Genomic DNA, 56,593 nt, shown 5'->3' on the forward strand with positions numbered 1-56,593 from the left:
TCATCCAGATCGATACGACAAATATTTTGTTCGTCTGCGGCGGCGCGTTCGACGGGCTAAACGAGATCATAAACCGCCGCATCGGGCAAAACGTGTTAGGGTTTAACCAAACCAAGCGCAGCAAAAAAGAGAGTTTAAATTTACTAAACATGGTCGAGGCCGACGATCTGGTGCATTACGGCATAATCCCCGAGCTCATCGGGCGATTGCACGTAGTGGCTACGCTAAATGAGATCGACGAAAAGGCGATGGTTAGAATTTTAACCGAGCCGAAAAACGCGATCTTAAAGCAATATCAAAAGCTCTTTGCGATAGACGGCGCAAATTTAAAATTTGACGACGACGCGCTAAGGGAGGTCGCGAGCCTTGCGATTAAGCGCAAAACCGGTGCGCGCGGGCTTCGTAGCATAATCGAGGAGATCATGATCGATATTATGTTTGATCTGCCTGAGCTTAAAGGCTATGATGTCATCATCTCGAAAGAGGTCGTAGATGGCGTTTCTAAGCCGATACTTGTAAAACAAAATTTAACTGCATAAAGGGGATAAATGTTACTTGATTCGATTCTAGGATTATTTTCTAGGGATATGGGTATTGATCTAGGCACGGCAAACACGCTGGTGCTACTAAAAGATAAAGGCATCATCATCAACGAACCGAGCGTCGTCGCGGTGCAAAACGAACGCTACGGCAAGCAAAGAATCATCGCCGTGGGCGCCGAGGCTAAAGAGATGCTCGGACGCACTCCGGGCGACATCGAAGCGGTGCGCCCGATGAAAGACGGCGTTATCGCGGATTTTGATATGACGGAGAAGATGATTAGGTATTTCATCGAAAAGACCCACAAGCGCCGCTTCTTCGTAAGCCCGCGCATTATCATCTCGGTTCCTTACGGGCTAACTCAGGTCGAGCGCAAAGCTGTGCGAGAAAGCGCGATGATAGCGGGCGCACGCGAGGTTTATCTAATCGAAGAGCCGATGGCTGCGGCGATCGGTGCGGGTTTGCCGGTCAATGAAGCGCGCGGCTCGTTGGTCGTAGATATCGGCGGCGGTACCACCGAAATCGGCGTTATCTCTTTAGGCGGTATCATCAGTGCCAAATCCGTCCGAGTCGCGGGCGATAAGATCGACGCAAGCATCGTTAACTACGTCAAAGAAAAATATAGCCTGCTTATTTCGGAGCGTGCGGCCGAGGAGATTAAGATCAAGATCGGCACGGCGGTGCAGCAGCAAAAAGATCTTACATACACGGTCAAAGGAAAAGACCAGATCAGCGGGCTTTTAAGCTCAGTCGATCTTACGAGCGAGGACGTTAGAGAGGCGATCAAAGATTCGATCAGAGAGATTGCGGACGCGCTGAAATTTGTCCTTGAGAGCATACAGCCCGAAGTTGCCGCCGATATCGTCGAAAACGGCGTCGTGCTAACGGGTGGCGGTGCGCTCATTCGCGGATTAGATAAATATCTAAGCGACACCGTAAAGCTTCCGGTTTTCGTCGCGGATGAGCCGCTGCTTTGCGTCGCAAACGGCACGGGAAAAGCCCTAGAAGAGATCAAATCGCTAAAACAAGCGGCAAATGACTAATTTCAAACTCCTCCTCGTCGCGGTTTTGCTGGTAGCCGTTTCGCTAACGTTCGGCTCGTATATCCACGGCAAATTTATCGGATTTGCAGGAGGAATTTTAGAGGTTTATTACGGCGTGAGCGATCGGGTAAAAAGCGCTGTGAACGAGCATTTTAATCAAGCAGAGACGATCAAAGCTCTACGAGAAGAAAATGCCGAGCTAAAAAAATCGGCGATGCTGCTTAGTACGTTCGCGGGCGAGCTGAATAAAATTTTGATCGACAAAAACAGCTCCGTCTACGAGCCCAAAGTCCAGCTCGTAAAGGCGCTGAGCTACGCGAATCTAAACGACTACAACAAATTCTTCGTAAATTTTGAAAATTTTAACCCAAACAAAATTTACGGTCTCATCAGCGAGGGCAAGACCGCAGGAATTTTAGTAAATAAAGACGGGCGCCCGCTTGCGATCTTGCAGCGCGACGAAAAGAGCAACTTCTCCGTTTTCATAGGAGATGCTCAAATTCCGGGCGTCGCGGGCGGCGAAAAAAACGAGCTCGTAGTCAGATACATCCCTCAATGGCTCGATCCCAAGGTGGGCGATGAGGTGCTTACCAGCGGCAAGGACGGGATTTTTTTTGCCGGCGTGCCGGTAGGGAAAGTTAAAGAGATTCAAAGCGGGAAGCTATATAAAAGCGCCGTCGTAGAGCCCTACGTGAGCTCCGAGATGCCGGCGTTTTTGTATGTCGTTACAAAGGAAAATTGATGCCCAAAAGAGATGATATTAAGACGATTTTGCTGATCGGCAGCGGTCCGATCGTAATCGGTCAGGCGTGCGAGTTCGATTACAGCGGCACGCAGGCGGCTAAGACGCTAAAGAGCCTCGGATACCGCGTAGTGCTAATAAATTCTAACCCTGCTACCATTATGACCGATCCCGATTTTGCCGACGCTACCTATATCGAGCCGATCACCAAAGAGAGCATTTTGCGTATCATAAAGCGTGAGGGCGTCGATGCGATCCTGCCTACGATGGGCGGACAGGTCGCGCTAAACGTCGCGATGGAGGCTTACGAAAGCGGTGAGCTAGCGGGGGTAAAATTTCTAGGCGCCAAGCCTGAAGCGATAAAAAAGGGCGAGGATAGGGTAAAATTTAAAGAGGCGATGATTAAGATCGGAATGGATCTGCCTAAATCCAAATACGCTTACAATATCGAAGAAGCGATGGCTGCTGCAAATGAGATCGGCTTTCCGCTCATTATCCGCGCTAGCTACACCTTAGGTGGCGCAGGTAGCGGCGTGGCGTACAATATCGATGAGTTTAAAGAGGTCGCGCAAAACGGGCTAGATGTAAGCCCGATAAATGAAATTTTGATCGAAGAGAGCCTGCTTGGATGGAAAGAGTTCGAAATGGAGGTGATCCGCGATCATAAGGACAACTGCATCATCGTCTGCTCGATCGAAAATTTCGACCCGATGGGGGTGCATACGGGCGATAGTATCACGGTTGCGCCCGCTCTTACGCTTACCGATAAAGAATACCAGGCGATGCGCGACGCGAGTTTTAAAATTTTACGCGAGATCGGCGTGGATACGGGCGGCAGTAACGTGCAGTTTGCGGTAAATCCGCAAACGGGGCGGATGATCGTCATCGAGATGAACCCGCGCGTAAGCCGCAGTTCGGCGCTTGCGTCCAAAGCCACGGGCTATCCGATCGCCAAGGTCGCTACGATGCTGGCGGTAGGCTTTAGCCTGGATGAGATCAAAAACGACATCACCGGCACGCCCGCGAGCTTTGAGCCGGTGATCGATTATATCGTGACTAAAATTCCGCGCTTTGCGTTTGAAAAATTCCCAGGCGCAAACCCCTATCTCGGCACCGCAATGAAGAGTATCGGCGAGGTGATGGCGATCGGGCGCAGCTTTAAAGAGAGCATTCAAAAGGCGCTGTGCTCGCTGGAGAAGGGCTACTTCGGCTTCGTGGAGCTAAATTTAAGCGAAAAGGATCTCATCTTCGGGCTTCGCAACGCGCAGCAAGATAGAATTTTATATATCGCCCAGGGCTTTAGAGCGGGCATGAGCGTGGATCAAATTTACGAGCTTAGCAAGATCGACCGCTGGTTTTTGAGCCAGATAGAGCAGATTGTAAAATTTGAAGAACGCATCGATATGGAGATCATCAACGATGCGGCGCTTTTGAGACAGGCCAAGAGCTGGGGCTTTAGCGACAAGATGATCGCAAATTTGATCAACAAAAAAGATAGTCTGGGTCTTACGCAAAACGACATCTATTTTGCCTGCGCCAGACAGGGCATCGGCCTTGAATACAACGAAGTAGATACCTGTGCTGGCGAGTTTGCGGCGCTTACCCCGTATCTGTACTCCAGCACCAACATAACGCCCGCCATCGCAAGCCGTAAAATTTCAAAAGATAATAAAAAAGTCCTCATCATCGGTGGCGGTCCGAACCGCATCGGACAGGGCATCGAGTTTGACTACTGCTGCGTGCACGCCAGCTACGCTCTGCGCGATATGGGAATCACCACGATAATGTATAACTGCAACCCCGAAACCGTCAGCACCGACTACGACACGAGCGATATTTTATACTTCGAGCCGATCGATTTCGAGCACGTTAGAGCGGTCATCGAGGCTGAGAGCCCTGACGGCGTGATTGTGCATTTCGGAGGCCAAACTCCGCTAAAGCTCGCCAAGCGCTTAAGTACCGTGGGAGCCAAGATCATCGGCACGAGCGCGCGCACGATAGACGTAGCGGAGGACCGCAAGAAATTTAGCGAGTTCATCGCAAGTATCGGCGTTAAGCAGCCTAAAAACGATACCGCCGTAAGCGAAGCCGAAGCGATCGAAAAGGCCGCTGCGATCGGCTACCCCGTGCTCGTGCGCCCTAGCTACGTGCTCGGCGGTCGCGCAATGCGGCGCGTGCATAGCGAAGCCGAGCTTAGGCTGTATATGAGCGAAGCCGTGAGCGTGAGCGATCACTCGCCGGTGCTGATAGATAAATTTTTACTTGACGCGACAGAGCTTGACGTCGATGCGATCTGCGATGGGCGCGACGTATATATCGGCGCAATAATGGAGCATATCGAAGAAGCGGGTATCCACAGCGGCGATAGCGCGAGCATTTTGCCGCCGCTTAGTCTAAGCGCGGAGATGATCGATCTGGTAAGTCGCCAAACCAAAGAGATCGCGCTAAATCTCGGCGTCGTGGGGCTTATGAATATTCAATTCGCGATTTTTGAAAACGAGCTCTACATTATCGAGGTAAATCCGCGCGCGAGCCGCACCGTGCCGTTCGTGAGCAAGGCGACCGGAATTCCGATGGCAAAGGTTGCTACCCGCGTAATGTGGCAAGGGGACCTGCGCGAGGCTTTGAAATTTTACGACGAGTTCGGCGTGCTGGTCGAAGAGAAGGGAATTTTAAAGCCGCGTATTAAAAACCATATCTGCGTTAAAGAGAGCGTCTTTCCTTTCAACAAGCTTGCGGGCGCGGATTTGATTTTGGGGCCTGAGATGAAAAGCACCGGCGAGGTGATGGGTATCGGCGAGAGCTTTGCCAAGAGCTTTGCTAAATCTCAAATCGGCGCGAGCAATGCGCTTCCAAGCGGCGGCAAGGTATTTTTGTCACTAGCTGATCACGACAAGCTGCGAGCCGTGGAGCTTGCGCGCGCGTTTACGGATGCGGGCTTTAGTATCGCGGCTACGAGCGGCACTCACAAGCTGCTGGGAGAAAACGGCGTAGAGTGCGAGTTTGTCTATAAAATTAGCGAGGGTCGCCCAAATATCGAGGACAAGCTCAAAAACGGCGAAATTTCGCTCGTCATCAACACTAGCGATAGCAAATCAAGCTCCACCGATGCCGCGAAGATCCGCCAGAGCGTACTGCGCTTTAGACTACCGTATTTTACGACGATGAAGGCGGCGATCGCCGCTACGCGCTCGATCTGCTCGATAAAGGACGAATCCGCGCTTGAAGTTAAAACGCTACAGGAGTATCTAAGCGGCAAGTAGCGCGAGCAGGCTTCTGCCGGCACCGTGCCGCGATAAAATTTTAGGAAGCGAAATTCTACTGTGAAAATTAGAGCATGGAATTTCTAAATTTTATCGGCAGCATCCATTCTATATACATAAAATTTTTTAAGAGATACTATTAAATGAGTGAAGATAGGCAACGCAAGGATTTGCAAGCTAAGGTTTGAGCTACTGCAAATCGCGTATGAGGCTCGGTAGATGGGGCTTTAATAAATGCGCAAAAAAGTATAATCTGTTCTAAGCAGATTTATATAAATTTTAAAATCTAGCTCTTCGCCGTCGATTCCATCATTTTAGACGGTTGTTAACTTTGCGACCGTATCGACTCCAAAGCAAAATTTGCTCGCGCCGAAGTCTGCAGCGCTTATGCCGCTGCTTCTAGGATCGCTTTTAAGCTTGGCAAAATCGCTGATTACTATCACGCAAATCCTTTAAATTTATCAAATTTAACGCACGGCAGGGCGAACTGCGCGCTTGCCCTTGCGTTATCGGCGTTAAATTCTATAAAATTTAATGCACGGCGGCGGATTTTAAAATTTACCGCCTTTTTTGCACTTTAACTTTTGGAGCGGTTTTTGCGCCTTGCGATTTTGCCTGCGGGCGCTCGATGATGCGGATATTGGCGTTTGAGCGGAGTCTGTCGTTAAACTCGGCGACCGCTTTTTTGCGCTCGGAGGTCACGTAGCCCTCGATCGCTCTGTCTTGCACGCTATCGAAATCAAGCGTACGAAGTCCCTTTTTGTCGTTTACGTAAAACATCTCGTAGCCGTTTCGCGTAGGAATGATCGGCGAGAATTTGCCCTGCTCGACGTTCGTGACGATGTATTTGAGCCCCTCGTCCATTTGATTGGCCTTGAGGGTTCCTTTCATCACATACACGTCGCTTGGGCGGAGCTTTGGATTTGCGCGGATCTTATCTAGCGGAGCCTGAGATTTCGCGATATAGCGGGTGAGCGTGATGCTATCGAAAGTCGTGAATAATGAACTATTTTGGCTATAGAATTTTTTGACATTTTCGGGGGTCGTGCGGTGCTGTACGTCTGCGAATATCGAGCCATAGAGCTTTTCTTCAAGCAGTGTGCGGCGGACATTTGCTTTAAAGTCATCGTAGTTTATACCTTGCTTTTGCACAGCGGTTTTGAGCTGGTCTAAGCTAAGCTTATTTTGATCGGCGATCGCTTTGAGCCTCGCGTCGATCTCCGCGTCATTTACCGCGATACCGCGACGTTTAATCTCGGATTGTTGCAGCTTTTGCCCGATTAAAATTTCCATCGCGGCTTGCGGCGAAGCGCCCGTTAGTTTTTGAACTTTGGCTAGTTCGTAGCCGGTGATCGGCTCATTATCTACCACGGCGATGACACCGTTTACTACTTCGGCATTTGCACAAACAGCACAGATCATTGCGGAAAAAAGCAGTTTCTTTATCATTTTTAACCTTTATTTAGTCTTTTTGCTTTATAATTACAAGGTCGCGATTATAACATTAAATGGTAATTTTTGCAAAGGAATTTTTATGATAGTAACTCGTTTTGCGCCGAGTCCTACGGGATATTTACATATCGGCGGACTTAGAACGGCGCTTTTTAGTTATCTTTATGCTAGGGCAAACGGCGGCAAATTCCTGCTGCGTATCGAGGATACTGATCTGAAGCGCAATTCGCAGGAGGCCGCGCAGGCGATCGAGGAAGCCTTTAAGTGGTGCAATCTGGACTATGATGGGCAGATCGTGTATCAAAGCTCGCGCTTTGATCTTTACAAACAATACGTCCAAAAGCTGCTAGATGAGGGCAAGGCATACAAATGCTATATGAGTAAGGACGAGCTGGATGAGCTGCGCGCGCAGCAGGAAGCTCGCAAAGAGCGCCCGCGCTACGATAATCGCTATCGCGACTTTACCGGCACGCCGCCTGCGGGTATCGAGCCTGTGATCCGCATCAAATCCCCGCTTAGCGGTACGATAGAATTCAAAGACGGCATCAAAGGCGATATTAAATTTAACGTAGAGGACATTTTGGACGATTTCATCATCGCCAGAAGCGACGGTACGCCTACGTACAACTTCACGGTCGTGATCGACGACGCGCTGATGGGCGTCACGGACGTGATCCGCGGCGACGATCATCTAAGCAACACCCCGAAGCAGATCGTGCTGTATAATGCGCTAGGCTTTAAAATCCCGAAATTTTACCACGTCGCGATGATCAACGGCGCCGACGGCAGTAAGCTAAGTAAACGCCACGGCGCTACCGACGTGATGGAGTATAAGCGCATGGGCTATCTGCCGCAGGCTCTGCTAAATTTTTTAGTGCGCCTGGGCTGGAGCCACGGGGATGATGAAATTTTTAGCATGGAGGAGATGAAGCGATACTTTGACCCTAACCATATCAGCAAGAGCGCTAGCACCTTCAACCAAACCAAGCTTGAGTGGCTAAACGCGCATTATATTAAAAACTCTGACGACGATGAGCTTGCCGCGCACCTTGTAGAATTCGGCGTCGATATCCGCTCGCACGCGAAAAAACATCTCATCGCCCAGCAGTACAAACAGCGCGCAAAGACGTTAGTGGAGATGGCCGAGGGCATTAAAATTCTTCTAAATCGCCCGAGCTGCTATGACGAGAAGGCGTATAAGAAATTTGTAACCGAAAGTTCGCTAAGCTTACTCGCAAAATTTTCGGATACTCTAAGCGCAAATTTAAATGCAAAGGAGTGCGAGGAAAGGACGATGGGATTTTTGGACGCAAACGGCGCCAAGCTAAAGGATCTTGCCCAGCCGCTGCGCGTTGCGATCACGGGGGGAAGCGTAAGTCCGTCGATTTTTGAAATTTGTGAAATTTTAGGAAGCGACGAAGTTAAAACGAGAATTTCAAATTTAATCAAAAAAGGATTATAAAATGGCTAAAGTAAACGTTGAAGCGGCTTTGAAGTACCACATAGGCGGTAAAATCGGAACGAATGTAAAAACCCCGTGCGCTACGGCGGAGGATTTGGCGCTTGCATATACGCCGGGCGTCGCGGAGCCTTGCAAGGTGATCGAAGGTGATCACGAGGCTGCGTTTAAATACACGAATAAGGCTAATCTCGTAGCCGTTATCACTAACGGCACAGCGGTTTTGGGGCTTGGTGATATCGGCGCAATCGCCGGAAAGCCCGTAATGGAAGGCAAGGCGGTTTTGTTCAAAAAATTCGGCGGCGTCGATGCGTTTGACATCGAGATCGACGAAAAAGATCCTAAAAAGATAATTGAAATTTGCAAAGCGCTTGCGCCTACGTTCGGCGGTATAAATTTAGAGGATATCAAAGCTCCCGAGTGCTTCGAGATCGAGCGCGAGCTGCAAAAAGCCGTCGATATCCCCGTCATGCACGACGATCAACATGGCACCGCTATGATTACGGGCGCAGGGCTAATCAATGCAGCCCTTATCAGCGGCAAAAAAATCGAGGATATGAAGATCGTCGTAAGCGGCTCGGGCGCTGCGGGCATCGCTTGTGCGAAGATGTATCGTAATTTAGGCGCTAAACATATCATAATGCTTGACTCCAAAGGGGTGATCCACAAGGGTCGCACCGATCTTACCGAGCAAAAGAAAGAATTTGCCCTAGATACCGCAGATCGCACGCTAGAGGATGCGATGAAGGGCGCGGATATGTTTTTGGGTCTTAGCAAGCCGGGCGTTTTAACCAAAGAGATGGTAAAGACTATGGCGCCGCATCCAATCATTTTTGCGCTTGCAAATCCGGTACCGGAAATTTATCCAAGCGAGGTCGAGGAAGTAAGAAACGACGCGATCGTAGGCACCGGCAGAAGCGACTTTGCAAATCAGATCAATAACGTTTTGGGCTTTCCGTATATCTTCCGCGGCGCGCTTGACGTAAGAGCCAAAAAGATCACCGAAAATATGAAGATTGCGGCCGCTCGCGCGATGGCGGATCTTGCTCGCGAAGAAGTTCCTGCAGAAATCCGCAAGATGCTGGGCAAAGATAGCTTGAAATTCGGCAAAGACTACGTTATCCCAAATCCTTTCGATCCGCGCGTATTTGCCGTGATCTCGACGGCGGTTGCAAAAGCTGCGGTAGATGACGGTGTCGCTCGCGTCAAAGAGTTCGACGCTGCGGCTTATAAAAAAAGCCTAGAAGCCAAAAAGCTATGATTCCTTGCTCCTGCGCGAGGCGAGATTAAATTTAAGAGGCGTAAATGAAAGATTTGGCTTTACTTACCGATTTTTATCAGCTTAGTATGATGCAGGGCTATTTTTTTACAAAGCCCGATCAGACGGCGGTTTTTGACGTTTTTTACCGCAAAAACCCAAGCGGCGGCGGTTACGCGATATTTTGCGGCCTAAGCGAGGTCGTGGATTATATCGAAAATCTCAGATTTAGCGACGACGACATCGCATATCTAAAAAGTCTAAATTTCTTTAAGCCGGAATTTTTGGAATTTCTAAGAGGCTTTAAATTTAGCGGCGAAATTTACGCGATGGACGAGGGGCAGATCGTATTTCCGCACGAGCCGCTGATCCGCGTCAAGGCAAACATTATGGAGGCGCAGCTCATCGAGACCGCGATCTTAAATACTATAAATTTTCAAACTCTAATCGCCACGAAAAGCTCGCGCATCAATTTTAGCGCTAAGGGTGATTCGGTGATGGAGTTTGGCTTGCGCCGCGCTCAGGGGCGAAGTGCGGGCATCTACGGCGCAAAAGCTGCGATTATAGGGGGCTGCAGTGCCACGTCAAACGTGCTCGCCGCAAAGAAATTTGACGTCCCTGCGATCGGCACTCACTCGCACTCGTGGATTCAGAGCTTTGATAGCGAGCTGGAGGCGTTTCGCGCTTACGCTAAAATTTATCCAAACAGTACGCTTCTGCTCGTCGATACCTACGATACTCTCGCAAGCGGCGTGCCGAATGCGATCAAGGTTTTTGAAGAGCTGCGCGCAAGCGGTCATAAGCCGCTTGGAATTCGCATCGATTCGGGCGATCTGGAGTATCTAACCAAGCAGGCGCGCAAGATGCTCGATGCTGCGGGCTTTAATGACGCAAAGATCACTGCGTCGAATGATCTAGACGAATACGCGATCGATCAGCTCAAGCTTTTCGACGCTAAAATCGATAGCTGGGGGATCGGTACGAGGCTTATTACCGGCGGAGACAGTTCGAGCCTAGGCGGCGTGTATAAGCTAAGCGGTATCGAAAAAGATGGCGAGATCGTGGCTAAGATCAAAATTTCAAACGATCCGCGCAAGATCAATAACCCGGGCTACAAACAGGTCTTTAGGCTCTTCGACGAGGATAACGGCATGGCGCTTGCCGATCTGATCACGCTTGAGGGCGAGAGTATAGACGAGAGTGCGCCACTTGAAATTTTCCACCCGCTTTACACCTACAAACGCAAAATTTTAACGAATTTCAGCGCGCATAAGCTCTTGCGTCCCGTTTTTAAGGAGGGCAAATTCGTAGGCGCCCGCCGCACGGTAAGTGAGATCGCGCGTTTTAGTAAGGAGCAGAAGAGTAAATTTTGGCTTGAGCACCTTCGCAACGTCCATCCGCAGAGCTACAAAGTGGATCTCTCTCAAAAGCTTTGGGATATCCGAAAATCACTCATTAACGAGTGCAACCTCAATTTAAAGGAAAAATATGTTTAAAGTTCTATCGTGCGCCGCTTTGGCGTTAGTTTTACTAGGATGTGGCTCAAACCAACTCCGCCAATCCCCGGACAGCGCTATGAATAAGCAAGCACAGAGCGAAAAAACCATAACCAAAGAGAACGCAAAGATCTTCTATTTCGTCGATGAGCAGGGCAAAAAACTATCGCTTAGTTCAAACGACGATTTCAATACCGCCGTGTTAAAGGACGATAGCGGCAAAAGCTACAACCTCAAGCGTGAGCGAGCCGCAGACGGCATCTATATGGAAAACAAAGACGGAGTGAGTATCCACTTCAAAAAAGGTGAGGGCATAGTGGAGTTTATCAAATACAAATCCATCCCGATCACCGAGGTCAAATAAACTTTAAAATTTTTGGTTAAATTCCGATTTAGCGCCGGAATTTAACCCTCTTTTCCTGCGCTAAATTCGGAGAAAGTCATGTTATTAGGCAAAATCGATTATCTAAATTTGCTCCCTTTTCACGTATTTCTGAAAGCCCTTCCGCTGTCGTCTTATGTTAAAAAATCGATAGAATTTAAAAAAGGGGTGCCGAGCAAACTCTGCGCCGATCTTTATAGCCGCAGGATAGATGCTGCGGTGATCTCGAGCATCGAAAGCCGCCGCGCAAAATACCGCAGGCTGCCTCTAGGAATCGTCGCAAAGCGTGAGGTGCTAAGCGTGCTCGTGCGCAAAAACTCGGCGCCCAGGCTCGATCCCGCGTCGATGAGTTCAAATATGCTAGCCCGTGTGCTGGATCTTAGCGGCGAGGTGCTGATCGGCGATAACGCTTTAAAGGCGCTGCTTTCGCAGGGCAGGGATAAATTTTACGATCTGGGCGAAATTTGGCAGCAGCGCACGGGCTTGCCCTTTGTTTTTGGGCGGCTGTGCTGCGTGAAAAACGATAAGGCTTACTCGCGCCTGGCGACGAAATTTTTACGATCGCGCATTAAAATTCCAAGATATATCCTGCAAAGCTACGCCTTTTCGCGTGACATAAAAGAGCGTGAAATTTTAAATTATCTGAAATTTATAGGCTATGAGATCGGCGTTCGCGAGGAGCTGGCGCTGAAAAAATTTATCGCTAAAGCCAAAAAATTAAAATTTAATCCGGTTCAAAAGGAGGAACTATGAAATCTTACATCGACGGCTTGCTGCTAAATTTAAAGCGCGCCAATCCCGGTCAGGAGGTCTTTATCCAGGCATCGACCGAGATTTTATACTCGCTCATACCGCTTCTAAAGCGCGATGAACGATACGTGAAAAATAAAATTTTAGAGCGTATTTTGGCGCCCGAGCGCACGATGATGTTTCGCGTCGTCTATATGAGCGACGGCGGCGAGCCCTGCGTGCATACGGGATATCGCATAGAATTCAACTCTGCTCTGGGCCCTTACAAAGGCGGTTTGCGCTTTCATCCGAGTGTAAATTTGGGCGTTTTAAAATTTTTAGGGTTTGAGCAAATTTTTAAAAATTCCCTCACGGGTCTTAATATCGGCGGCGCAAAAGGCGGCGCAAATTTCGATCCCAAGGGCAAGAGCGACGGCGAGATTATGAGATTTTGCCAAGCTTTTATGTTGGAACTTCACCGCCTAATCAGCTCTAATACCGACGTTCCCGCGGGCGACATCGGCGTGGGCGGTCGCGAGATCGGCTATATGTACGGCGCGTATAAAAAGCTCACCCGCAGATTCGACGGCGCGCTTACGGGCAAGGGGCTAAGCTGGGGCGGTAGTCTTGCGCGCACCGAGGCTACGGGCTACGGCTCGGTATATTTTGCAAACGAGATGCTAGCTACCAGGGGCGATTCGCTGCACGGCAAAATTTGCACGATCTCGGGCGCCGGCAACGTCGCGATCTACACTGCCGAAAAGCTCTATCAAATGCAGGCTAAGCCCGTCACCGTAAGTGATTCTACGGGCTTTATCTATGACGCCGAGGGAATCGATGTAATGCTTCTTAAAAAGCTAAAAGAGCAGCTGCGCGTGGGGCTTTGCGAATATATCAAGGAGCGTCCTAACGCAAAATTTATCCCAGTTAGTGCTTATCCTGAGGGGCGTAACGGCGTGTGGAGCGTGCCGTGCGACGCCGCGTTTCCGAGCGCTACGCAAAATGAGCTTAATCTGCAAGACGTAAAGACTCTCTATGCCAATGGATGTCGCATGGTTTGCGAGGGCGCGAATATGCCAAGCACGCTTGAGGCGATCGATTTTATGCTCGCGCAAAAAGACTTTCTTTTCGGCCCTGCGAAGGCAGCGAATGCGGGCGGCGTGGCTACGAGCGGGCTTGAGATGGCGCAAAACGCGCAGATGGCGTCGTGGAGCTTCGAGGAGGTCGATAACAAGCTGCGCGAGATCATGCGTCACATATTTCGCACCAGCTACGAGACCTCGAAGGAATTCGGCGCGGAGGGCAATCTCGTGCTGGGCTCGAATATCGCAGGCTTTCGCCGCGTAGCCGATGCGATGCTGGATCAAGGCCTGGTGTAAGCTTAACTCGCTTTATTTTGTCAAAAGCGGCAGCTCGCTTTTAAATTTAAGCTTTTTAAATTTACGGCGAGCTTTTGGCTGCTTTGATAAAATTTTAATCGTTTGCGCCGAGGATATAGCCGCTCATCGCCATAATTTGCTTTGTGCGTCTTGCGTTGGTATCTTGCGTGCTGCGTAAATTTAAATAGCGCCAAGCAGAGCGTTTTAAAATTTTAGCTCGTCGTAGCAATGCTTTTAAAATTTAGTCGCAAGCACGACAAAGACCGACAAATTTTATCTTTAAATTTTGCGGGTAAATTTTGCCCGTTAAATTTAGCTTTGAAATTTTGTGTTTAAAATTTAACCTAAAATTTTATTTTAAATCGTCCACGCAGCGCGTAAATTTAAACCGAGCGCAGGATGAGCGTTTACCGCATTTTGGCATAATGGCGCAAATTTTATCCAAAGGTTGCAATATGAAAAAATTTATGGTTTTACTAGCCGCCGCGTCGCTGTCGCTTGCGCATGCGGACGTAACGGATATCCTAAAGCAGGGCGCGGACGTGCTCGGTGCGACTCAGAGCGGAAACTACAAAGAGCTGCTCGCTTCCGCCACAAACCGCGCCGTAGCCGAGCTCGCCAAGGGCTACATCCACAGCAAGACCGCTAAAATCGAGCTTCCTCCTTCGCTCAAAGCCGCTGCGAAGCTTGCGAGAAAGGTAGGCGGCGATAAATGGGAGCGCGAGCTCGTCGTGAGTATGAACAATGCCGCTACCAAGGCGGTGAGCGGTGCGAGCAAGATATTTTTACAAGATCTGAAATCTATGAGCGATGCCGACGTTAAAAAGCTCATCGGCGGCGGCGACACGGCGCTTAGCGAGTATTTGCAGAGCAAATCTGGCGCGAAGCTGCGGGCAGTTTTTAGACCGATCGTAAGCGACATGATGAGCAAAAACAGCTTCGCGACGGCGTATAACGGGCTAAATTCCTTCGCGCAAAACAAGATCGCGGGTAATGAAGCGGTGCAAAACATCGCGCGCGGGCTGGGTGCGAGCGAGTATCTGCCTAAGCAGGGCGAGGATCTGAACGATTACATCACGCAAAAGACGCTGGACGGGCTGTTTGCGGTAATGAGGGAAAAAGAAAGCGCACTTCGCGGCGGCGCCGTCGGCAAAGGTGCCGGGATTTTAGGCAAGGTGATTAAATAAAACTCGCGGCGAGGCTTTGGCGTAAATTTCGCCGTATAGCTAGCTGCTTCCTGTTGCTTCGCGCTGCCGCCTGCGTAGTCTAAGTTACGCGCAAAGTGCCTGCTTGCGCGAAACGGCTGCTTCCGGCAAATCGGGCGCGCGGCGAAATTTAGAAGTTTGTTTACCGCGCTTGGAGCCTGTTTGCTTAAGACGATAATCTTAGCGCGGAGTTTAATCCGCGAAATTTGAAATTTCGCAATACGCAAACAGTTTGAAATTTTAAAATTTCACGTGGAGTTTTAGAATTTCGTGCGGCAATTGAATGCGCGTATATCTAGCGCCTACATCTGAAATTTTAAAAAACGGCAAAGTATCGGAGTAATAGAGCGGTAACAGATGAGTGTAAGGATAAAGCAAGAAAGCCGTCTTGTAAATTCGCTTCTTTCATATCTCAGTTTATGTTCCGCAAAAACCGGTTTACTCATTAGTTCTATTATTTTCCGATTCCATTTTTCTTAATTCTTTAAGCGCTCTATTATAGACATTGGCTTGCTTGCAAACTCTACCTTCAGCAGCAATATATCTTACTAAATTTATATCATTTGTATCGATTGCTATCAATAATCTACCCATAAGCCTTTCCTCTACAAAAAACGTATAATCGCACTTTGCACACAAATTACTTTCATAAATTATAAACAATAACAAAATTACTACGGCGCAAATTATAAATTTTAATGCTTTAACCATAATTTTCTCCTTGTGTGTATTCTTCCCGTATATATTGATAATGTCGATTGGCGAGGCATTATATCACTTCTTATTTTTAAATTTAAACCTCTTTCGCTTAATTTTTATAAAATTTTCCAGTTGCTTATCGGTAAAATTTAAAATCTCTTTTCGGTTTTGTAAATTTACATAAGTGTGCCTTATATCACAGCACCTATAAAAAATATATTTCCAATTTTTAATTAGCCAGTCTGCTTCTATTGTGTTTTTATCCGTTTCAAATAAAAACGGCAGAACCCATAAGCCTGCCTTGTAGCCGCTAATTACGATCAATTTTATAAAATTTACTCCATCATCGTCTTTTGCTTTTATCACGATAAAGCTTACATTTTTCTCGTATGGATAGCAGGATTTTCTACATTCGATAATATCTCCAACCTCGATCTTTCCGCGAAATTTCAAGAGAGGAATACTAAGCTTTTCTATCAAATTTGTCTTTATGCGTCTATTGCGTCCGAATTTATCCCTAGGTTTTGTCAGTCTGAAACCGGGGATTGTTTCGTCGCAATCCCCTAGTTCATCGCTACTAAGGTAATTATCGGAGCATATAAATACCTCCTGGGGGCTCGCATTGATGCCGAAATTTGCTAAATTACGAATCAATTGCTCCTTATCCACGACAAACCCCGCTTTGCTTGATAACATCTCGCTAGGAAGCTCAAAGTATCTGTTATCTTTTAAATTTAAAAGGCAAGGATTTTCTGTCCAGAAACAGCGCTCATCGCAGACCATAAGCTCATCGTCGTTAAATTTTATAATATCGCCTCTTTGTAAATCATTGTCGAAGGTTGATATTGGTAAGATGGTCATTTAAAGTCCTTTTTGCTTGCTAGATTAAACATGTTCATAATAAATTTTCGTTATTTGTAATCGCTAAATTACGCCTCTATAACCACATCTTTATACTTTTCATAAAGCCTCGGCTTTAAAATTTTATCACGATACTCTTTGCCCGCATTAGTCATACATATCCAATGGCTATATCTGCTCCATGTGTTAGGGTCTTTCCAAGTTATCTCTGCTTGGGGAGTTATTTTGTCCTCCTCTAAAAATTTATATCCAAAAAAGAAATTATCTCTAAAATAGATCCACTTCTCATAAAGCGACATCCCTAGATCGATCTTGGATAAATTCGTATCGAAGTCAGCCCATTTCTTTCTTAAATTTTCGCCCTCTATGCCGAAGTCTATCATACCCCCTAAAAACAGCTGCCCCATTACTCCGAAATACTCTCCCGCATATGTCGGATAGGCTGAAATTTCAGGGTTATCTTCGTCCGCTAGCTTATAGTCGCTTTGTATAATACCATATAGTTCAAACCATTCGTACCAATCAAAGATTTCATATTCAATGTAATCTAAAATATCTTTTTTTCTGGTACCGGGAATTTGAGCTAATATGCGAATAAACGAATCCATCCAGCAATCAAATCCTAAAGCCTTATAAAGTTCTTCATCTTTGTTAAAAATCCAGCCGTATAGTTCATTCGGTTTCAAAATTTTAAATTTCATAGTATCTCCTTTTTAAATTTAATCGGTTGCCGATAGAATTTACCTCATCGATCCGTTTGGTTGATCTCATAAACTCGTTAATATAAAAATTATTTGATTCCGAGAGCTTGGGCATACTTTTTATTATTTCATCTAAATCGACGCTCTTTATTTCGGCGCAATTTTTTACATCGCCGCAGATACCGATAAAAATAAGATCGTCTCTGTTTTTGCCTATAAATTTACCCTTTGCGTAATAGCCGCCTTCAAATCTTTCATAGGCTATATAATATAATATTTGCTTTAAAATTTCACTTTGATCCAGCTTAAAATAGGTGCAGAATTCCACGCCCTCTATATCTTGCGATATGTCGGTGGCGCCTACGGAGCTTTTTTCATATTTTTTAAGATCTATTTTTACGATATTGTTTTCATCTCCTTCGCCTATTGCTCCAAGCACGCGAAAATCCATATCTATCTCGCCGTAAATATCAAAAAACAGATAGCTGCCCTTAAAGCTTTTATAGGCGAATTCCTTTACGGCGTCCTTAACAATTTCAATATTTGCAAGCGCAACTTCGGTCTTTTTTGCAAGATTCGTTTTTTATCTCGACTTCGATCATCTAAGCTCCTTTATTTGTCTTGCTAAATTTTAATCCGTTAGCCATTTTACCACATGCTCCAATAATTCCTCTAAATTCTCGGCTCCGCAACTTCCTTTGAGTTCGTTTTCCGTGGCATTGATGAAAAACCAATCCTCGTCATCTCTATCGATATTTATTTTGATCGGCTTTTTCCCGCTCTCGCCATCGATTTTAATCAACCAACCGGGATTATCGACCGTTTCTAGCGTAAGGCCATATTCATGCTCCCATTCTCCGTCGCATTTGGAAGCGTACCAGTTTTGTATGAGTTTTAGATTACTCATTGTTTCCTCCTTTAATTTTATAAATTTTAAAATTCTCGATTTGTTAGGCTTTGATATTGCGTTTGAAGCAGGGCTTCTTTGCTATTTAAATTTAATCGCTTATTAAAAATTTCTTTTCCAAGCCATCTTTATTTACGGTGATTATCTTCGAGTTCGGAATATTTAAAAATTTTATAGCTTTTTCATCCAGTTCGGACAATGGCTCCTCAAGATTAAATTTAGTTTTATAGTAATATAGCGAAAGATCTCTTTTGTTGCCCTGCTCCATAAGCTGCATTATGCACCTATCGTTTGAATCACCGGTTATATGGCGGTTTATCATCATAAACGGCTCGCAGCTTTTATGAAAGGGGAAGCGGCCGAAGTTAAAAAGATTGCCGACGAGCTCAAATACAAGGACAAAAAACAGAAATAAAATGAATAGTTTGACCATTCTGCCTTTCACAGCGGCGCTCCTAAATTTTGAAATCAAAATTTCGTTTGTATTTTTAAAACACCTAGATAGTTTGCACTAAGGCTTTGGGTGCGCCCAAGCATTAGCCGAAGCGATCGGGCGCAAAATTACGACGCTATCTCGCTTTTTGCCGCGCCGGTTGCGGCGGGCTCGCTCTCCTCCATTACGATGAGCTGCTTGCTGCGCTTGATCTTGGCATCGTCGCGAAACGCCGCGCGCACCTTGTCCATACCGGTGTAAAATTCCTTCATCAAAACAAGGCACAGATATGCGCCGAATTCCGTCGTACGGATGATCTCACCCTCGATCCGCACGGCTCCTGCAAGCCTTAGCAGACTAAGCTCTCTACCTAGTTCGCGGCGCAAATTTAGATCGTTTGCGGAGTTAAATTTAGCGATGTCGATCTCACCGTTAAAAAGCTCGGTCAAAAAGAGGTATTTCGCGCGCTCGGATCTGCTAAAATCGCAGGTGGCGATGACGGTGCTTTCGTTTTTCTGCACTCTGCTTGCGTACTCTTCGAGATTGAACGCATTTACGAGCAACCTGCCGCCTAAGAAACTAAACGCGCCGCTTCCGATGCCTACGTATTCGTGGTTTGTGCCCACGTATTCGTCGCTCATATTTGATTTTTCGCGAGCGAAGGCCCATGCGTTGCTGCGGTGCCAGCTCGCAAATTCCTTGCAGATGATGGAGTAAAACTCCTCTTCGCGGTCTACATTGCTAACGCCTAGGCTCCGCGCTATTTGATCGCGCATCAAAGGCGATTTCATCAGCGGATACAGCGTGATCTGCTCGGGCTTCACCGCCTTTGCCGCTTCGATGTCGCGAAGTAAAATTTCGCGAGTTTGAAACGGAAAATTAAAGATCAGATCCAGGCTTAAAATCGGCAAAATTCCGACTGCTCGGGATAGCTTTTCTTGTAAAATTTCGCCCGAGCCGAATTTATCGTAACGCGAAGCTTTGCGCAAAATATCGTCGTCAAAACTCTGAACCCCCACACTTAGGCGGTCTATTAGCCCGCGAAATCGCAGCAAGCTCTCAGGCTCGATGTGGTTGGGATCGCTCTCGCACGAAACTTCTTTAATGCTAAAAAGCGACTTGGCAAGCTCCAGCGTGCGCGCTAGCTCATCTTCGTCGATGAGCGTCGTGCCACCGCCTACATAAAGCGTCTCAAAGTCGTAGCCTGCGTCTTTCGTGCGCTGCATCTCGGTGCGTAGCGCGCTGAAATACGCCTTGCACACGCCGCGCTCGTAGGCGTATTTGTGAAAGGAGCAGTACGGGCAAAACGTGTGGCAAAAGGGCACGTGCATGTAGAGCATATATTTTTTATCGGGGTTTGGAATTTTAGCGATATTTTCCTGTGTGATGTCGATTCTAAGAGAGTTATAAAGAGATTTTTGCATAGTTTCAGCGGCATATTTTTTAGCGAAGCTATGCACCATTTGACTGATAAAATTCATAAAACTTTAGCCTTTTTTTAAACTCAAAAATTAATTTTTGAAGTTTATCGAAAACTAACTTATAAATTTATCAATAATTCAATAAAAAGCGCAGCGCCGCCATATAACTTAGCGTAGGAAACGCTATCGTAACGAGCGAATTGCGAAATTTAGCATGCACGACAAACGCCATAATCAGGCAAAATAGCAGCGCCGCCGTTTGCAGTACGTCCGCGTTAAAAGCCCGCTCGCCCGAAAAGCTAGGCAGCATAGTTTTAAGTGCATAGATCGTCAAAACGACCATTATCAAAAGTCCGGAGTTTTTCTGCAGATACGCCAGATTTGGACTCGCGGTCTTTTTCTTAAAAAGCAGCAGCGGCAAAAATCGCGTCAAAATCGTAGCGAGCGAGGCTAGAAAGATATAGGGCAAAATTTCCACTACCTACCCCTTTTTAGGAATTTTTGCAGCCTGCGTCCCGCGCGCGAAGATCGCTCGAAGTATTTACGAAAGAGCAGCAGTACCGCAGTGCCGAAAATCAGAGTGCCGAATAAAAAGTATTTTGCAGGAAAGATAAAAAGCCCCGCAAACGCGCAGGCAAAGCCCAGAAATAGCACTTTGTATTGCGGATTTGCTTTGAAAACCTCATAGGTTAGCATCGCAAAAAGCGCCGTCAGGCTAAACTCGACCCCGCTAAAATCAAGCTTTAAGCTTGCCCCCAAAACAGCCCCCGTAACGACGCCCGCAACCCAGTAGGATTGATTTAAAATCGCGGTTAGATTATAGAGCAGATCAAGCTCTTTTAGTCTTAGCGGCGTTACGTGTCGCTTGCCGCTAAGCTCCTCGGGGCGCAAAAACGCACGCGCTTTTAGCAGCGCAAAGGTTTCGTCCGTAAGGGCATATACGGCGTAAATTTTATGACGCACGAAGCGCAGCTCGTCCAGCAGCGACATCGTGTAGAAAAAATGGCGAAAATTTAGCAAAAACGCCACGACGAAGGTATCTACGAGCGAGGCGTGGGTTACGATGAATGCGATCAACACGAACTCCACGCTGCCTGCGTATATAAGCAGCGAGGTCAGCGCCAGAGCCCAGACGGGCAGGTCTTGGCTGATGCCGTAGATACCAAACGCCAGCCCCAGCGGCACGTAGCCCATCATCACGGCAAGGGTGGATCTGAAAATTTCAAATTTACTCATAGCTTTCCTAAATTTAAAAGGGCGATTGTAGCTAAAATTTTATTAAATTTTACAGGGCGCGCAGGCGGGATCTGCGCTGCTGCGAGCTGGTTTTGCGCGGTTATGCGTCGCAAGAGGAGCTGTAAAATTTACTCGGTTCGCCGCCGTAAATTTTAAAATTTAGCCTGCGTAGAATTTTGCGAAATTTTAAAATTTCGGGGAGCGGATCTTTAAATTTAGCCTAAAATACGTGGCGCAAAAGCACGAATGCAAACGCCGAAAGCAATGCCGAGACGGGCAGGGTGATGATCCACGCTAGCCCGATCGGCTTCATCAGCGACCAGTTCGTGCTGTGATTTACCAAGCCGATACCCAAAATCGCGCCGATTAGCACGTGGGTCGAGGAGATCGGAAGCCCCAGCACCGATGCCGCCATGACGACGACGGCGCTTGCGAGCTCGGCGCTAAAGCCCGAGGCGGGGTGGATTTTCGTAAGATTGGTGCCTACGGTGGCGATCACCTCTTTGCCGATGAACCAAAGCCCAGCTATTAGGGCTACTGCGAACATTATCATAATCTGCTGCGGCACGGGAGTGGAGGGATTGATACTATTCGTAGCCATCGTATCGATGATGGCGGCAAACGGACCCACGGCGTTTGCGATGTCGTTGCTGCCGTGCGAAAAGGCAAAGCCGCTAGCAGTGAGTACCTGTAGCCAGCTAAACATCAAAAACGCGGATTTGTTTAAATTTGAGCGGCGCAGGGTTTTAGCGAAAATAAACATCAAAAGCCAGGTAATCAGCGTCGACATACCGATGATGAGGTAGTTGTAAAAATTCGTAAGCCCGAAATTTAGATTATGCAGCCCCTTAAATATCAGCATCGCCGAGATTACGAAAGCTCCGATACCGGCTACGGCTGGAATTCCGTACTCTAGGGCTTTGTGGGATTTTAGCTTCTCTTTTTTCGCGTCAAGCTCGATCACCTTTTTATAATACTCGCTATCCAGCTCGCTTGGATCAAAATCGGGATCGCGCATCGCGTAAATATCGTGATTTAGCGCCTCTGCATAGGCGATCTTTTGAATGTCGTCCAGGGTCTCGAAGGTCTTTTTATGCAGCTTGCGGAGGGATTTTTTTTCGCGCTTTATGCGGTCGATCTTTATTTGAGCGTAGCGGTTGTAATCCAAAATGTAATGTTTGATGAGCCAGAAAATTCCAAAGGAGATCACGCCGCCCAAAATCGGCGAGAGTACCCAAGAGATAGCTATTTTACCGATCTTATCCCACTGCACGAGCCAGAATGCGGAAGTCTCTGCGGTATTAAGCAGGGCGCCTAGCGTAAGTCCCGAGCCCACGATACCGCCGATGATAGCGTGCGTAGTAGATACGGGCAAACCCTTTCTGCTGGCAAAAAGCAGCCACGCGCCTGCCGCAAAAAGCGCGCTCATCATTACGTAGATAAAGTCTCTCGGATGCACGTCCATTTTGCTAAGATCGATTATGCCACTGCGAATCGTTGAGGTTACTTCGCCGCCTGCGATTACAGCGCCGCTTGCTTCAAATACCGCCGCTATACAAAGGGCTTGCGCGATGCTAAGAGTGCCGCTTCCGACGCTGGTGCCGAAGGAATTTGCCACGTCGTTTCCGCCGATATTAAAGGCCATAAAGATGCCCAAAAATACCGAAACTAAAAATAGCATTTTATCGCCGCTTCCTATAAAACCGAATCCCCAGATAAGAAAATAGATTGTTACGCCGCAGAATATGCCGTAGAAAATGAGACTTATCTTGCTAGATTTCATAGCTCTCCCTTAAAATCCGCGAAATTTTACCACACGCGCCTTAATCCCCACTAAATCGCACGAGCGAGGTATATTAAATTTTACTTTTAAAAGCGAATTTAGTGGCGCGCGCTAAGCTTTATTAAATCAATACTTCGTTACAATCCACATTAAATTTTAAAACCGAGGCGAAAAATGTCTAGAATTCCGCTGCAAAGCCCATATTTCGGAATATTTGTAATGCTAATCCTGGCTTTTTGCGTCTTTTCGCTCATCGTTAAATTATTCTCTTTGGTGGGCTCGCGTTTGGCAGACAAGTGCGACGAGCGGCTAAAGGGCGAAATTTACGAAAGCGGACCCGAGGCGGTCAAACAGCCCAACCGCATGAACTCCCACTTCTTTTTAACGGCGGTACTTTTTATACTTTTCGACGTCGAGATTATTTTTATGTTTCCATGGGCGGTAAATTTTAAAATTTTAGGCGTGTTCGGGCTCGTGGAGATGGCGTTTTTCATCGTATTATTAGGCATCGGATTCATCTACGCCTGGAAAAAAGGAGCGCTAAATTGGCAGAGCATAAGATAAATTACGCGCGCGAAAACGGACTTCCCGTAGTTCTCACCACCGTCGATAAGCTGATCGCGTGGGGCAGGAGTAACTCTTTGTGGGCGATGACGTACGGGCTTGCGTGCTGTGCGATCGAGATGATGGCAGCGGGCGCGGGCAGATTTGACTTTGACCGCTTCGGTACGATATTTCGCGCAAGCGCCAAGCAATCGGATGTGATGATAATCGCAGGCACGCTTAGTAAAAAGCACGCCGAGTTTACGCGCCGCCTATACGACGCGATGCCCGAGCCCAAATGGGTCATCAGTATGGGTAGCTGCGCCAATACCGGAGGGATGTTTAATACCTACGCGACGGTACAGGGCTGCGACCGCATAGTGCCAGTTGATATCTATCTGCCTGGATGCGCGCCGCGCCCCGAGACGCTGCAGTTTGCGATGATGGTGCTACAAAAAAAGATCCGCACCCAAACCCCGCGCCGCGCGCAAAAGGCAAAAAGGCTGATCTGATGAGAAAGTATAGCCCGAAAAACGATGCGAGCAAGAAAAATTACTATAAAGACAGATTTTTCATCCCCGAGGAGACGCAGAAGCTAGACGCAAGCGAAAGCGATTTTAAAGACGATCTGGATGCGCTTGAAGGCGTCCAAATTTTAAACTCGTATGTGGAATTTAACACTCTCGTACTCTACGTGGAGCCCGCGCAAAATTTAGCGGCGCTGCATGCTCTTAAGGGTGCGGGATATGAAATTTTATGCGAGCTAAGCGGCGTGGATTTTACCGAGGCTCGCGGCGGCATCGAGGTTTTTTATCAGCTTTTGGATATCAAAAGAGTGCGCCGCGCGCGGCTAAAGTGCTTCGTGCCGAACGAGAGCTTTTTGCAAAGCGCTGCGGGCATCTACAAAAGCGCGAACTGGGCGGAGCGCGAACTATACGATATGATGGGCGTTTGGATTGAAAATCATCCAAATTTGGCGCGCCTAATAATGCCCGATGATTGGTTCGGACACCCGCTTTTGAAGTCCTATCCGCTGCAAGGAGACGAGTTTGCCAAGTGGTACGAGGTGGATAAAATTTTTGGGGTTGGCGCACGCGAACGCATCGGCGAGGAGAATCGAAATTCCGCATTCGTAGACGAAAAAGATACCTTCAACTTTACGCGGCTCTATCACGAGGGCGCTAGAGGCGAGCCGCGGCCGCAAGAGAAAATTTTACAAGAATATCAGGAAGAGGGCGGCGTGCGCTTCGTAAAACGCGCTAAACGCGGAATTTACAAGATCATCACAAAGAGAAAATAATGCAAAATCCAAGCAAGCTAAGACCGTTTTTCGAAAACATCGAGTACGAGCGCGAGGGCGCGAATATGATCTTAAATTTCGGTCCGCAGCATCCAAGCGCGCACGGCCAGCTAAAGCTAGTGCTGGAGCTTGACGGCGAGCGAATCGTGCGAGCCCGCCCGGGCGTGGGCTACATGCACCGAGGCATCGAAAAGATGGCAGAAAATATGATCTACGCAGAATTTGTTCCCGTAACGGACCGCGTCGATTACGTCGCATCTGGCTCGAACAACTACGGCTTTTGCGCCGCGGTCGAGAAGCTTTGCGGCATCGAAGTGCCGCGCCGCGCGCAGATCATCCGCACAATCTTGCTGGAGCTTAATCGCATCAGCTCGCACCTTCTATTTTTGGGTACTCACGCGCTTGACATCGGCGCGATGACGGTATTTCTATACTGCTTTCGCTCGCGCGAATACATACTTGATCTCATAGAAAAATACTGCGGTGCGCGCCTTACGCACAATAATATCAAAATCGGCGGCGTATTTTTGGATCTGCCTAACGGCTGGATAGAGGAGATGTTGAAATTTTGCGATGAATTTCCGAGCGACATTAAAGAATTTGAAGATATGCTCGATACGAATAGAATTTGGCTGATGCGAACCGAGGGCGTGGGCGTGATCTCGCACGAAGATGCCCTTAGCTGCGGCTGTAGCGGAGTGAGCTTGCGCGCTAGCGGACATGCGTGGGATATCCGAAAAGAAGAGCCATACCTCATCTACGACGAGCTTGATTTCGACGTGCCGTATGCGAGTGAGGGCGATTGCTACGCGCGATATAAGTGCTATATGGCGGAGATGCGCGAGAGCCTTAAAATTCTGCGCCAGTGCGCGAAGCACTATTCGCTGAGCGATCCGCAAATTTTAGCGATCGATCCCGCTTACGTAAATCCTAGCAAAGAGCAGATCATGACGCAAAACTACTCGCTGATGCAGCATTTCGTACTGGTTACGCAGGGCTTACGCCCGCCCGTGGGCGAAATTTACGCCGCGAGCGAGAGCCCTAAGGGCGAGCTTGGATTTTATATCCGCTCGATGGGCGAAAGCCGCCCGTACCGCCTTAAGATCCGCGCGCCGAGCTTTTGGCATTGCGCGGTCTATGAGGAAATTTTACCCGGGCAGTATCTTGCCGACGCCGCGGCGATCATCGGCAGCACTAATATTATCTTAGGCGAGGTGGATCGATGAAGCGATATGATTTAAGGCATCTGGGCGATAAATTTTTAAACCGCATGGGCGAAATTTTAAAAAATTCCGCTCGCGGCGAGACGATGATCTTTATGTTTGAGATAGGCGATTTCAGCGCAGTTCAAAAAAGCGCCGATCTAGTTGATGGGTTAAATTCCACGCTATTAAATTCCATCCGATATAACCAGGTCGATTGGATGATAGTCGCAAAAAAGGGGAGAATATGAAAATTTTAAATTTTGCGCCGCTACTTAGACTGCAAAGTCCGGGGCTTACGGAAGGTTTTAAACACGCTAAAATTTTAAGCGTATCGCCGTTGCAAGATCCGTATTTAGAAAGTGAGCTGATTAAATGCGAGATCGGCGCGCAAAACTTCGTGCTGGCGCTAATCTGCGCGAGCTTTTGCGACGAGCCATATTTCGCGGAGCTGGATCTGGAGTATCTAAACGGCGAAAGCAACGTGGGCGAGGAGGAGATCGAACAGATCGCGGAGTTTTTACGGGGAGGCTGCGATGCGCTTTTGATCGACGATGCGCTTATTAAAACTCATCCCGATGCCGAAAATATCAAAGCTTTTCTGTCTCTCATAGCGGCAGAATTCGGAGTTAAAATTTTAAACTTACGCGGCGAGCAAATGGAGCTAGCCGCACCGCATGCGGTAAATTTAAGCCCGCTTAAAGAGCCTATGAACTTCGACGGCGCCGTGGTTTTCAAACACGATGCGGATGATCGGCTCGTCGGCGGAGTGTATTTTAGTATGGTCGCAAAGATCAAATACGGCGATCGCGTCCGCATCAAAACGCCGCATTTAAATTTGGAAAAAGAATTTATCCAAGAGGGGTGGATAAATGGCGCGATCGCGCTTCTGGGCTCCGGCGGACGGGGCTTTAGCGGCTATAATTTCGAACTAGCCGAAATTTCTAAGGTTTAAAATGGCAAAGATCACGATCGACGGTAAAGCTTGCGAGTGCGACGATGGCGAGTACATCTTGCAGGTCGCGCGTCGCTGCGGCGTTTTTATCCCTGCGCTTTGTTATCTAAGCGGCGGTACGCCGACGCTCGCATGCAGACTTTGTATGGTCGAAGCGGACGGCAAGCGCGTCTATAGCTGCAACGCCAAGGCCAAGGACGGCATGGTCATTTACAGCCGCAGCCCCGAGATCGACGCCGAGCGAGAGGCGATCACGCAGGTTTATTGTATCAACCATCCGATGGCGTGCGGGGTTTGCGATCAAAGCGGCGAGTGCGAACTTCAAAATTTAGCCCATCTGATGCGCACAAACGCCCAAAGCTACGCCATCCGCGATACGGCGCGCGAGGTGCAGGATTGGGGATATTTGAGCTATGATCCTAGCCTTTGCATCGTTTGCGAGCGCTGTATCACCGCCGCGAAAGACCGCTTGGGCGTAGATGCGTTTAAGCTCGTTCCGCGCGGCGGAGACGCGCCGAGTAAGGAGCAAAAGGACGCGATGCCAAAAGACGCCTACGCCGTGTGGAACAAGCTGCAAAAAAGCCTAATCGCGCGGGTAAATGAAAATGACGATTGCGTAAACTATGGCGAGAGCGCGGCGGTCTGCCCGACTGGAGCTCTGGTAGAGCGCGCGTTTAAATACGTTTCAAACGCCTGGGAGCTGCGTCAAATCCCCGCTTCCAACCCGCACAGCAGCGATTGCGAGCTGCTTTATTACGAGATCAAGCGCCGCGGCATAGGCGAGCCGCGTGAAAAAATTTATCGCGTTAGCAGCGACATAAATTTTAGCGTCCTACATGCAGGAGCGCGCTTCGGCTGGGATTTTTCAAACGAACGGGCGAGCAAAAACGAAGCGGTTTTTAGCCGTATCGTGCGCGGTATCGAGGATGGCGAGATCAAAAATATTAAATTTAATAGCTTCATCACCAATGAGGAAGCTCGGATTTTAGAGCTTTTGCGGCAAAAATTTAAGCTCGCTTTGATTAACGACGAAGCGCTTGCGTATCAAAAATTCCTGCGCGAATTTTCTAAGCTTAGCGGCACGAAATTTTATAATGCGGATTCGCATGCGATTAAAAATAGCGATTTCATCGTTGTTTGCGGCACGTTTTTACGTAGCGACGCGCCAAATTTGGGCTATGCGGTAAACAGCGCCTGCAAGCTAAATAAGGCAAGCGGGATCTATTTTCATCCGTTTTGCGACGAGGGCATTAAGGGTTTTGGCAAAAATTTTATCCATCAGCCGCACGCTGCGGGCTTGGAGGCACAGATCCTGCTTTGGATCTTGCAAAAGTTCGGGCGCGATCTACCTGAGTGGCTGGATGCGAAACTCGCGGCGGAATTTGAAATTTCGCGCGCCGCGGCGAAGGAAAATTTAGACGAGAAATCCGCAGATTCGCAAAATCTTGAGAATTCTGCGGAGGCAAATGGCTCTGGGAACGTTGCAAGTGCGAGCGGTGCCGAAAATTCCGCAAGCGCGGACGGCAACGCTGAAAATTCCGCAAAAAATTCCGCGCAGAATTCCGAAAATCCTGCGGAAAGTAAAATTTCAAATTTTGCCTGCGCGCTAGGTCTGGACGAGCAAAAAATAGATGAAATTTTGGCTAAAAAGGAGCGTTTTTCGCTTATCATCGGCGAGGATTTTATCCGCACGCCAAATAGCGCCATGCTTGCGCGCCTGGCGGGTTTAGTGCAGCGCTACACGCCATTTAAGGTGCTATTGGTGCCGCCGCGCACGAACAGCCTGGGCGTCGCGCTCATCTGTGAGCTTAGCGCGCAAGAAAATGCGGGCGAGACGCTAGGCTACAATGAAGCGGGCGATATTAGTTTCGGCGTGCTGGAAGCGGATCTGGATGCGCCTAGCTTAGTGCAGCAGGAGGGTACGTTTACGAACTACGACAAGCGCGTGGTGCCTAGCAATGCGGCGCTTGATTACGGCGGATACGAGCTAAACGATATTGCCTGTGCGCTTGGGGTTTGCGCGGAGCACGCGATCGGCTATACGCCGAGCTTGGGCGCGGATTTTGAGCCGATTAAATTTGACGATTTAGAAAATTTCTACGACAACGGCGGCGCAAATCATCGCGGATATGAGTTGCAAAACAAGGAGCTTGCCGCAAGCGAGGATGAGTTTGAAATTTTGCTTTCCGCGCCACTTAGCGCGGGCGCGGGCGAAATTTTAATCTATGAGGCAAATCCGCTGCATCAATTCAATAAATTTAGCGGCGCAAGCAGCGGGCTGGGCGAAGCGGGCGCGCTGTATCTAAGCCCTAGTATCGCCGAAAACTTGGGCGTGAGCGCAGGCGACGTCGTTAAAATTTACCAAGCAGACGGCGCGGGCCATGATGAAAAAACTAGCTGCGCGCGTAAAACGGGCGCCGCTGATAATGAAAGCGACAAAAGCGGCGCTAGTCGTGCTAAAAAAACGGATCGCGCAAGCGGCGCGCATAAAGCCGATACTGCCGGTAATGAAAATAGCGAAAGCGGCGCAGAGGGGCTCGTAAGCTTAAAGCGCGAAATCGTCGCTAGCGTAAAGATCGATCCAGGCTTTAGCGGGGCGTATCTGCCGTATTTTGACGAGAAGCTTCGCGGCGAGATATTTTTCAAAACCTCGCGCTATGCAAGCGTGAAAATCGAGAAAATTTCAAATTCCAAAGGAGAGGGCAGATGAGCGATAGTGCATTTTATTTCGTAGCTACCGTCTTAAAGGCGCTCGTGATTTTAGCCGTTATTGCGCTGCTCTCGGGGCTTGCGACCTATGCCGAGCGCAAGGTGCTTGCCTTTATGCAGCGCAGGATCGGGCCCTCTATGGTCGGGCCTGCAGGGCTTTTGCAGGTAGGCGCGGATATGATAAAGCTTTTTACCAAAGAGGACGCGATGCCTGCGCGGGCGAATAAGCTTCTTTTTAAAATCGCGCCAATAATATCGGCTACGGGCGCTTTCGTGGCGCTTTCGGTAGTACCGCTGCTGCCGGAGTTTACGATCGGTGGGCGGACTATACAGCCGATTTTAAGCGATATAAATGTGGGAATTTTATTTTTGCTCGGAGCTAGCGGCACCTGCGTTTATGGTCTACTGATCGGAGGGCTTGCAAGCTACAATAAATGGGGCACGATAGGCGCGTTTCGCGCGTTTTTGCAGATCACCTGCTTTGAGGTGATAAACGGCCTTAGCCTGATCCCTATCGTGATGATCACGGGTTCGCTCTCGCTCATCGACATCGTAAGCGCGCAAAGCGGCGGCATTGATAAGTGGTTTATCTGGAAAGAGCCCGTCTGCTTCGCGCTCTTTCTCATCGCAGCCTTTGTAGAGTGCAACCGCACGCCGCTGTGCCTCACCGAAAACGAAACCGAGATCGTAGCGGGTGCGGGGACGGCGTATTCTGGCATGCGCTGGGGTATGTTTTTTATCGGCGAATACGCCAATATCATAACCTACTCCGTCGTTACGACGCTGCTGTTTTTGGGCGGATTTAACGCGTTTTGGTTTATCCCTGGCGGCGTTATGATGGTGTTAAAATCAAGCCTCGTGTTTTTCTGCTTCCTATGGGCGCGCGCGGCGTGGCCGCATCTGCGCCCCGATCAGCTGATGGGGCTTTGCTGGAAAGTCTGCATGCCGTTAGCTCTTGCTTGCGTGCTAATTACCGCGCTAGCGATCGTTTAAGGAGGGCGCGATGGCAAGATACGCCCAGATCGATAAACGAGCCCCTATTAAATCCGGCGGCGATAAGCTTCGCAGATTCCTAGCTCGCACCTTTAACGGCGAGCTTTTCGTGGGGCTGTGGGTGGTGCTAAAAAATATGTTTAAGCGCGGCGGCTCGCATACGCTTCGGTATCCTATGGAAAAATTTGTCATGCCGCCTAGATACCGTGGCGTGCACAAGCTTATGCGCCTGCTTGAAAGCGGCAGCGAACGCTGCATCGGATGTGGCTTGTGCGAGAAGATCTGCGTGGCAAACTGTATCGCGATGGAGACCGGCCTCGGCAGCGACGGGCGTAAAAAGGTAGATAACTACTCGATAAATTTAGGGCGCTGCGTCTATTGCGGGCTCTGTGCGGACGTCTGCCCCGAGATCGCTATCGTGCACGGCTGCGAATATGAGCTTGCTAGCGAACAGCGAGCCTACTACGGCTTCAAAGAGGATCTTTTGATTCGCGGCGAAAATTTATGTTTAAACGGCGCGGCGCAGGAGTTTGCAGGCTATGGCAGCCTGGATGAAAACGCAGGCGCGCGGATCAAGGTGACGCCGAACGCTTATATAAAAAGCGACGCCGCAAGCGATGAGCTAAGCTTAAAGAGCGCGGATTCAAATTTAAAAAGCAGCGCCGCGGAAAGCTCCAAAAAAGAGGGCGCCGCTAACGATAAAATTATATTTTCAAAGGGCGCGGGCTTAAGCGGCGAAATTTTGGTCGAGCGACAAGACGCCGAGCTGGCAAGCTTAAAGGAAAGTTCCGCTGCAAACGCTGAAAATTCTAAAGAAAATTACGCTGTCGCTCAAAATTCTACGCTTGATTCGGCGCGGAATTCCAAAGAAAATTCCGCCTCTCAAAGCGCCGAAGATTCTGCCGCGCAGGGGGAGGAGCAATGATACAAACGCTTGCATTTTATTTTTTCAGCGCGGTTTGCCTGGCGCTTTTCGGCATCAGCGTTTTTAGCAAAAACGTCCTTTACGCCCTTAGCGCACTGGCTGGCGGCATGGTCTTTATGAGTGGATTTTTCTTTTTGCTGGATGCGGAGTTTTTGGGCGTAGTGCAGATCATAGTCTACACTGGCGCCGTGATCGTGCTTTACGGCTTCGCGCTGATGTTTTTAGGCGCGGATAAAAACGTAAGCGAGCCGAAAAAGGGCGCAAGGCTATTTTTCGCGCTTAGCGGCGTGATCGCATTTTTGCTCGTGATTATCGTGCTTGGCGCGGTGGTTGCGAACAACGTAGAAACGCTTAAAATTTTAAATACCGACGATACCGAGGCGCTTGGGATGATTATCTTTACGAAATATCTGGCGATTTTCGAGCTTGCCGCCGTGATGCTGCTCGTGGCGATGATCTGCGCTATCGTGCTTGCGCATAAGCAGATGGACGCGAACCTGAGCTACGAAGAGAGCGAGGGATAAAATGGGTCTAAATCACTATCTGATCGTTGCTGCGATGATGTTTGGGCTCGGGCTTGCGGGTATGATGAAGCGAAGGAATTTGATAATGCTCTTTTTTTCGAGCGAAATTTTATTAAATGCCGCAAATTTAGCCCTCGTCGCCGTGGCGAAATTTTACGATAACATAAACGGCGAAATTTTTGCGCTTTTCATCGTAGCGATCGCCGCGAGCGAGATGGCCGTGGGGCTTGGACTACTCATCTTGTGGTATAAGAAAACAGGCAGTATCGAACTTGACAGCTTCGTAAACTTTAAAAATCCTTCCAAGGACGGGCCGGATGCTTGATACTGTTTTTGTGTGGCTTTTAATCGCCCTTTTCGCACCGCTTGCCTCAGCGATCTTCGCAGGCGTTTTCATTCGCGCCAAAGATAAGATGTTTATTGGCGTAATCTGCTCGGCGCTGGTGATTTTAAGCACTATCGCGTCGCTTGCTTTGATGGAGCTCGTCTCTGACAACCGCCTAATCAGCGTAAGCTTAGCCGATTTCATAAGCACCGGATTTTTGGACGCAAAATTTAGCTTTCTCATAGATAGCGTAAGTGCGGTAATGATGGTGGTCGTAGGCATCGTTTCCAGCGTCGTGCACGTGTATTCGATCTACTATATGTGGGATGACGAAAACTTCGCTAAATTTTTCAGCTTCATGGGGCTTTTCGTTTTTTCGATGCTGGTTTTGGTAACGAGCGATAATTTTTTGGGACTTTTTATCGGTTGGGAGGGGGTCGGACTCTGCTCGTGGCTGCTAATAGGCTTTTGGTATGATAGGGAGGGTTACAGCTGGTGCGCCAACGAGGCTTTCATAATGAACCGTATCGCAGATCTTGGGATGCTGCTTGGAATTTTTTTGATCTATTTAAATTTCGGCTCGTTGCGCTACGAAGTTGTATTTGCGAACGCAGCGGGCTTGGAGCCTGAAATTTTAACCCTGATCGCCGCACTTTTATTTATCGGTGCGATGGGTAAAAGCGCGCAGTTTCCGTTCCATACCTGGCTGGCAGATGCGATGGCGGGTCCGACGCCCGTATCTGCGCTTATTCACGCAGCGACGATGGTTACGGCAGGCGTTTATCTGGTGATCCGCGCAAACGCGATTTTCGCGCTCGCGCCCGAAGTAAGCGGCTTCATCGTCTACTTGGGCGCTTTCGTGGCGGTCTTTGCGGCGTCGATGGCGCTGGTTCATAACGATCTTAAAAAGATCATCGCCTACTCCACGCTTTCGCAGCTTGGCTATATGTTCGTAGCCGCGGGGCTCGGGGCGTATTGGATCGCGCTATTTCATCTGGCGACGCATGCGTTTTTCAAAGCGCTTCTATTTTTGGGCGCGGGCAACGTAATGCACGCGATGAAGGATGATCTAAATATCCAAAATATGGGCGGATTATATAAATTTATGCGGCCTACGGCGATTTTGATGTGCATAGGCTCGCTTGCGCTTTGCGGATTTTATCCGTTCGCGGGCTTTTTCTCAAAAGATAAAATTTTAGAAGCGGCGTGGAGCGCGGACGCGTATTTTATCTGGGCGCTGCTGTTTGCGGGCGCTGCGATGACGACGTTTTACAGCGTACGTCTGATAATGCTCGTGTTTTTCGGCAAGCAAAAATTTACCCACCATCCGCACGAGGCGAAAGGCTTTGCCCTCATCGCGATGGGCGTATTAGCCGTGCCCGCGGTGATCGCGGGCTTTTTCGAGCACGATTTTGCTGAGTTCGTGCTTAGCATACTTCCGGGCTTTAAAGCTTCGATCCCGCACGGCGTAGAGGTAATTTTGATCGCCATAACGCTAGCGATGATAAGCGCGGTAGCGATCGGCACGATTTGGACATACGGCAAGGGTAAATTTAGCCAAAATTTAAAGAACTGCAAATTTTATAAAATTTTGATCGCTCAGTATTTTATCCCGCAAATTTACGAGCGCGTGATCGTGCGCGGATACGCTAAGCTTAGCGAGATCTGCGCTAAATGCGACGGCGCGATCATAGACGCCAGCGTCGATCTGATCGCTCGCATCGCGGTAAAAAGCGGCGAAGGTGCGGATCGCGCAAGCAATAGCGGAGATTTGAGCGCAAATTTAAGGTGGATGGTTTTGGGATCTTTCATTTTGCTGATTTTGGCGTTTGCGCTGTGAGGTGGGCATGGAATACTTTTTAAGTTTGGTTATATTTTTTCCGGCGGTAGCTGCGGTTTTAGGCTTTTTGATCGACGAAGCGAGCATCAAGACCTACGCCGTTACGATGAGCTTTATAGAGTTCGTGCTTTCGCTCGTTTTGTGGATACTCTACGAGCCGGTGGACGGCATCGCGTTTAGCGTGCTGCGCCCTTTCATAAGCGAATACGGCATCAACTACTTCATCGGCGTGGACGGAATTTCGCTGTTTTTGGTGATCCTAAGCACGCTGGTTACATTTTTAGCGCTGCTTAGTCTAAGTATCAAAGAGCGCGCTAAAAATTTAATCATCTGCATTCTGTTTTTAGAGATGACGATGGTGGGCGTTTTCGTGGCGCTGGATGCGATTTTGTTTTACATCTTTTGGGAGCTTTCGCTAATTCCGATGCTCTACATCATCGGCGCGTGGGGCAGCGGCAAGAGAATTTACGCCGCGGTAAAATTCTTCATCTACACCTTCCTCGGTTCGATGTTTCTGCTCGTAGGGCTCGTAGCGATGAGCTATTTCTATCACGAGGCTACGGGCGAGTACAGCTTTAATATCCTAGACTGGCAGAGCCTATCGCTGCCGCTTAGTACGCAAATTCCTCTATTTTTGGCATTTTCGGTCGCTTTTGCGATCAAGACGCCTTGCTTTCCTTTTCATACCTGGCTTCCGTACGCGCACGGGCAGGCCCCTACGATAGGCTCGGTTCTGCTTGCCGCCGTGCTTCTTAAAATGGGTACCTACGGCTTCGTACGATTTTCGCTGCCGCTATTTCCCGATGCGAGCGTGCATTTTAGCGGGATGATGTGCGCCGTGGCGATCGTTATGATCATCTATGCAAGCTTCATCGCCTTTGCGCAAAAGGATATCAAACAGGTTATCGCGTATAGCTCGATCGCGCATATGGGCGTCATAATGCTAGGAATTTTTTCAATGAGCCGCGAAGGAATGAGCGGTGCAGTATTTTTGATGATCAGCCACGGTATCGTAAGCGGAGGGCTTTTTATGCTCGTAGGCTTTTTATACGACCGCAAGCATACGAAGCTTTTTAGCGAATTCGGCGGGCTTGCGCGGGTGATGCCACTTTATGCGTTTTGCTTTTGCGTCGTGCTGCTAGGCTCGATAGGCCTTCCGCTTACGATCGGCTTCGTGGGAGAATTCCTAAGCCTTGTAGGAATTTTTAAAATAAGCTTTAGCTACGCGCTCTTGGGCGGACTCGGCATAATAATGGGCGCGATCTATTCGATGAACCTTTATAAAAAGACCTTCTTCGGCACTCTTGTGCATGAGGAAAATAAAAAGCTAAGCGATCTAAACGGAACCGAGCTTTGCTCTATCATCCCTATCTGCGTGCTGGTGGTAGTGCTGGGCGTCGCGCCGAATTTGATGCTAAAGAGCATCGAGCCTAGCGTGACGCAAAGCCTTGAGCTGATGTTTAACAAAGCCTCTCAAACCGCGACTCGCGCCTATATGGAAAAAGCAAATTTTAAGGTAAGAAGCGATGCAAAATAATCTTTTAAATTTAGCCTCGATCGCGCCTATGGCGATACTTGGAGGATTTGCCCTGCTGATGCTCGCGGTTTCGCTTTTTGCGCGCACGCTATCGTATAAATTTTACGCCGTCATCACGATACTGGCGCTAGCTCTGGGCTTCGGGCTCGTTTTTGGTTACAACAGCGGCATACGCGGGCTTTTCGACGTGATGCTAGTGGACGGAATCGCGACGCTATCGATGCTTATCATGCTCGCAGGTTCGATATTTTTCATCTTTCTATCTTTGGGTGCAAGAAGCGCGCACGAGTACCATACTGCGGAGTTTTTCGTGCTGTTTTTATTCGTGCTCGTGGGGTATGAGTTTATGGTCGCGAGCGAAAGCTTAATGATGATCCTCGTGGGGCTTGAGACGGGTTCGTTGGCGCTTTATACGCTAATCGCGCTTCACAACCGCGCTCGTTCGGTCGAAGCGGCGCTAAAATACTTCATAATGGGCGCGCTGGGATCCGGGTTTTTCGCATTCGGCGCGGCGATGTTTTTTCTATCGACCGGCTCTATGGAAATTTCAAATATCGCGCAGATCGCCAAGAGTTCAAATTTACAAACCAACGTATTGCTTTTCGCCGCCTGCTCATTTATGATCGTCTCGATAGGATTTAAGCTCTCGCTGATCCCGTTTCACACCTGGACGCCCGACGTTTACGAGGGCGCAAGCTCGGCAATGGCGGGCTTTTTGTCCGTCGTGCCCAAGATCGCGGGCTTTGTCGTGGCGATCAGGCTGTTTGAAGCGCTGCAAAGCATCGGCGTGCAGTGGCTAAACATCGTGCTCTACGCTGTTGCGGTGGCTACGATGAGCCTATCAAACCTCATGGCGCTCGTGCAGCGCGACGTCAAGCGGATGCTCGCTTTCAGCTCCGTTTCGCACGCGGGCTTCGTGCTCTGCGCGATCGTGATCGGCTCGACGCAGGCAAACGCCGCACTTTTCACCTACTGGATCCTATATGCCGTGGCGAATCTCGGCGCGTTTGCGTTCATCTGGTGCGTGCGGCAAAGGCGCGCGCGCTCGTTAAATTTAAAATTTAAAACCCAAAGTCTCGCTTTAAATTTAAACGCAAACGGCGAGAGCTCTATCTCAAACCCAAAGCCCGCTTTTTCGCAAAATCATGAACCGAGCTTTGCCGGCGAGTTAAATTTAGGCTCAAGCGGGCAAAATTCAGCCTGCGACGAGTGGAGCGTTAAAGCGAGCGAGCAAAATTCTAAAGCAAGCGGGCCAAATTTGAAAGCGATTGAGCCCGACGCGGAAGCGACCCTTTTCGGCACTAAAACTTGCGAGCCCGGCGCCAAAATTTGCGCGCAAAGCTCTAAATTTACAGCTCGCTTCGAGCATCCGTTTGAGAAATTTGACGGTCTGATCCGCACCCATCCGCTCTTTGCGCTATGCGCAGCGATTTTTATGCTCTCGCTTGCGGGCATTCCGCCGTTTAGCGTGTTTTGGGGCAAGATGTATCTGCTAAGCGCGGCGGTCAATTCGGGCTACTTCGCCCTTGCCGTCATCATGGCGGTAAATAGCGCGCTCGCGCTGTATTACTACCTGCGCCTTATCGTGCGTATGTTTTTGCACGAGCCGCGAAAGGACGCGGAGCTTGACGGCTCGCTGAGCGCGGTCTCCGTGCAGATAAAATTTGCCGTCGTGCTAGCTAGCGTGGCGTGCGTGCTGGCGCCGTTTTTAGTGAAATTCCTAACCGGAGCAGTAAATAATTTCGTCTTTTTAAGCGGGTATTGAGCTAAAATTTTAAGCGCGAGCCGAACCCACCGCGCTTTGTTAACGAAGAAGAGATTGTTTTGGGCGAGCCGGATGCCTACGGCTTTGCGCTACTTGAGCCGCGCGATTTGAGCGAGTTTTTAAAGAAGCGAAAATGCAGAGCAAAAAAGCTTCTAAGCTGCTGGGACGCGCACAAGCAGCTGTTTTATGACGCCATAAAAGGCGCTAAATTTTGCTCTTTTATCCGCTTGCGGTGCGCAGCTACGGCATATTCGTTTGCATGGACGGGGAATTTGCGCCGCTTTCGGGCTACGAAGTAATTTTAGTGCGCGATAGGCTGTGTTTTCGCCCCGCAAAGCGGCTGCACGATCCTAGAGAGCTTCGATGCTCTGCAGTATAGCGCTGGCAGGCTAAAAAGCGGCGAGTTGGCCATGAGTACCGAAGCGGCGCTGCGGGTAAGATACGAAAATTTAATTCCACGCTCAAGCTCGGCTTGCAAAGCGGCACTTACGAGCTTTGCGTCGTTGGGCTAAAAAACAGCTCGCAGCACTTCGAGAAATACGGCTACGCCTTTATTTTCAAGCGCAACGCAAGCGCGGAAAATCAAAATTTCAGTAGGCTTGACAACGATAAATTTAGCTTTGATATTTGCGAAGGCGATTAAATTTAATCGAAATTCCGCGCCGCACGAGACCTTGGCGCGACCCGCAAAATTTTAAAGACGCGATTCAGCGCGGTAAATTAAATCTAAATTTTACTCCCTTGCTCCGTTGTTTTTTAGCAAACGCGCAAATTTTGATAAATTTCGATTTTAAATCTCGCGGCGAAGGAGCTTTAAAATTTCACGCTCCAGCTCTTGTGGCGGCGCTGAAATTTTATCCGCGAACTGCGAGCGGTTGAAGGTGCGCTGGCGCTTTGCAAGCTGTACCGTGTGCAGGCTCACGAGCTGTTCGCACTGCGCCCGCGAGATCTGCCCGCGCAAAAGCTGCCCACACTCCTTTAGCCCTATGCAGCCTAGCGCCCTGCACTCTGCACCGTAGCGAGTGAATAAAAACTCCGTCTCCTCCAAAAGCCCGCGCTCAAACATCGCCTTCGTGCGCGCTTCGATGCGCTGCGCAAGCCACTGCTTAGGCGCGTCGATCTCAAAAATTTTAATATCCGAAATGACGGGCGGGGCGGTGTTTTCGCGCAGAAATTTACTCGGCGCCTCGTCGCAAAATTTATAGATACTTAGCCATTTTTTTAAACGAAAACTGTCCGCCGCGCTAAGCTTTGCGGCAAATTCCGGATCGATCCGCTGCGCTAGAGCGTAAATTTCATCGTTTGAAATTTCACTTTTAAAATCGGGAACCTTCGGCGCCAGCCCGCTTAGCATCGCTTTTAGATAAAATCCGCTGCCGCCGGTGATTATCAAAGGCGCGCCGCTACGCTCTGCAAAAGCCCGCGCGGCGGCGTATTCTTTGATAAACTCGCCGACGCTGAAGTACTCGTTTGGGTAGATTAAATTTACGCCGAAGTGCCTGATCTCGCGCAGCTGCTCCTCACTTGGCTTGGCGCTTGCGATGTCGATCTGCCGGTAAATACAGAGTGAATCGAGGCTTAAAATCACGGCGTCCATTTCGCGCGCTATGCTTAGCGCAAGATCGCTTTTGCCGCTTGCGGTGGTGCCGATGATCGCGATCTGCGGGCTTGCGTGCGAGTTTTGATTTTGGCTCAAGGCGTTTCCTTTCGTAAATTTTTCGTTCAAATTATATCAAATTTAGAGCTATTCTTACTTTTTTTTGATACAATGGTGCCCAAAATAAGGGGCAAAATGGCTAAATTTAAAGAAATTTTATCCGATATCAACGAATTAATAGTTTTTAAACACTCGGTTTTCGCGCTGCCGTTTATCTTTACGGCGATGATTACCGCGAGCAAGCTGCAAAGCGGCTCGGTATGGGTCGGCTGGAAGCTGCTTTTTCTGGGGATTTTATGTGCGGTGAGTGCGAGAAGCTTCGCAATGGCTCTAAATCGCTACCTGGACGAGGATATCGACCGCGCCAATCCACGCTGCGCCTCGCGCCCCAGCGTGGACGGACGGATCGGGCGCGGGAATTTACTGCTTTTCATCATCGCAAACGCGGTGGTTTTCATAGCGGTTTCGGCGCTTATAAATCCTTTGGCGCTTAAGCTTTCTGTGCCGATTTTAGCGGCATTGGGCGGGTATTCGTATTTTAAGCGCTTTAGCGAGACCGCGCATTTAATGCTCGGCTTTTGCTTAGGGCTTGCGCCGATTGCCGGAGCGATCGCCGTTAGCGGCGTAATTCCGCTATGGTCGGTGCTGCTGTGTCTCGGGGTAGTATTTTGGGTAGGCGGCTTTGACGTGTTGTATTCGCTTCAAGATATGGAATTTGACCGCACGGCTGGGCTTTACAGCATCCCTGCGCTTTACGGCAAAGAAGCTTCGATGTTTATCTCTAAAATTTTTCACGCCGTGGCGGTGCTTTTTTGGCTGCTGTTTTGCGCGGCGGCAAATTTAGGCTTTTTTGCCTATCTTGGCGTGGCTGCGTGCGCGGTGATCCTGTGCTTTGAGCATAGGATCGTACGTAGCGATTTTAGCAAGATTGATCGCGCGTTTTTCACGCTCAACGGCTACTTGGGCATCGCCTTTTTTGCTTTTGTTTTTGTAAATTTATTTTAAGGAACCCCTATGGATCTTAACACTATCATCATTTTAGGACTTTGCGTAGTTATATTTTTGATGTTTTTCGTCATATATTTTAAAGACAAGCAAGCGGATAAAAAATTCGAGCGCTTCGATCAGGTGTTAACCGATGCTATGCAGGAAAACTATCTGCTTAAAAAGAAGGTCGAGGAGCTAAAAGAGATGATCGATTCGGGCGGCAAAGTCGCCCCCAATATCGATATAAACGCGATTGCAGACGTGATCGACGAGACGATAGAGCAGAGACTAGACGTAGTGCCTACGATGATCGACGAGCGGGTAGAAAAGCAGATCAGACCGCTTCTGGATCAGCTGAAAGAGCTCATCGGCTCGGTAAGAAAATAGCCTGAGCAATATAAAAATAAAATTTTGCAAAATCGCTTTGTTTTTTATATAATCGTCGCAAATTGATATTAAGGCAAAATATGCTAATTGATAAATTTGGACGAACGATCGATTATTTGCGCATTTCGGTTACGCAGCGGTGCAATTTCAGATGCAGATATTGCATGCCTACTACGCCGTTTAATTGGGTGCCGCGAGAGAATATTTTAAGCTTTGAGGAGATGTTTTTATTCGTCAAAGTTGCGATCGACGGCGGCGTAAAAAAGATTCGTATCACCGGCGGCGAACCGCTGGTGCGAAAGGGGATCGAGGATTTTATAAAGATGATCGCGGATTATGCCCCAAATATCGATCTTGCGCTTACTACCAACGGATATTATCTCAAAAACTACGCACGCGCCCTTAAAGATGCCGGGCTAAAGCGCATCAATATGTCGCTTGACTCGCTGCGACCGGAGCGGGCTAAATTTATAGCTCAGCGCGGCGTACTTTATAACGTCCTGGAGAGCCTTGACGCCGCGCTTGAAGCGGGGTTAAAGGTTAAGCTAAACACCGTCGCGCTAAAAGGGATCAACGACGACGAGCTTATTTATTTGCTGGAATTTGCCCGCGAGAAGGATTGTCAGATCCGCTTTATAGAATTTATGGAAAACACCCATGCCGGCGATCTTACAGGCTTAAAATCAAACGAAATTTTAGATATTTTAAGGCGTAAATTTATCTTTACCGCTCTGCCGAAATCGCAGAGCTCGCCCGCGTCGCTTTACGCGCTCGGGGACGGCTACACCTTCGGTATCATCGATCCGCACAAACACGATTTTTGCGAGAGTTGCAACCGTATCAGACTAAGTGCCGAGGGGCTTTTGATCCCGTGCCTTTACTTCGAGGACGCGCTAAGTATCAAAAAGGCGGTCAAAGAGGGCGATATCGCCGCAGCCGCCGAAATTTTGGCTAAGATTTTAGCGAATAAGCCCGAAAAAAATCGCTGGCAAACGGATGCTTCGAATGAAATTTCAAGCCGCGCATTTTACGAGACGGGCGGATGAGGCTCGTAGAGAGCTTTTTAAGTATCCAAGGCGAGGGCAAATACGCGGGCAGGCTCGCGTTTTTCTTTCGTTTTGCGGGCTGCAATCTGCGCTGCGAGGGCTTCGGCGGTGCGCGCATTTCGCCAAAGACCGGCGAGATCTTGCGCGGTTGCGATACGATCCGCGCGGTTTTTACGAGCCACTTTGAGCACGAAGAAATTTTAAATTTAGCCCAGCTTTTGAATAAAATTCCAAATTTATCAGGTTCGTCCTGTTCCCTACCTGCACGCTCTATGCCGGGCTTTTGCGCCGCCGAGCCTTTTTCTGAAAGCGATACTTTAAATTCCGCCGCCGCGCAAAGACTTCCCCGCCAAAACGGTAGCGCAGAAAAATCTTTAAATTTAACGAGCGAAAATTCTTTAAATTTCGTGGCGCAGAATTCTTTAAATTTAGATCCGCAAAGCTCCGTCTCGCCGCAGAGCGCTAAGCTTTATCAAAAGCCGATCGTCGTTATCACCGGCGGCGAGCCACTACTGCACTATAAAGAGGCGCTATTTTACGAGTTCGTCTGCGAGTTGCTCGCACGCGGACACGCGGTGCACTTCGAAACCAACGGCACGATTTTCGTGGATTTTGAAAAATTTCCCGCCTACAAAAGCTGCGTCTTTGCAGTCTCGCCTAAGCTCTCAAACTCCGCCGAGCCGCGCGAACGCAGGTTAAACTTCGCCGTGCTGCGAAGCTTAAAACAAAACGCAAAAGATAGCTTTTATAAGTTTGTCATCTCGCCCGAGTTTGACGCGCAGCCCGAGATCGCCGAAATTTTAGCAGCGTGCGGCGGCGAGGTTTATTGTATGCCGCGCGGCGCAGATCGTCGCGAGCTGGAAAGCGCCGCGCAATTTTGCGTGGATTTTTGCCTAAAAAACGGCTATAATTACTCCGATCGCCTGCACATTAGAATTTGGGGCGAGAAGGACGGGGTATGATAATTAGGAAATTATACGAATTCGAAAACGCTCACATCGTGCGCCTGTGCGGCTCGAAGCGGTGTCGCACGAGCATCCATGGCCACTCCTACAAATGCGAAATTTTGCTTAGCTCAAATTTTTTAGATGAAGCGGGGATGGTATATGACTTCGGCTACATGAAACTCGGCATCCGCGAGCTTATCGATAGTTTCGACCACGCCGTGACGATCTACGCGCGCGACGATGCGAGCTATATCGCGGATCTTAAAAAACACAGCGCGCGCTGGGTACAGATACCGCTAAATCCGAGCGCGGAGCAGTTTTGTAGAATTTTTTTCGTTCTAATTGACCGACTTTTGAGCCTAACTCAGATGCAAAACGGCGAGCGCGAAGTAAAGCTTCACAGCGTCATCGTGCACGAAACGACCACCGGTTACGCGCAGTGCTTCCGCGAGGATGCTTACAACGCGCAGATGGGCGAGATCGCGCTAGATGAGATAGAATTCTCGCCCGCCGTGTGCGAGGAGTGGAGGCAACCGGAGCTTTGGCAAAAGCTACTGCGCGGCGAAAAAATCATCTATCCAAAGGATTGCTGATGAGAAATTTCTTTAAATTTGGCTCGGGTTTTGTGCGCATTTTTGCCGTGTGCGCGATCTTCGTCTGTGCGCTTGCTTTGGGCGGCTGCGACGATGAGAAAAAAAACACCTTGCAAAAGCCGCCGGTAGATAGCGAGGTGCCGAAGGACGTGCCTATCGCGCCTAGCGAGCCCAAAGTCGATATAAATGCCGATATGCCGCCGCTTCCGGTGACCGAATAGGACGGAGCGTTGAAAAATCTGCGCTCAAATTTGAAAATTTTTAAAATTTGCGTTGTTTGTATGCGGCGCGTAAGCGCGATTTTAGCGCCATTTTTGCCCATGCGATCTGCGCAAAGAAATTTTAAATTTTATAAAGCTCTATCCGCAAAATTTCATTCTTGGCGCGAGATATACGGCGCAAAACAGCGATTAGAAGGCAACGAGGTAAAATTTAATGCAGCAAATAGCCGCGACCGCTTTGAATGGTTTTTAAAATTTCAAAGGCGCGGAGCAGGTCTGTTTGATCTCGCGCCGGAAAAATTTGCGTCTAAATTTGATCGTTTCGGCTCTGGCTGCGTAAAATTTTATCCCGCGAATTTAACCCTCCGGCGGAAGTGATGGATTATCTGTATCAAAGCGCCCTGGGCTTTCATAAATTTTTCGCGCTAGCTGCGGCGATTTTAACTATAATTTATCTGATTTTTACTCAGCTTAAAATAGACGCGGCGGCGGAATTTTACCCTCGCGGCAAGGCTCTAAATCTCGCCGTCTCCACGCCGCAAGCTGAAAATTTAAAGCAAAAGAGCAGATCTGGGCTTAGATTTCTTAGGCGCATCAGGCTGTTTTTGCCGATATATTATGCGACTCTCGCGGCGCTGATAATCAGCGGAAGTGTGATGCTGCCGGTGCTGCGCTTTGATCTGAGCTTTAGAATTTACTTCATGGCAGCCGCAGCGCTAGCGATGATTATACTTTGCGCGGTATCGTACAAATGGCTGAAAATAGCGTATCTAAGTCAAAACTTTGCGCCGTATCAGCGCAAAATGCGGGTGATTTTGGGGCTAAACTTAGCGATAATTTTGATAGCGAGTGTTATTTGATGGTATATTTTTACGATAAGTTTGCAGGCAAACAGAGCCTAGTTTTGCAGAATGATCAGTTTTTACACCTAAAGGCTAGGCGAGCAAGGGCGGGCGAGCGCATAGACGTGCGAAATCTAAAGGACGGGGCGAGTTATCTATATGAGATCGCCGAAATTTCGCGCAAAGGTGTGGCTCTGAATTTAGTTTTTAAAAGCTCTGTTTTTACGCCGAGCCACGATTTTTGCGTCGCTTGGGCGGTCGTCGAGAGCGCCGTGATCGAAAAGAGCCTGCCTGCGCTAAATGAGATGGGCGTCGGGCGGCTTGTTTTGGTATATGCCGATCTGTCGCAGAAAAACGTGCGGCTCGATCTGCAGAGGATGGAGCGGATTTTGATCAACTCGTCTCAACAATGCGGGCGAAATTCCATCATGCAGATCGAGGTTTTGAGCAGCTCGGACGAGCTTGCGCAAAGATATAAAAACGTAAGCCTGATCGATTTTGGCGGCAAGAACATCGATATTTTCGGCGGCGACGAGATCGCGTTCGTAGGCCCGGAGGGCGGGTTTTCGCCGCGCGAAAGAGAGAAATTTAAAAATGCCTATGCGCTTAATAGCCCCTATATTTTGCGCTCAAACACCGCGCTGATCGCAACTTGCGCAAAATTGATGTTTTAAGCGCTCGGCAAATTTTAAAATTTAAAAAGATCGCGCGTTTTAAATTTTGGAATTTAAAATTTACTCTGCGCGACCCGCTATGTTTATCGGCGGCTTGACGTACTGCGCGTATTGCTGCGGCGTATCTTTGCGCGCTGTATTTGTACGCCGCAGTAGGCCGCGGTGAAATAAAATTTTACTCGAAAAGCGGGCTAAATTTTAAAATTTCGCGTCCAAAAAGTATGCTTGAGAAAAAAATTGCCGCTTTGCCCAGAGTTTTTTTTAAAACCCTTTAAATTTGCTTTTTAGATAAAAAAGTTGTATAATCGCTACCTTTTAAAATCATCAAAAAGGATCAAAAATGAAAAAAGATATCCATCCGAACTTTGTCGAAACGACCGTTACCTGCGCTTGCGGCAACACTTTTAAAACGCGCTCGAACAAGCCTGAGATCCGCGTTGATATCTGCTCCAATTGTCATCCGTTTTTCACGGGCAGCGAGAAGATCGTAGATAGCGCGGGCCGCGTCGAGAAATTTAAGCAAAAATACGGAATGAAATAGTTGCTATATCTCATTCCTACGCCGATAGGAAATCTAAGCGATATCTCGAGCCGCGCGCTTGAGGTATTGCAAAGCTGCGAAATCCTAATCTGCGAGGATACGAGGGTTTCAAAAAAACTTCTAAACTTATTATCCGATAAATTTCAAATCTCATTTAAAATTTCACAGTTTTACTCTCTGCACACTCACAACGAAGCGGAGTTTTTCACGGACTTTGATCCGGCGCTTCTGCGCGAAAAAGCTTGCGCATACGTAAGCGACGCGGGAATGCCATGCATCAGCGATCCGGGGATTGCGCTCGTAAAATTTGCGCAGCGAAGCGGCGTAGCTTACGAGGTGCTTAGCGGTGCAAACGCTCTGCTGCTCGCAGCCGCCGCAAGCGGACTGGTGGAGAAAGAATTTAGCTTTTTAGGCTTTTTGAACAATGACGGCGCGCAGCGCAAAGCTCAGATTCTAAATTTAATGCAAAGCCCCTATCCATGCGTACTTTACGAATCTCCAAAGCGCGTGATAAAGCTAATTGAGCAGATCGCGGGGATCGACGCGCAGCGCAAAATTTTTGCGATTAAGGAAGCCACGAAAAAATTTGAAACCAAATTTTTCGGTAGCGCCGCAGAGCTCTTGCTGGAGCTGAAAAGCGCAAATTTAAACGGCGAATGGTGCGTCGTGATTGACGGCGCAGGCGAGAAAAGCTTTGAAAAAATCACGCCAGAAGATATTCTCTCGCTTGAGATCGCGCCGAAAATAAAAGCGAAACTGCTCTCAAAAATCAGCGGCGAACCCGCCAAAGAAATATATAAAAATTTGATACGCTAAGTCATATTTTAACCGTTTTTCGCTAAAATCCCAAAATGATTATTTACGGCAAGCAGCTGTTTTTGCACCTTTTAAACCGGCATCCGCAGAAATTTATCCGCATCATCCTTGCTAAGGAGTGCGAGAAAGAAATTTTTAAAAAGATCGCCGCGACCGGCGTAAAGATCGAGCGCGCCGATGCGAAAAAAGCTCAAGCCCTCGCTCGCGGAGGCAACCATCAAGGCTTCTTGGCCGAGGTGGAGGAGTTTAGCTTCGGCGATCTTGCTAGCGTCAAAGACGATAAATTCGTGCCGATCCTTTATGGGCTTACCGACGTCGGAAACATCGGCGCAATAATGCGTAGCGCCTATGCTTTGGGCACGGACAGCGTGATCGTCGTCGCAAATAATCTAAATATGGCGGGCGTAGTGCGCGCAAGCTCGGGCGCGGCGTATGAGCTAAACGTTGTTAAGGTCGCAGACGGGCTTAGCGTGTTAAACGAGCTTAAACAAAGCGGCTTTGAAATTTACGCCGCGAGTGCGGACGGGACGAGCTTTAAGGAGTTAAAACTCGGCGCGAAAAACGCACTCGTAATGGGGAACGAAGAAGAGGGGATACCTGATAGGGCGCTTAAAAAATGCGACCGCACGGTATCGATAAAGATGCGCGAAGGCTGGGATTCGCTTAACGTAAGCGCGGCATTTGCGATACTATGCGATGGAATTTTAAATGGAAGAAATAAAAGAGAAGTTAAATAATACGGACGAGCAGGCGGAACAAACCGAGAAGCCGGAGCAAACGCAGCAACCAAAAAGCAGCGATCTGGATAAATTAAAATCTATGGATCTGATCGAGATAGCGCGTACTACGCGCATCGACGCGCAAAATTTAGAATACATCATCAACAAAGACTTCGAGAAGCTAGCAAATTTTAACGTGAAGGGCTACATTAAAATTTTAGAGCGCGAGTTCGGGCTGGATCTATCGGATTGGCTTAGCGAGTTTGAGAGCGCCAAAGCGAGCTTCGCGCCCGTTAAAAAGGCCAAAGTCGAGCAGGTTTATGGTCAAAGGGTCAGCCCTAACAAAAGCGGCGGCGGTTGGCTTTTATGGCTGCTTGCGATGGTACTAATCATAGGCGCGATCTTTTATTTCGGACTTTATAAAAGCTTCGGCGACTTTTTGGGCTCGCTTTTATGGGAACAAAACAAAACCACCTACTCGGACGCTCCAATCGTAAATAACACTCAAAAAAAGCTTGAAAACATCGGTATCGACGTCGTTTCGCACAACGCTACAGATGAAAAATTCGCACTAAAGTCAGATGCCAATGCAGCCGCTGTTGCGGATGAAAATTTAAGCTCGCTCAATGCGCTGGACCGTTCTATCAGGATCGAGCGCGCGAGTATTAAGACTGAGGAAAATTCTACCGACGAAAACGCCACGCAAAGCAAACCGGCACCCAGCAAAGATATCGTGCTTAATCCGCGCGGTAAGATGTGGATCGGCGTTATTGATTTAAAAAGCGGCAAGAAGCGCGAGATGGTCATAAATACCCCTTACGTCGTCGCTTCGCAAGGAGATGAGGAGCTGCTAATCTCTACCGGTCACGGGATGTTTGAGCTCGGTAAAGCCGACGGCAACGTAACTTTCAGCGAAAGAAACACTCAAAAATTCCACGTCAAAGATGGCAATATCACTAAAATTTCAGCCGACGAGTTTCTGCGCCTAAACAAGGGCAAAAAGTGGTAAAATCCTCGCTTTCGTGCGAGGTTTTTTGCTCGTAGAATTTTGCCGCAGAGGACAGAGGGTAAAATTTTAGCTCGCTATGTGCGCAGTTTAAATTTAAACCCGCGAGCGTAAATTTAAAGGTTTAAACTGCGCCGCCTTGGATAAAATTTTAAACGGCGTAGGTAAAATTAACGGTGCGGATAAAATTTCAAGCGCTGCGGCCGCTTGCGGTAGCGCGATAGATTTAAAGGGTTATCGTTCGAGGACGCGGCGTAAAAACGGCAGCTTTAATCGTTATCGTTTCGATCGGACGTAAATTTAAATAGTGCCGCAAAGGGTCACGATGCTCTAAATTTAAACAATCAATGCCCCCGCGGTTTTAAAATTTTAGCGAGGTAAAAGTTTAAATTGCTCGAGCAATATAAAAAGTGCCGCCGCATCGACGCTAAGGCTTGAAATTTTGCCTACGTGCGGCACGAGCAGATCGCGCGTTTAAGGCGCGAAATTTTAAATATGGCTTGAAAATTACTTTAAGATAAGAGGTTTGAGATGTTTGACGAAATCCGTTTTTCAAAAATCGAGCGTTTGCCCAATTACGTTTTTGCCGAAGTAAACGCCATAAAAATGGCGGCGCGCAGAGCCGGCGAGGATATAATCGATTTTTCGATGGGCAATCCCGACGGCAGGACGCCGCAGCATATAATAGACAAGCTTTGTGAAAGCGCGCAAAAGGACAAGACGCACGGCTACTCCGTAAGCCAGGGTATCTACAAGCTGCGACTTGCCTGCGCGAATTGGTACAAGCGCAAATACGGCGTGATCTTGGATCCCGAAAGCGAGATCGTCGCCGTAATGGGCTCTAAAGAGGGCTTCGTGCATCTAACTAGCGCGATCGTAAATCCGGGCGATGTCGCAGTGGTGCCCGATCCTGCGTATCCGATACATACTCAAGCCTTCATCATCGCGGGCGGCAACGTCGTTAAAATCCCGCTTGCCTATGATGAAAATTTAAATTTTAACGAGAATAAATTTTTCATCGATCTGCAAAAGACCTTCGACGAGAGCATTCCGCGCCCAAAATACGTCGTCGTAAATTTCCCGCACAACCCCACCACCGTCGTCGTGCAAAAGAGCTTCTACGAGCGGCTCGTGGCGATGGCGCGGCAGGAGCGGTTTTATATCATCAGCGATATCGCTTACGCGGAGATCGCTTTTGATGGTTACAAAACGCCGTCGATCTTTGAGGTTCAGGGTGCGAAGGATGTCGCAGTCGAGGCGTACACGCTTTCTAAAAGCTACAATATGGCGGGTTGGCGTGTGGGTTTTGTCAGCGGTAACAAAAAGCTCGTCGCTGCGCTTAAAAAGATCAAGTCGTGGTTTGATTACGGCATGTTTACGCCGATCCAAGTAGCCGCCACGATCGCGCTGGACGGGCCGCAAGAGTGCGTAGAGCAGATCCGCGCGAGCTATGAGAAGCGTAGGAATTTTTTGATTGACGCTTTTGCGGACGCGGGCTGGCAAATCGCTAAACCTAGCGCGTCGATGTTTGCGTGGGCGAAATTACCGCCAGCGGCGGCTCATCTAAGGAGCATGGAGTTTTCCAAGCAGCTTCTTACCAAGGCGCGCGTCGCCGTAAGTCCGGGCGTGGGCTTTGGCGCGGCGGGAGACGATTACGTGCGGATCGCTTTTATCGAAAACGAAAACAGGACCCGCCAGGCTGCTAGAAATATAAAAAAATATTTGAAAGAGATCTGATGAAGGTAGCGATTTTAGGCGTCGGCACCGTAGGTAGCGAAGTTGCAAACATTTTGATCAAAAACAAAGATATCATCCTTGCGCGCGCGGGCGTTAGCATAGAGCCAGTAATCGGACTTGTGCGCGATACGAGTAAAAAGCGCGATGTGCAAATTCCGCTTAGCAGCGACGCAAAAAGCATCATTGAGCGTGATGACATCGACGTTTTTGTAGAGCTTATGGGTGGGGTAGAAAAGCCCTATGAGATCGTAAGTGAAATTTTAAAGCGCAAAAAGGCGGTCGTTACCGCAAATAAGGCACTTTTGGCTTATCATCGCTACAAGCTTCAGGCTTTGGCGGGCGATACGCCTTTTGGCTTTGAAGCGAGTGTGGCGGGCGGAATTCCGATTATCAAAACCCTGCGCGAGGGGCTAAGCGCCAATCGTATCGAAAAAATAATCGGCATCGTAAACGGCACGAGTAACTTCATACTTACGAATATGATGCAAAAAAACGAGAAATTTGAAGACGCGCTAAAGCGAGCTCAAGAGCTCGGATATGCCGAAGCCGATCCAAGCTTTGACATCGGTGGGTTCGATGCGGCGCATAAGCTTTTGATCTTAGCTAGCATCGCATACGGCGTGCACGGCGATCCCGAAGATATCCTAATCGAGGGGATCGAAGAGATCACGCAGGAGGATATATATTTCGCGCGCGAATTCGACTTCATAATCAAGCTGCTTGCGGTAGCCAAGCGCGCGTGCGATAATAAAGTCGAGCTGCGCGTCCATCCTGCGCTCATTTCAAAGGATCAAATGCTTTCAAAAGTAGACGGCGTGATGAACGGCGTGAGCATCTACGGAGACTGCGTTGGCGAGAGTATGTATTACGGCCCTGGCGCGGGCGGAAGCGCTACGGCAAGTGCGGTTATAAGCGATCTCATCGACATTGCGCGCGATAACAAAAATCCGATGCTCGGATATAAAATTTTGCCGAGCGAAAATTTTATGCAAATTTTGCCTAGCGAGCAGATCCGCACGAAGTATTATTTCAGGCTACGCGTGCGCGACGAGAAGGGTGTGCTCGCGAAGCTTACGAACATTATGAGCTTAAACGATCTTTCGATCGACAGCTTTTTGCAAAAGCCTAAGCTCAAAACGGACGAGGAGGTGACGCTGTTTTTCACGACGCATACGTGCTGCGAGAAGGACATAAAGCGCGCTATAAGCGTGATCGGCGGCGAAAATTTTATTACACAAAAACCTTTTATGATCAGGATCGAAAGCTAAGTTGAGCTTAAAAGAATACATTTTCGGCTTTGCCTGCGAGGACCGTGCGGCGGAATTTTTACGCGGCGAAGGGTTTGAAATTTTAAAGCGAAATTTCCGCTGCCGTTTCGGCGAGATCGATATAATCGCGCGCAAAGACGGAATTTTGCACTTTGTAGAGGTGAAGGCTACGAGCGGCGATTATGACGCCGCAGAGCGTGTGACGGGCACTAAGATGGCTAAAATTTTAAAGGCGGCGGAATTTTATCTGATGAGCTGCGATACGGACGAGCCGTGGCAGATCGACGTGGTGGAAGTTTATCCAAAACAGATAAAATTTATCGCCAACATATCTTTTTAAATTAGAATTTTTATTATTTATTTAAGATAGTTAACTATAATCCGCAGAATTTTAACACAAGGAGAACATTATGGGAAAGTATATAGAGCTTACTTCGGAGAATTTCGACGTTACTAAAGAGGGTGTCGCGCTAGTCGATTTTTGGGCGCCTTGGTGCGGGCCGTGCCGTATGATCGCCCCGATCATCGAGGAGCTTGCGAACGATTACGAGGGCAAGGCTAAAATTTGCAAAGTAAATACCGACGAAGCGCAGGATCTTGCGGTGCAGTTCGGCGTCCGCTCGATCCCTACGATTCTATTTTTCAAAGACGGCGAGCTAAAAGCTCAGCTCATCGGCGCACAATCTAAGCAGATCATAGCCGACAAACTAAACTCGCTTCTGTAAATTTTAAAAGGGCGGCTTTCGCCCTTTTTTCTCCCACTCATCGTTATATTAATTAAATTCGTAAATTTAGCGCCCGCGACTTTACTTAATAAAATAATTAAGGAGAAAAAATGTTAGATTTAGCAATTATCGGCGGCGGTCCTGCGGGGTTAGCGGCGGGGCTTTATGCTACAAGAGGCGGTTTAAAGGACGTCGTGATGTTTGAGATGGGGATGCCCGGCGGGCAGATCACCTCAAGCTCCGAGATGGAAAACTATCCGGGCATAGCCGTGGTAACCGACGGGATGAGCTTTATGGCGCCTTGGCAGGAGCAGTGCTTTCGCTTTGGCTTAAAGCATGAGATGGTGCGCGTGCTGCGCGTCTCAAAAGACGGCGATGGAAATTTTACGATCTATCTCGAGGGCGATAAAACGCGTCGCGCGCGCGCCGTTATCGTCGCTACCGGCTCTACTCCGCGTCGCGCGGGGATTGAGGGCGAGGATGAGTTCTTCGGTCGCGGCGTCAGTACCTGCGCGACCTGCGACGGATTTTTTTACAAGGGCAAAGAGGTTGCCGTCCTAGGCGGCGGCGACACGGCGCTAGAGGAAGCTCTGTATCTAGCTAAAATTTGCTCTAAAGTTTATTTGATTCACCGTCGCGACGAATTTCGTGCTGCGCCTTCGACCGTGCAAAAGGTGCGCGAAAGTGAGAATATCGAGCTCATTACAAACGCGCTCGTAGAGCAGATCAAGGGCGATGCAAGCGGCGTAACTGGCGTCGTAGTCAAGGATAAAACAAGCGGCGCCACGCGCGAGCTGCAACTGCCTGGGATCTTCGTATTCGTGGGGCTTGACGTGCGAAACGAGGTACTAAAAGACGAAAGCGGCAAGTTCATCTGCGACATCACGTCCGGCGGACAGGTCGCGGTAAATTTAAAGATGCAAACAAGCGTTAACGGGCTATTTGCGGCGGGCGATATGAGACAGGATGCGCCTAAACAGGTCGTTTGCGCGGCAGGCGACGGCGCGGTTGCCGCACTTAGCGCGATCGCGTATCTGCAAGGACACGATAAATAAGCTTGTACTTGGCGTAAAATTTCACGGCGCGGCGGGCAAAACTGCTTTCGCCGCGCTTTAAATTTAAAACCACACCTGAAATTTTGAATGAAATTTTGATACAAAAAAGGCGGCTAAATTTTAAAATTTCATCAAATTTAGCTGCGAGATGAGGCGCTTACTATCTTTCGTAGAAGCCCGCGATGATGTCTTTTGACTTAGTTTTATTTACGGGATCTTCTTTGCCGTTCGTGATAAGTTTAAATTTATCAGACAGACTTACGCTTTTATCAGCATTTACGATAAAATTTAGCTCGATAGCAAGCTTTGATAACCCATCTTCTTTATGTCCGAAGTTCGCGTCCAATTGCTCTGCGGTTATTTGCGAGTAATAAGCGGCTGCTTTTAAGCGCTCCATAATAGAGTCTATGTAAATTTCGGTATTGCTTTCTTTTAGTATCTCCCCTTTTAGTTTGTCGTCGCAATCAACCGACTTCCATTCTTCTTCAAATTCTATTTTGCCTTTGGTTTTAAGCGCTTCTTGGAATTTGGCTTCGTTTAACTAGCAGTGTTCTTTTGCTAGCTTAAACAAACCCTGCGCGTCGTAAGCCTTGCCCTCATAAAAAGTCATAACTCTTTTTAAAGACGAGTCTAGCATCTCTTGTTTATATGATTTAAGCCTCTGCTCTACATCCACATTGCAGACCATCTTAACCGTCTTTAATCCGCCGTTTTCCTCTTTGCTCCACGTGACATTTTTGCAGAGTTTCGAGCCCTCGATCGCCGCGCCGATATTCATCGATTTGAAATCCGGCAGGGTGTAGTCTTTCACGAGCTGTATCTCATCCGCGCCGCATCCTGTTGAAATCAACGTAGCAAGCGCGACACCTAGTGCATATTTCATCTTTAACTCCTTGAGGTAAATTTTCTAGAAAATAATGCTACCCCCCCCCCTGCTTAAAAACGTATAAATTTAGGGCTTAAATTTGATATAAATTCGCGAAGTATGTAGCTAAAAGCGTGAAAGATAAAATCTAAAGATGGAATTTTTAAAAGAATTCGGCGAGAGAGGGAGGGAATCGAACCCCCCGGAAAACGGTCAACCGCCCTCCTATCGGATTTGAAGTCCGCAGACGCCACCAGGTCGCCATCCTCTCCAAATGCGGGAATTATAGCGAGATAAAATTTATTTAGCTTTAAAGAGGCTAAATTTTAAGCCTTTTCGGCTCATTATTAGCGACGGCAGGATTATGAGCGCGCCCAAAAGCAGCAGGCTCATCACCAGACATATTAACATCCCGAAGTAGATCGTAGGCCAGAAATTACTCATCATCATCACGCTAAAACCTAAAATGATCGCAAACGACGTATAATACATCGCGTATCCGATACTTGCGTGGCTTGCGCGGATCGCCGCGGCCTCGTCGCCAAGGCGCGCAAACTCGCGCTTGTAGCGATAGATATAGTGGATAACATCATCCACGCCGATACCGATGCTAATCGCCGCTATCGTGATACTCATGATATCCAGCGGAATGCCTGCAACCCCCATGATGCCGAAGCAGGCGCAAAGCGGGATCAAATTTACGACGATCGCGATGAGAGCGTATGAAAACGAGCGAAAGATGATCACGAAAAGCACGAAAAGCACGAGCACGGTGATACCCAGGGTGCCTATCTGCGAGCTCACCAGGCTTTGAAGCATATTGTTATAAAGCACCATTATGCCGCTGATCTGCGCGCTTACCTGCTCGCCCGCGAGCAAAGAATTTAGCCCGCTTTGCAGATCTTTTAGGAATTTTGCTCTGCGTAAGCGCGGATCGCTGTCTATCGTGCGGACGCTAAAGTGCGCCTCGTTCGCTTCGATATTTACAAAAGGTGAAAGCACCATCTCGCGGTAGTTTTCCGGCATTTCAGAGTAGATTAGAGCAAGGCTTAGATCGTCCAGATCGCGCCCCTGATTAATCTGCTTGCCGAGCTTTAAAAGCGATGCGAGCGAGCTTACGTTGCCAATAAACTCGTGTCCCGTGACGTTTTTGTCCTTCAAAAAATCATCTATTTTGCCGATGATACGCATCTTTTCGGAGGTGAACCAATACTGCGGCTTGTTTTCGTTGGCGGCGTATTCGGCTTCGAAATCGCCAAAATCGTCGCTCGCGGTGGAATTATGCTCTAAATTTGCGGCATCGGTTTGATCTGAATTTACGGCTTCGCTTGGTTGTGTTGCCGCAGCGGAACCTTGGGGCATAGAATTTTCTGCAATAGAATTTTGCGCCGCGGTGGTAGAATTCTGAGTAGCGGAATTTTGTGCGATAGAATTTTGCCGAGTAGAATTTGCCGCAAAATTTCGCCCCGAGGGATCGGAATTTTCGCCGTTTTTAGAATTTGCGCTGCCGATTGCGGAATTTTCACTCCCGCTAGCAGAATTTGCGCCGCCTGCGCTTTTAAATTTAACGACGATATCAAGCGGGATAGTTCCGCCCAGATTTGTATCGATGACCTCCATGCCCGCGCGGATATCGGTACTTTTTTTGAAGTAGCCGATGAAGCTGTTTTCGACGCGCAGCTGCGAGATGCCGTATAGTCCAAAGATCACCGCCGCAGCGCAAACGCCGTAAACCGCGCCTCTGCTACGTAGCGCCGTTTCGGCGCACCAAAGCGTAAATTTAAAGTGCTGCTCGAAGCTGCGGTTATTGTGCGTGCGCCTTAGAAGCGACATAACCGCGCCGAATACTCCAAATGCCGTAACTAGCGAGATGCTGATGCCTACGCTCATCATAATTCCCAGAGAAATTACGGGTTTTATATCGCAAAAAATTAGCGACATAAAGCCGATAACGGTCGTAAAGATCGCGAAAAAGCAGGGTCTTGCGCGCTCGCGCAGCACCGCATAAACGAGCTGGCGCTGCGAAAAGGCGTGAAAGCGCGCGCTAAACTCGCGGTAGGCGACGATTAGGTGGATACAGACCGAAACCGTGATGATGAGCTGAAGCGCTATGAAATTTGAGCTAATCACCGTAACCTCAAAGCTCAAAAAGCCGAATAATCCCGCTGCGAGCACGACCGAATACGCGCAGATGATAAGCGGCAGCAGGATAAATTTCGCCTGTCTAAAAAAGAGCCAAAAGCAAGCTAGCAGAAGCACCAAAGCGCTGAGTCCGTAGGTCGCCAGATCCGAGCGGACGTAGCCCACCATGTCGTCTGCGATCATATTCAGCCCGCCTAGAAACAATCGGTCGCCCGCAAATTCCTTCTCAAAGCTCGCGATCAGCGCGCGCAAAGCCATGATATCGCGATGATCCTTTTCACGTAGCTCGTCGCGGTAGGATTTAAAATTTTGCTCCGCAACTTTAAGCGCGTCTTTAAGCTGTGAAATTTGAGCCCCCGAGTGGTTGGCCTCATGCTCTGCTTGCTTTAGAGCGCTTTTAGCCCCGTCTCTTACGCGCAAAAGCTCCTCGTAGCGGGTCTGCGGTTTTAAATTTATTAAAATTGCGGTAGTGCGGAAATCGGTACTTACTAAATTTGACGCATAAAAAGGGCTTGTGGCAAACTCGCGCCTAGCCGCGGTTAAATTTACGTCCGCGTCGGTAAGAGTGGGTATGTGCTTAAGCAGCTCGCTCATGCCACCACCTTTGTTTAGCAAAAGCGGCACATTCGTGATGTCCGTGACGCTAGCGACGAAATCCAGCTTGGAAAAAGCCGCGTCCATCTGCGCTATTTTGCGGATCGTCTCGGGCGCTAAAAGATCGCCCGCGGGAGTGTATGCAAGCACCAAGAAATTCGGCG

At 48.6% G+C, this 56,593-nt stretch carries 59 protein-coding genes and 2 pseudogenes (1 of these 61 cut by a window edge); 45 read left to right on the forward strand and 16 right to left on the reverse strand.

Translation table 11 applies throughout. The annotated features are described in order from the left end of the window. The 4 genes and pseudogenes from Q0174_RS09670 to carB all read left to right on the forward strand — a co-directional run. Positions 1–539, forward strand: a pseudogene (locus tag Q0174_RS09670) (AAA family ATPase); the annotation flags it as partial. A 9-nt stretch (positions 540–548) separates the two neighbouring features. Then, positions 549–1,583 carry a rod shape-determining protein gene (locus Q0174_RS09675; protein WP_005869818.1) on the forward strand — a complete coding sequence of 345 codons (1,035 nt, stop codon included), beginning with the start codon at positions 549–551 and terminating at the stop codon, positions 1,581–1,583. Then, positions 1,576–2,325, forward strand: a complete 750-nt coding sequence (gene mreC, locus Q0174_RS09680; RefSeq protein ID WP_298043612.1) for a rod shape-determining protein MreC — start codon at positions 1,576–1,578, stop codon at positions 2,323–2,325. The genes Q0174_RS09675 and mreC overlap by 8 nt, the downstream gene beginning before the upstream one ends. Continuing rightward, complete coding sequence (gene carB / locus Q0174_RS09685; RefSeq protein WP_298043613.1) at positions 2,325–5,588, forward strand: carbamoyl-phosphate synthase large subunit; 3,264 nt, start codon at positions 2,325–2,327, stop codon at positions 5,586–5,588. Before mreC ends, carB begins: the two co-directional genes overlap by 1 nt. Positions 5,589–5,902: 314 nt before the next feature. On the opposite strand, the gene Q0174_RS09690 is transcribed toward carB, so the two are convergent. Together Q0174_RS09690 and Q0174_RS09695 are read right to left on the reverse strand one after the other, a co-directional pair. Then, entirely contained in the window at positions 5,903–6,031 is a 129-nt protein-coding gene (locus Q0174_RS09690) for a hypothetical protein (RefSeq protein WP_298043614.1), read from the reverse strand. Positions 6,032–6,146: 115 nt separating this feature from the next. Beyond that, entirely contained in the window at positions 6,147–7,037 is an 891-nt protein-coding gene (locus Q0174_RS09695; RefSeq protein WP_298043616.1) for a peptidylprolyl isomerase, read from the reverse strand. An 85-nt stretch (positions 7,038–7,122) separates the two neighbouring features. On the opposite strand from Q0174_RS09695, the gene gltX reads away from it, so the two are divergent. The 7 genes from gltX to Q0174_RS09730 all read left to right on the forward strand — a co-directional run bounded on the left by gltX (position 7,123) and on the right by Q0174_RS09730 (position 14,930). Then, positions 7,123–8,502 carry a glutamate--tRNA ligase gene (gene gltX, locus Q0174_RS09700; protein WP_298043617.1) on the forward strand — a complete coding sequence of 460 codons (1,380 nt, stop codon included), beginning with the start codon at positions 7,123–7,125 and terminating at the stop codon, positions 8,500–8,502. A 1-nt stretch (position 8,503) separates the two neighbouring features. Further along, the gene (locus tag Q0174_RS09705) at positions 8,504–9,760 is read left to right on the forward strand and encodes a malic enzyme-like NAD(P)-binding protein (protein WP_298043618.1); all 1,257 of its coding nucleotides are present in this window, start codon (positions 8,504–8,506) and stop codon (positions 9,758–9,760) included. 44 nt (positions 9,761–9,804) lie between these two features. Then, positions 9,805–11,253, forward strand: a complete 1,449-nt coding sequence (locus tag Q0174_RS09710; RefSeq protein ID WP_298043620.1) for a nicotinate phosphoribosyltransferase — start codon at positions 9,805–9,807, stop codon at positions 11,251–11,253. Beyond that, on the forward strand, positions 11,246–11,617 hold the full coding sequence (locus tag Q0174_RS09715; protein WP_298043621.1) for a hypothetical protein: 372 nt from the start codon (positions 11,246–11,248) through the stop codon (positions 11,615–11,617). The genes Q0174_RS09710 and Q0174_RS09715 overlap by 8 nt, the downstream gene beginning before the upstream one ends. A gap of 78 nt (positions 11,618–11,695) precedes the next feature. Continuing rightward, positions 11,696–12,388, forward strand: coding sequence for an MqnA/MqnD/SBP family protein (locus Q0174_RS09720; protein ID WP_298043622.1), 693 nt, complete (start codon positions 11,696–11,698; stop codon positions 12,386–12,388). Continuing rightward, on the forward strand, positions 12,385–13,743 hold the full coding sequence (gene gdhA / locus Q0174_RS09725) for an NADP-specific glutamate dehydrogenase (protein WP_298043623.1): 1,359 nt from the start codon (positions 12,385–12,387) through the stop codon (positions 13,741–13,743). Before Q0174_RS09720 ends, gdhA begins: the two co-directional genes overlap by 4 nt. Before the next feature lie 455 nt (positions 13,744–14,198). Next, on the forward strand, positions 14,199–14,930 hold the full coding sequence (locus Q0174_RS09730) for a DUF4197 domain-containing protein (protein ID WP_298043625.1): 732 nt from the start codon (positions 14,199–14,201) through the stop codon (positions 14,928–14,930). A 456-nt stretch (positions 14,931–15,386) separates the two neighbouring features. Here the strand turns inward: Q0174_RS09730 and Q0174_RS09735 are convergent, their stop codons facing one another. The 10 genes from Q0174_RS09735 to Q0174_RS09780 all read right to left on the reverse strand — a co-directional run bounded on the left by Q0174_RS09735 (position 15,387) and on the right by Q0174_RS09780 (position 22,989). Beyond that, positions 15,387–15,659, reverse strand: coding sequence for a hypothetical protein (locus Q0174_RS09735; RefSeq protein WP_298043627.1), 273 nt, complete (start codon positions 15,657–15,659; stop codon positions 15,387–15,389). A gap of 63 nt (positions 15,660–15,722) precedes the next feature. Then, positions 15,723–16,508 (reverse strand): Imm45 family immunity protein, encoded by a 786-nt coding sequence (gene imm45, locus Q0174_RS09740; protein ID WP_298043629.1) that lies wholly within the window; start codon positions 16,506–16,508, stop codon positions 15,723–15,725. Between the two features lie 68 nt (positions 16,509–16,576). Continuing rightward, positions 16,577–17,209, reverse strand: a complete 633-nt coding sequence (locus tag Q0174_RS09745; RefSeq protein ID WP_298043631.1) for a hypothetical protein — start codon at positions 17,207–17,209, stop codon at positions 16,577–16,579. After that, positions 17,199–17,660, reverse strand: a complete 462-nt coding sequence (locus Q0174_RS09750) for a hypothetical protein (RefSeq protein WP_298043633.1) — start codon at positions 17,658–17,660, stop codon at positions 17,199–17,201. The genes Q0174_RS09745 and Q0174_RS09750 overlap by 11 nt, the downstream gene beginning before the upstream one ends. 180 nt (positions 17,661–17,840) lie before the next feature. Continuing rightward, positions 17,841–18,116, reverse strand: coding sequence for an Imm53 family immunity protein (locus Q0174_RS09755; RefSeq protein WP_297893630.1), 276 nt, complete (start codon positions 18,114–18,116; stop codon positions 17,841–17,843). Positions 18,117–18,207: 91 nt separating this feature from the next. Then, positions 18,208–18,549 (reverse strand): hypothetical protein, encoded by a 342-nt coding sequence (locus tag Q0174_RS09760; protein WP_298043634.1) that lies wholly within the window; start codon positions 18,547–18,549, stop codon positions 18,208–18,210. 128 nt (positions 18,550–18,677) lie between these two features. Next, complete coding sequence (locus Q0174_RS09765) at positions 18,678–20,030, reverse strand: coproporphyrinogen III oxidase family protein (protein ID WP_298043635.1); 1,353 nt, start codon at positions 20,028–20,030, stop codon at positions 18,678–18,680. Between the two features lie 70 nt (positions 20,031–20,100). Then, the gene (locus tag Q0174_RS09770) at positions 20,101–20,448 is read right to left on the reverse strand and encodes an AzlD domain-containing protein (RefSeq protein WP_298043637.1); all 348 of its coding nucleotides are present in this window, start codon (positions 20,446–20,448) and stop codon (positions 20,101–20,103) included. Further along, complete coding sequence (locus Q0174_RS09775) at positions 20,448–21,206, reverse strand: AzlC family ABC transporter permease (protein ID WP_298043639.1); 759 nt, start codon at positions 21,204–21,206, stop codon at positions 20,448–20,450. Before Q0174_RS09775 ends, Q0174_RS09770 begins: the two co-directional genes overlap by 1 nt. Before the next feature lie 220 nt (positions 21,207–21,426). Further along, entirely contained in the window at positions 21,427–22,989 is a 1,563-nt protein-coding gene (locus tag Q0174_RS09780) for an inorganic phosphate transporter (protein WP_298043641.1), read from the reverse strand. 174 nt (positions 22,990–23,163) lie between these two features. Between Q0174_RS09780 and Q0174_RS09785 the strand changes: the two genes are divergently transcribed. The 16 genes from Q0174_RS09785 (at position 23,164) to Q0174_RS09860 (ending at position 38,250) form a co-directional block, all read left to right on the forward strand. Further along, complete coding sequence (locus Q0174_RS09785; RefSeq protein WP_298043643.1) at positions 23,164–23,553, forward strand: NAD(P)H-quinone oxidoreductase subunit 3; 390 nt, start codon at positions 23,164–23,166, stop codon at positions 23,551–23,553. Continuing rightward, complete coding sequence (locus Q0174_RS09790) at positions 23,535–24,044, forward strand: NADH-quinone oxidoreductase subunit B (RefSeq protein ID WP_005869772.1); 510 nt, start codon at positions 23,535–23,537, stop codon at positions 24,042–24,044. Before Q0174_RS09785 ends, Q0174_RS09790 begins: the two co-directional genes overlap by 19 nt. Further along, complete coding sequence (locus Q0174_RS09795; RefSeq protein ID WP_298043644.1) at positions 24,044–24,832, forward strand: NADH-quinone oxidoreductase subunit C; 789 nt, start codon at positions 24,044–24,046, stop codon at positions 24,830–24,832. The genes Q0174_RS09790 and Q0174_RS09795 overlap by 1 nt, the downstream gene beginning before the upstream one ends. Beyond that, positions 24,832–26,058, forward strand: coding sequence for an NADH dehydrogenase (quinone) subunit D (gene nuoD / locus Q0174_RS09800; RefSeq protein ID WP_298043646.1), 1,227 nt, complete (start codon positions 24,832–24,834; stop codon positions 26,056–26,058). The genes Q0174_RS09795 and nuoD overlap by 1 nt, the downstream gene beginning before the upstream one ends. Next, positions 26,055–26,285 (forward strand): NADH-ubiquinone oxidoreductase subunit E family protein, encoded by a 231-nt coding sequence (locus tag Q0174_RS09805; protein ID WP_298043648.1) that lies wholly within the window; start codon positions 26,055–26,057, stop codon positions 26,283–26,285. Before nuoD ends, Q0174_RS09805 begins: the two co-directional genes overlap by 4 nt. Continuing rightward, positions 26,282–26,989: a hypothetical protein gene (locus Q0174_RS09810; protein ID WP_298043649.1), complete on the forward strand. Its 708-nt coding sequence runs from the start codon at positions 26,282–26,284 to the stop codon at positions 26,987–26,989. Before Q0174_RS09805 ends, Q0174_RS09810 begins: the two co-directional genes overlap by 4 nt. Before the next feature lies 1 nt (position 26,990). Next, a complete protein-coding gene (locus tag Q0174_RS09815) occupies positions 26,991–29,699 on the forward strand; it encodes an NADH-quinone oxidoreductase subunit G (protein WP_298043650.1) in 2,709 nt (902 codons plus the stop codon). Then, positions 29,696–30,691: an NADH-quinone oxidoreductase subunit NuoH gene (gene nuoH / locus Q0174_RS09820; protein ID WP_298043652.1), complete on the forward strand. Its 996-nt coding sequence runs from the start codon at positions 29,696–29,698 to the stop codon at positions 30,689–30,691. Before Q0174_RS09815 ends, nuoH begins: the two co-directional genes overlap by 4 nt. A 10-nt stretch (positions 30,692–30,701) precedes the next feature. After that, positions 30,702–31,616 (forward strand): NADH-quinone oxidoreductase subunit NuoI, encoded by a 915-nt coding sequence (gene nuoI, locus Q0174_RS09825; protein WP_298043654.1) that lies wholly within the window; start codon positions 30,702–30,704, stop codon positions 31,614–31,616. After that, positions 31,613–32,140 (forward strand): NADH-quinone oxidoreductase subunit J, encoded by a 528-nt coding sequence (locus tag Q0174_RS09830; RefSeq protein WP_298043656.1) that lies wholly within the window; start codon positions 31,613–31,615, stop codon positions 32,138–32,140. Before nuoI ends, Q0174_RS09830 begins: the two co-directional genes overlap by 4 nt. Before the next feature lies 1 nt (position 32,141). After that, on the forward strand, positions 32,142–32,465 hold the full coding sequence (nuoK, locus tag Q0174_RS09835; protein WP_005869753.1) for an NADH-quinone oxidoreductase subunit NuoK: 324 nt from the start codon (positions 32,142–32,144) through the stop codon (positions 32,463–32,465). Further along, positions 32,458–34,305 carry an NADH-quinone oxidoreductase subunit L gene (nuoL, locus tag Q0174_RS09840; protein WP_298043658.1) on the forward strand — a complete coding sequence of 616 codons (1,848 nt, stop codon included), beginning with the start codon at positions 32,458–32,460 and terminating at the stop codon, positions 34,303–34,305. Before nuoK ends, nuoL begins: the two co-directional genes overlap by 8 nt. Before the next feature lie 7 nt (positions 34,306–34,312). Beyond that, entirely contained in the window at positions 34,313–35,842 is a 1,530-nt protein-coding gene (locus tag Q0174_RS09845; protein ID WP_298043660.1) for an NADH-quinone oxidoreductase subunit M, read from the forward strand. Next, positions 35,832–37,607 (forward strand): NADH-quinone oxidoreductase subunit N, encoded by a 1,776-nt coding sequence (locus Q0174_RS09850; RefSeq protein WP_298043662.1) that lies wholly within the window; start codon positions 35,832–35,834, stop codon positions 37,605–37,607. Before Q0174_RS09845 ends, Q0174_RS09850 begins: the two co-directional genes overlap by 11 nt. Before the next feature lie 211 nt (positions 37,608–37,818). Beyond that, positions 37,819–37,986, forward strand: a complete 168-nt coding sequence (locus tag Q0174_RS09855; protein WP_298043664.1) for a hypothetical protein — start codon at positions 37,819–37,821, stop codon at positions 37,984–37,986. Positions 37,987–38,079: 93 nt separating this feature from the next. Next, entirely contained in the window at positions 38,080–38,250 is a 171-nt protein-coding gene (locus Q0174_RS09860) for a hypothetical protein (protein WP_298043666.1), read from the forward strand. A gap of 147 nt (positions 38,251–38,397) precedes the next feature. On the opposite strand, the gene miaA is transcribed toward Q0174_RS09860, so the two are convergent. Further along, positions 38,398–39,303, reverse strand: coding sequence for a tRNA (adenosine(37)-N6)-dimethylallyltransferase MiaA (gene miaA, locus Q0174_RS09865; protein ID WP_298043667.1), 906 nt, complete (start codon positions 39,301–39,303; stop codon positions 38,398–38,400). A gap of 96 nt (positions 39,304–39,399) precedes the next feature. Between miaA and mqnP the strand changes: the two genes are divergently transcribed. From mqnP to trxB, 18 genes and pseudogenes are all read left to right on the forward strand, one after another. Further along, positions 39,400–40,269: a menaquinone biosynthesis prenyltransferase MqnP gene (mqnP, locus tag Q0174_RS09870; RefSeq protein WP_298043668.1), complete on the forward strand. Its 870-nt coding sequence runs from the start codon at positions 39,400–39,402 to the stop codon at positions 40,267–40,269. Positions 40,270–40,278: 9 nt separating this feature from the next. Continuing rightward, positions 40,279–40,638, forward strand: coding sequence for a hypothetical protein (locus Q0174_RS09875; protein WP_005869739.1), 360 nt, complete (start codon positions 40,279–40,281; stop codon positions 40,636–40,638). An 80-nt stretch (positions 40,639–40,718) separates the two neighbouring features. Further along, positions 40,719–41,684, forward strand: a complete 966-nt coding sequence (gene moaA, locus Q0174_RS09880) for a GTP 3',8-cyclase MoaA (RefSeq protein WP_298043669.1) — start codon at positions 40,719–40,721, stop codon at positions 41,682–41,684. Beyond that, positions 41,681–41,923 (forward strand): annotated as a pseudogene (locus Q0174_RS09885) (7-carboxy-7-deazaguanine synthase QueE); the annotation flags it as partial. The gene moaA and the pseudogene Q0174_RS09885, both read left to right, overlap by 4 nt. 33 nt (positions 41,924–41,956) lie before the next feature. Continuing rightward, positions 41,957–42,646: a 4Fe-4S cluster-binding domain-containing protein gene (locus Q0174_RS09890; protein WP_298043796.1), complete on the forward strand. Its 690-nt coding sequence runs from the start codon at positions 41,957–41,959 to the stop codon at positions 42,644–42,646. Next, on the forward strand, positions 42,643–43,224 hold the full coding sequence (locus tag Q0174_RS09895; RefSeq protein ID WP_298043670.1) for a 6-carboxytetrahydropterin synthase: 582 nt from the start codon (positions 42,643–42,645) through the stop codon (positions 43,222–43,224). The genes Q0174_RS09890 and Q0174_RS09895 overlap by 4 nt, the downstream gene beginning before the upstream one ends. Next, a complete protein-coding gene (locus Q0174_RS09900) occupies positions 43,224–43,445 on the forward strand; it encodes a hypothetical protein (RefSeq protein WP_298043672.1) in 222 nt (73 codons plus the stop codon). Before Q0174_RS09895 ends, Q0174_RS09900 begins: the two co-directional genes overlap by 1 nt. Before the next feature lie 377 nt (positions 43,446–43,822). Then, positions 43,823–44,305 (forward strand): hypothetical protein, encoded by a 483-nt coding sequence (locus Q0174_RS09905; protein WP_298043675.1) that lies wholly within the window; start codon positions 43,823–43,825, stop codon positions 44,303–44,305. After that, complete coding sequence (locus Q0174_RS09910) at positions 44,305–44,961, forward strand: 16S rRNA (uracil(1498)-N(3))-methyltransferase (RefSeq protein ID WP_298043799.1); 657 nt, start codon at positions 44,305–44,307, stop codon at positions 44,959–44,961. Before Q0174_RS09905 ends, Q0174_RS09910 begins: the two co-directional genes overlap by 1 nt. A 340-nt stretch (positions 44,962–45,301) precedes the next feature. Then, positions 45,302–45,502: a 50S ribosomal protein L31 gene (rpmE, locus tag Q0174_RS09915; RefSeq protein ID WP_177387662.1), complete on the forward strand. Its 201-nt coding sequence runs from the start codon at positions 45,302–45,304 to the stop codon at positions 45,500–45,502. Next, positions 45,503–46,318: a 16S rRNA (cytidine(1402)-2'-O)-methyltransferase gene (gene rsmI, locus Q0174_RS09920; protein ID WP_298043677.1), complete on the forward strand. Its 816-nt coding sequence runs from the start codon at positions 45,503–45,505 to the stop codon at positions 46,316–46,318. It begins immediately after the preceding gene. Positions 46,319–46,353: 35 nt separating this feature from the next. Further along, a complete protein-coding gene (rlmB, locus tag Q0174_RS09925) occupies positions 46,354–47,055 on the forward strand; it encodes a 23S rRNA (guanosine(2251)-2'-O)-methyltransferase RlmB (RefSeq protein WP_298043680.1) in 702 nt (233 codons plus the stop codon). After that, a complete protein-coding gene (locus Q0174_RS09930) occupies positions 47,027–48,046 on the forward strand; it encodes a hypothetical protein (protein ID WP_298043682.1) in 1,020 nt (339 codons plus the stop codon). The genes rlmB and Q0174_RS09930 overlap by 29 nt, the downstream gene beginning before the upstream one ends. A gap of 528 nt (positions 48,047–48,574) precedes the next feature. Continuing rightward, a complete protein-coding gene (locus Q0174_RS09935; RefSeq protein WP_298043684.1) occupies positions 48,575–49,780 on the forward strand; it encodes an LL-diaminopimelate aminotransferase in 1,206 nt (401 codons plus the stop codon). Further along, positions 49,780–51,048: a homoserine dehydrogenase gene (locus Q0174_RS09940; RefSeq protein WP_298043686.1), complete on the forward strand. Its 1,269-nt coding sequence runs from the start codon at positions 49,780–49,782 to the stop codon at positions 51,046–51,048. Before Q0174_RS09935 ends, Q0174_RS09940 begins: the two co-directional genes overlap by 1 nt. A 1-nt stretch (position 51,049) precedes the next feature. Then, complete coding sequence (locus Q0174_RS09945; RefSeq protein ID WP_298043688.1) at positions 51,050–51,388, forward strand: YraN family protein; 339 nt, start codon at positions 51,050–51,052, stop codon at positions 51,386–51,388. 70 nt (positions 51,389–51,458) lie between these two features. Next, entirely contained in the window at positions 51,459–51,773 is a 315-nt protein-coding gene (gene trxA, locus Q0174_RS09950) for a thioredoxin (protein WP_295151069.1), read from the forward strand. Between the two features lie 110 nt (positions 51,774–51,883). Then, on the forward strand, positions 51,884–52,828 hold the full coding sequence (trxB, locus tag Q0174_RS09955) for a thioredoxin-disulfide reductase (protein ID WP_298043690.1): 945 nt from the start codon (positions 51,884–51,886) through the stop codon (positions 52,826–52,828). Between the two features lie 160 nt (positions 52,829–52,988). Here the strand turns inward: trxB and Q0174_RS09960 are convergent, their stop codons facing one another. From Q0174_RS09960 to Q0174_RS09970, 3 genes are all read right to left on the reverse strand, one after another. Next, positions 52,989–53,225 (reverse strand): hypothetical protein, encoded by a 237-nt coding sequence (locus Q0174_RS09960; RefSeq protein ID WP_298043693.1) that lies wholly within the window; start codon positions 53,223–53,225, stop codon positions 52,989–52,991. Positions 53,226–53,369: 144 nt separating this feature from the next. Then, entirely contained in the window at positions 53,370–53,711 is a 342-nt protein-coding gene (locus Q0174_RS09965; protein WP_298043694.1) for a hypothetical protein, read from the reverse strand. 282 nt (positions 53,712–53,993) lie between these two features. Then, a protein-coding gene (locus Q0174_RS09970) for an MMPL family transporter (protein WP_298043695.1) crosses the window boundary here: on the reverse strand, positions 53,994–56,593 show its 3' portion. It continues 184 nt past the right edge of the window; 2,600 of the gene's 2,784 nt are visible here — the last part of the coding sequence; its start codon lies off the right edge, out of view — the gene reads right to left on this strand; it ends in the stop codon at positions 53,994–53,996.

This window comes from uncultured Campylobacter sp. (assembly GCF_937996225.1).
Lineage (GTDB): Bacteria > Campylobacterota > Campylobacteria > Campylobacterales > Campylobacteraceae > Campylobacter_B.

Coding starts and splice junctions, on each gene's coding strand:
- Q0174_RS09675 (WP_005869818.1), top strand. CDS start 549: ATGTTACTTGATTCGATTCTAGGATTATTTTCTAGGGATATGGGTATT.
- mreC (WP_298043612.1), top strand. CDS start 1,576: ATGACTAATTTCAAACTCCTCCTCGTCGCGGTTTTGCTGGTAGCCGTT.
- carB (WP_298043613.1), top strand. CDS start 2,325: ATGCCCAAAAGAGATGATATTAAGACGATTTTGCTGATCGGCAGCGGT.
- Q0174_RS09695 (WP_298043616.1), bottom strand. CDS start 7,037: ATGATAAAGAAACTGCTTTTTTCCGCAATGATCTGTGCTGTTTGTGCA.
- gltX (WP_298043617.1), top strand. CDS start 7,123: ATGATAGTAACTCGTTTTGCGCCGAGTCCTACGGGATATTTACATATC.
- Q0174_RS09705 (WP_298043618.1), top strand. CDS start 8,504: ATGGCTAAAGTAAACGTTGAAGCGGCTTTGAAGTACCACATAGGCGGT.
- Q0174_RS09710 (WP_298043620.1), top strand. CDS start 9,805: ATGAAAGATTTGGCTTTACTTACCGATTTTTATCAGCTTAGTATGATG.
- Q0174_RS09715 (WP_298043621.1), top strand. CDS start 11,246: ATGTTTAAAGTTCTATCGTGCGCCGCTTTGGCGTTAGTTTTACTAGGA.
- Q0174_RS09720 (WP_298043622.1), top strand. CDS start 11,696: ATGTTATTAGGCAAAATCGATTATCTAAATTTGCTCCCTTTTCACGTA.
- gdhA (WP_298043623.1), top strand. CDS start 12,385: ATGAAATCTTACATCGACGGCTTGCTGCTAAATTTAAAGCGCGCCAAT.
- Q0174_RS09730 (WP_298043625.1), top strand. CDS start 14,199: ATGAAAAAATTTATGGTTTTACTAGCCGCCGCGTCGCTGTCGCTTGCG.
- Q0174_RS09735 (WP_298043627.1), bottom strand. CDS start 15,659: ATGGTTAAAGCATTAAAATTTATAATTTGCGCCGTAGTAATTTTGTTA.
- imm45 (WP_298043629.1), bottom strand. CDS start 16,508: ATGACCATCTTACCAATATCAACCTTCGACAATGATTTACAAAGAGGC.
- Q0174_RS09745 (WP_298043631.1), bottom strand. CDS start 17,209: ATGAAATTTAAAATTTTGAAACCGAATGAACTATACGGCTGGATTTTT.
- Q0174_RS09750 (WP_298043633.1), bottom strand. CDS start 17,660: ATGGATTTTCGCGTGCTTGGAGCAATAGGCGAAGGAGATGAAAACAAT.
- Q0174_RS09755 (WP_297893630.1), bottom strand. CDS start 18,116: ATGAGTAATCTAAAACTCATACAAAACTGGTACGCTTCCAAATGCGAC.
- Q0174_RS09760 (WP_298043634.1), bottom strand. CDS start 18,549: ATGGTCAAACTATTCATTTTATTTCTGTTTTTTGTCCTTGTATTTGAG.
- Q0174_RS09765 (WP_298043635.1), bottom strand. CDS start 20,030: ATGAATTTTATCAGTCAAATGGTGCATAGCTTCGCTAAAAAATATGCC.
- Q0174_RS09775 (WP_298043639.1), bottom strand. CDS start 21,206: ATGAGTAAATTTGAAATTTTCAGATCCACCCTTGCCGTGATGATGGGC.
- Q0174_RS09780 (WP_298043641.1), bottom strand. CDS start 22,989: ATGAAATCTAGCAAGATAAGTCTCATTTTCTACGGCATATTCTGCGGC.
- Q0174_RS09785 (WP_298043643.1), top strand. CDS start 23,164: ATGTCTAGAATTCCGCTGCAAAGCCCATATTTCGGAATATTTGTAATG.
- Q0174_RS09795 (WP_298043644.1), top strand. CDS start 24,044: ATGAGAAAGTATAGCCCGAAAAACGATGCGAGCAAGAAAAATTACTAT.
- nuoD (WP_298043646.1), top strand. CDS start 24,832: ATGCAAAATCCAAGCAAGCTAAGACCGTTTTTCGAAAACATCGAGTAC.
- Q0174_RS09805 (WP_298043648.1), top strand. CDS start 26,055: ATGAAGCGATATGATTTAAGGCATCTGGGCGATAAATTTTTAAACCGC.
- Q0174_RS09810 (WP_298043649.1), top strand. CDS start 26,282: ATGAAAATTTTAAATTTTGCGCCGCTACTTAGACTGCAAAGTCCGGGG.
- Q0174_RS09815 (WP_298043650.1), top strand. CDS start 26,991: ATGGCAAAGATCACGATCGACGGTAAAGCTTGCGAGTGCGACGATGGC.
- nuoH (WP_298043652.1), top strand. CDS start 29,696: ATGAGCGATAGTGCATTTTATTTCGTAGCTACCGTCTTAAAGGCGCTC.
- nuoI (WP_298043654.1), top strand. CDS start 30,702: ATGGCAAGATACGCCCAGATCGATAAACGAGCCCCTATTAAATCCGGC.
- Q0174_RS09830 (WP_298043656.1), top strand. CDS start 31,613: ATGATACAAACGCTTGCATTTTATTTTTTCAGCGCGGTTTGCCTGGCG.
- nuoK (WP_005869753.1), top strand. CDS start 32,142: ATGGGTCTAAATCACTATCTGATCGTTGCTGCGATGATGTTTGGGCTC.
- nuoL (WP_298043658.1), top strand. CDS start 32,458: ATGCTTGATACTGTTTTTGTGTGGCTTTTAATCGCCCTTTTCGCACCG.
- Q0174_RS09845 (WP_298043660.1), top strand. CDS start 34,313: ATGGAATACTTTTTAAGTTTGGTTATATTTTTTCCGGCGGTAGCTGCG.
- Q0174_RS09850 (WP_298043662.1), top strand. CDS start 35,832: ATGCAAAATAATCTTTTAAATTTAGCCTCGATCGCGCCTATGGCGATA.
- mqnP (WP_298043668.1), top strand. CDS start 39,400: ATGGCTAAATTTAAAGAAATTTTATCCGATATCAACGAATTAATAGTT.
- Q0174_RS09875 (WP_005869739.1), top strand. CDS start 40,279: ATGGATCTTAACACTATCATCATTTTAGGACTTTGCGTAGTTATATTT.
- moaA (WP_298043669.1), top strand. CDS start 40,719: ATGCTAATTGATAAATTTGGACGAACGATCGATTATTTGCGCATTTCG.
- Q0174_RS09890 (WP_298043796.1), top strand. CDS start 41,957: ATGCCGGGCTTTTGCGCCGCCGAGCCTTTTTCTGAAAGCGATACTTTA.
- Q0174_RS09895 (WP_298043670.1), top strand. CDS start 42,643: ATGATAATTAGGAAATTATACGAATTCGAAAACGCTCACATCGTGCGC.
- Q0174_RS09900 (WP_298043672.1), top strand. CDS start 43,224: ATGAGAAATTTCTTTAAATTTGGCTCGGGTTTTGTGCGCATTTTTGCC.
- Q0174_RS09905 (WP_298043675.1), top strand. CDS start 43,823: ATGGATTATCTGTATCAAAGCGCCCTGGGCTTTCATAAATTTTTCGCG.
- Q0174_RS09910 (WP_298043799.1), top strand. CDS start 44,305: ATGGTATATTTTTACGATAAGTTTGCAGGCAAACAGAGCCTAGTTTTG.
- rpmE (WP_177387662.1), top strand. CDS start 45,302: ATGAAAAAAGATATCCATCCGAACTTTGTCGAAACGACCGTTACCTGC.
- rlmB (WP_298043680.1), top strand. CDS start 46,354: ATGATTATTTACGGCAAGCAGCTGTTTTTGCACCTTTTAAACCGGCAT.
- Q0174_RS09930 (WP_298043682.1), top strand. CDS start 47,027: ATGGAAGAAATAAAAGAGAAGTTAAATAATACGGACGAGCAGGCGGAA.
- Q0174_RS09935 (WP_298043684.1), top strand. CDS start 48,575: ATGTTTGACGAAATCCGTTTTTCAAAAATCGAGCGTTTGCCCAATTAC.
- Q0174_RS09940 (WP_298043686.1), top strand. CDS start 49,780: ATGAAGGTAGCGATTTTAGGCGTCGGCACCGTAGGTAGCGAAGTTGCA.
- trxA (WP_295151069.1), top strand. CDS start 51,459: ATGGGAAAGTATATAGAGCTTACTTCGGAGAATTTCGACGTTACTAAA.
- trxB (WP_298043690.1), top strand. CDS start 51,884: ATGTTAGATTTAGCAATTATCGGCGGCGGTCCTGCGGGGTTAGCGGCG.
- Q0174_RS09960 (WP_298043693.1), bottom strand. CDS start 53,225: ATGGAGCGCTTAAAAGCAGCCGCTTATTACTCGCAAATAACCGCAGAG.
- Q0174_RS09965 (WP_298043694.1), bottom strand. CDS start 53,711: ATGAAATATGCACTAGGTGTCGCGCTTGCTACGTTGATTTCAACAGGA.